The sequence below is a fragment of the Streptomyces sp. NPDC049915 genome (genome assembly GCF_040656475.1).
Lineage (GTDB): Bacteria > Actinomycetota > Actinomycetes > Streptomycetales > Streptomycetaceae > Streptomyces.
Genome location: NZ_JBFAMH010000020.1, coordinates 1 through 55,095 on the forward strand (window position 1 = coordinate 1; position 55,095 = coordinate 55,095).

Annotated in this window: 55 protein-coding genes, 2 tRNA genes and 1 riboswitch (1 of these 58 only partly in view); of the genes, 37 read left to right on the forward strand and 20 right to left on the reverse strand. The window is 71.4% G+C overall.

Features of this window, described 5'->3' with window-relative positions:
- Window positions 1–561: 561 nt before the first annotated feature.
- On the forward strand, window positions 562–1,977 hold the full coding sequence (locus AB0J12_RS27980) for an NAD-dependent malic enzyme (RefSeq protein ID WP_363267227.1): 1,416 nt from the start codon (window positions 562–564) through the stop codon (window positions 1,975–1,977).
- 339 nt (window positions 1,978–2,316) lie between these two features.
- The gene (locus AB0J12_RS27985; protein ID WP_103784273.1) at window positions 2,317–2,598 is read left to right on the forward strand and encodes an HU family DNA-binding protein; all 282 of its coding nucleotides are present in this window, start codon (window positions 2,317–2,319) and stop codon (window positions 2,596–2,598) included.
- Window positions 2,599–2,814: 216 nt separating this feature from the next.
- On the opposite strand, the gene murA is transcribed toward AB0J12_RS27985, so the two are convergent.
- Complete coding sequence (gene murA / locus AB0J12_RS27990; RefSeq protein WP_363267228.1) at window positions 2,815–4,152, reverse strand: UDP-N-acetylglucosamine 1-carboxyvinyltransferase; 1,338 nt, start codon at window positions 4,150–4,152, stop codon at window positions 2,815–2,817.
- Window positions 4,153–4,403: 251 nt separating this feature from the next.
- Here murA and AB0J12_RS27995 point away from each other — a divergent pair, with 251 nt between their 5' ends.
- The 8 genes from AB0J12_RS27995 (at window position 4,404) to AB0J12_RS28030 (ending at window position 13,843) form a co-directional block, all read left to right on the forward strand.
- Window positions 4,404–4,976, forward strand: a complete 573-nt coding sequence (locus AB0J12_RS27995; protein ID WP_363267230.1) for a YqgE/AlgH family protein — start codon at window positions 4,404–4,406, stop codon at window positions 4,974–4,976.
- A 30-nt stretch (window positions 4,977–5,006) separates the two neighbouring features.
- Complete coding sequence (locus AB0J12_RS28000) at window positions 5,007–5,303, forward strand: DUF3039 domain-containing protein (protein ID WP_363267232.1); 297 nt, start codon at window positions 5,007–5,009, stop codon at window positions 5,301–5,303.
- A 184-nt stretch (window positions 5,304–5,487) separates the two neighbouring features.
- Window positions 5,488–7,116: a beta-N-acetylhexosaminidase gene (locus tag AB0J12_RS28005; protein ID WP_363267234.1), complete on the forward strand. Its 1,629-nt coding sequence runs from the start codon at window positions 5,488–5,490 to the stop codon at window positions 7,114–7,116.
- Window positions 7,117–7,470: 354 nt separating this feature from the next.
- Window positions 7,471–8,364, forward strand: a complete 894-nt coding sequence (locus tag AB0J12_RS28010; protein WP_363267236.1) for an FAD binding domain-containing protein — start codon at window positions 7,471–7,473, stop codon at window positions 8,362–8,364.
- Window positions 8,361–10,292, forward strand: a complete 1,932-nt coding sequence (locus AB0J12_RS28015; protein WP_363267238.1) for a 2Fe-2S iron-sulfur cluster-binding protein — start codon at window positions 8,361–8,363, stop codon at window positions 10,290–10,292. The genes AB0J12_RS28010 and AB0J12_RS28015 overlap by 4 nt, the downstream gene beginning before the upstream one ends.
- Complete coding sequence (locus AB0J12_RS28020) at window positions 10,289–12,595, forward strand: molybdopterin cofactor-binding domain-containing protein (protein ID WP_363267239.1); 2,307 nt, start codon at window positions 10,289–10,291, stop codon at window positions 12,593–12,595. The genes AB0J12_RS28015 and AB0J12_RS28020 overlap by 4 nt, the downstream gene beginning before the upstream one ends.
- 89 nt (window positions 12,596–12,684) lie before the next feature.
- Window positions 12,685–13,200, forward strand: coding sequence for an SUKH-4 family immunity protein (locus AB0J12_RS28025; protein WP_363267240.1), 516 nt, complete (start codon window positions 12,685–12,687; stop codon window positions 13,198–13,200).
- A gap of 94 nt (window positions 13,201–13,294) precedes the next feature.
- Entirely contained in the window at window positions 13,295–13,843 is a 549-nt protein-coding gene (locus AB0J12_RS28030) for an N-acetyltransferase (protein ID WP_363267241.1), read from the forward strand.
- Window positions 13,844–13,935: 92 nt separating this feature from the next.
- Here AB0J12_RS28030 and AB0J12_RS28035 read toward each other — a convergent pair.
- Window positions 13,936–14,007, reverse strand: a tRNA-Cys gene (locus tag AB0J12_RS28035).
- 253 nt (window positions 14,008–14,260) lie between these two features.
- Here AB0J12_RS28035 and AB0J12_RS28040 point away from each other — a divergent pair.
- The 5 genes from AB0J12_RS28040 to AB0J12_RS28060 all read left to right on the forward strand — a co-directional run bounded on the left by AB0J12_RS28040 (window position 14,261) and on the right by AB0J12_RS28060 (window position 18,681).
- Window positions 14,261–14,461 (forward strand): hypothetical protein, encoded by a 201-nt coding sequence (locus tag AB0J12_RS28040; RefSeq protein WP_363267242.1) that lies wholly within the window; start codon window positions 14,261–14,263, stop codon window positions 14,459–14,461.
- A complete protein-coding gene (locus tag AB0J12_RS28045; RefSeq protein ID WP_363267243.1) occupies window positions 14,458–14,856 on the forward strand; it encodes a type II toxin-antitoxin system death-on-curing family toxin in 399 nt (132 codons plus the stop codon). Before AB0J12_RS28040 ends, AB0J12_RS28045 begins: the two co-directional genes overlap by 4 nt.
- 118 nt (window positions 14,857–14,974) lie before the next feature.
- Window positions 14,975–16,777 (forward strand): DEAD/DEAH box helicase, encoded by a 1,803-nt coding sequence (locus tag AB0J12_RS28050; RefSeq protein WP_363267244.1) that lies wholly within the window; start codon window positions 14,975–14,977, stop codon window positions 16,775–16,777.
- 307 nt (window positions 16,778–17,084) lie between these two features.
- Entirely contained in the window at window positions 17,085–17,726 is a 642-nt protein-coding gene (locus AB0J12_RS28055) for a helix-turn-helix domain-containing protein (protein WP_363267245.1), read from the forward strand.
- Between the two features lie 163 nt (window positions 17,727–17,889).
- Window positions 17,890–18,681, forward strand: coding sequence for a S16 family serine protease (locus tag AB0J12_RS28060; protein WP_363267246.1), 792 nt, complete (start codon window positions 17,890–17,892; stop codon window positions 18,679–18,681).
- A 61-nt stretch (window positions 18,682–18,742) separates the two neighbouring features.
- Here AB0J12_RS28060 and AB0J12_RS28065 read toward each other — a convergent pair whose 3' ends face one another.
- Genes AB0J12_RS28065 through AB0J12_RS28085 form a run of 5 tightly spaced genes read right to left on the reverse strand, consistent with a single transcriptional unit; the run spans window position 18,743 to window position 22,975 of the window.
- Window positions 18,743–19,702: a glycine betaine ABC transporter substrate-binding protein gene (locus AB0J12_RS28065; RefSeq protein WP_363267247.1), complete on the reverse strand. Its 960-nt coding sequence runs from the start codon at window positions 19,700–19,702 to the stop codon at window positions 18,743–18,745.
- A complete protein-coding gene (locus AB0J12_RS28070; protein WP_363267367.1) occupies window positions 19,699–20,496 on the reverse strand; it encodes an ABC transporter permease in 798 nt (265 codons plus the stop codon). The genes AB0J12_RS28065 and AB0J12_RS28070 overlap by 4 nt, the downstream gene beginning before the upstream one ends.
- A 14-nt stretch (window positions 20,497–20,510) precedes the next feature.
- Entirely contained in the window at window positions 20,511–21,773 is a 1,263-nt protein-coding gene (locus AB0J12_RS28075; RefSeq protein WP_363267368.1) for a betaine/proline/choline family ABC transporter ATP-binding protein, read from the reverse strand.
- A gap of 52 nt (window positions 21,774–21,825) precedes the next feature.
- Window positions 21,826–22,473, reverse strand: coding sequence for an ABC transporter permease (locus AB0J12_RS28080; protein ID WP_363267248.1), 648 nt, complete (start codon window positions 22,471–22,473; stop codon window positions 21,826–21,828).
- A gap of 19 nt (window positions 22,474–22,492) precedes the next feature.
- Window positions 22,493–22,975, reverse strand: a complete 483-nt coding sequence (locus AB0J12_RS28085) for an Lrp/AsnC family transcriptional regulator (RefSeq protein WP_363267249.1) — start codon at window positions 22,973–22,975, stop codon at window positions 22,493–22,495.
- Between the two features lie 124 nt (window positions 22,976–23,099).
- Between AB0J12_RS28085 and hppD the strand changes: the two genes are divergently transcribed.
- A complete protein-coding gene (hppD, locus tag AB0J12_RS28090; protein ID WP_363267251.1) occupies window positions 23,100–24,245 on the forward strand; it encodes a 4-hydroxyphenylpyruvate dioxygenase in 1,146 nt (381 codons plus the stop codon).
- A 19-nt stretch (window positions 24,246–24,264) separates the two neighbouring features.
- On the opposite strand, the gene AB0J12_RS28095 is transcribed toward hppD, so the two are convergent.
- Window positions 24,265–25,683, reverse strand: coding sequence for a tetratricopeptide repeat protein (locus AB0J12_RS28095; protein ID WP_363267253.1), 1,419 nt, complete (start codon window positions 25,681–25,683; stop codon window positions 24,265–24,267).
- A gap of 92 nt (window positions 25,684–25,775) precedes the next feature.
- Between AB0J12_RS28095 and AB0J12_RS28100 the strand changes: the two genes are divergently transcribed.
- Window positions 25,776–27,182, forward strand: coding sequence for an FAD-linked oxidase C-terminal domain-containing protein (locus AB0J12_RS28100; RefSeq protein WP_363267255.1), 1,407 nt, complete (start codon window positions 25,776–25,778; stop codon window positions 27,180–27,182).
- A 20-nt stretch (window positions 27,183–27,202) separates the two neighbouring features.
- On the opposite strand, the gene AB0J12_RS28105 is transcribed toward AB0J12_RS28100, so the two are convergent.
- The gene (locus AB0J12_RS28105; protein WP_363267256.1) at window positions 27,203–27,613 is read right to left on the reverse strand and encodes an SsgA family sporulation/cell division regulator; all 411 of its coding nucleotides are present in this window, start codon (window positions 27,611–27,613) and stop codon (window positions 27,203–27,205) included.
- A 233-nt stretch (window positions 27,614–27,846) separates the two neighbouring features.
- Between AB0J12_RS28105 and AB0J12_RS28110 the strand changes: the two genes are divergently transcribed.
- Entirely contained in the window at window positions 27,847–29,619 is a 1,773-nt protein-coding gene (locus AB0J12_RS28110) for an RDD family protein (RefSeq protein WP_363267257.1), read from the forward strand.
- An 86-nt stretch (window positions 29,620–29,705) separates the two neighbouring features.
- A complete protein-coding gene (locus tag AB0J12_RS28115; RefSeq protein WP_363267258.1) occupies window positions 29,706–30,377 on the forward strand; it encodes an RDD family protein in 672 nt (223 codons plus the stop codon).
- An 18-nt stretch (window positions 30,378–30,395) separates the two neighbouring features.
- On the opposite strand, the gene AB0J12_RS28120 is transcribed toward AB0J12_RS28115, so the two are convergent.
- On the reverse strand, window positions 30,396–30,638 hold the full coding sequence (locus AB0J12_RS28120; protein WP_363267259.1) for a hypothetical protein: 243 nt from the start codon (window positions 30,636–30,638) through the stop codon (window positions 30,396–30,398).
- 343 nt (window positions 30,639–30,981) lie between these two features.
- Between AB0J12_RS28120 and AB0J12_RS28125 the strand changes: the two genes are divergently transcribed.
- Both AB0J12_RS28125 and AB0J12_RS28130 read left to right on the forward strand, forming a co-directional pair.
- The gene (locus AB0J12_RS28125) at window positions 30,982–33,333 is read left to right on the forward strand and encodes an immune inhibitor A domain-containing protein (protein WP_363267260.1); all 2,352 of its coding nucleotides are present in this window, start codon (window positions 30,982–30,984) and stop codon (window positions 33,331–33,333) included.
- Window positions 33,334–33,478: 145 nt separating this feature from the next.
- Window positions 33,479–33,820, forward strand: a complete 342-nt coding sequence (locus tag AB0J12_RS28130; protein WP_363267262.1) for a hypothetical protein — start codon at window positions 33,479–33,481, stop codon at window positions 33,818–33,820.
- 43 nt (window positions 33,821–33,863) lie between these two features.
- Here the strand turns inward: AB0J12_RS28130 and AB0J12_RS28135 are convergent, their stop codons facing one another.
- Together AB0J12_RS28135 and AB0J12_RS28140 are read right to left on the reverse strand one after the other, a co-directional pair.
- Window positions 33,864–34,457 carry an isochorismatase family protein gene (locus tag AB0J12_RS28135; protein ID WP_363267263.1) on the reverse strand — a complete coding sequence of 198 codons (594 nt, stop codon included), beginning with the start codon at window positions 34,455–34,457 and terminating at the stop codon, window positions 33,864–33,866.
- A 186-nt stretch (window positions 34,458–34,643) separates the two neighbouring features.
- The gene (locus AB0J12_RS28140; RefSeq protein ID WP_363267264.1) at window positions 34,644–35,972 is read right to left on the reverse strand and encodes a nicotinate phosphoribosyltransferase; all 1,329 of its coding nucleotides are present in this window, start codon (window positions 35,970–35,972) and stop codon (window positions 34,644–34,646) included.
- Between the two features lie 121 nt (window positions 35,973–36,093).
- On the opposite strand from AB0J12_RS28140, the gene clpS reads away from it, so the two are divergent.
- From clpS to AB0J12_RS28175, 7 genes are all read left to right on the forward strand, one after another.
- Window positions 36,094–36,411 carry an ATP-dependent Clp protease adapter ClpS gene (gene clpS / locus AB0J12_RS28145; RefSeq protein WP_363267265.1) on the forward strand — a complete coding sequence of 106 codons (318 nt, stop codon included), beginning with the start codon at window positions 36,094–36,096 and terminating at the stop codon, window positions 36,409–36,411.
- A 12-nt stretch (window positions 36,412–36,423) separates the two neighbouring features.
- Window positions 36,424–37,029 (forward strand): DUF2017 domain-containing protein, encoded by a 606-nt coding sequence (locus AB0J12_RS28150; protein WP_363267266.1) that lies wholly within the window; start codon window positions 36,424–36,426, stop codon window positions 37,027–37,029.
- 482 nt (window positions 37,030–37,511) lie between these two features.
- A complete protein-coding gene (locus AB0J12_RS28155) occupies window positions 37,512–38,936 on the forward strand; it encodes an amino acid permease (RefSeq protein ID WP_363267267.1) in 1,425 nt (474 codons plus the stop codon).
- A gap of 137 nt (window positions 38,937–39,073) precedes the next feature.
- A complete protein-coding gene (locus AB0J12_RS28160) occupies window positions 39,074–39,496 on the forward strand; it encodes a M67 family metallopeptidase (protein ID WP_363267268.1) in 423 nt (140 codons plus the stop codon).
- A gap of 91 nt (window positions 39,497–39,587) precedes the next feature.
- Entirely contained in the window at window positions 39,588–39,683 is a 96-nt protein-coding gene (locus tag AB0J12_RS28165) for a putative leader peptide (RefSeq protein WP_019065921.1), read from the forward strand.
- 120 nt (window positions 39,684–39,803) lie between these two features.
- Window positions 39,804–40,082 (forward strand): MoaD/ThiS family protein, encoded by a 279-nt coding sequence (locus AB0J12_RS28170; protein WP_363267269.1) that lies wholly within the window; start codon window positions 39,804–39,806, stop codon window positions 40,080–40,082.
- Between the two features lie 6 nt (window positions 40,083–40,088).
- Complete coding sequence (locus tag AB0J12_RS28175) at window positions 40,089–41,039, forward strand: cysteine synthase (RefSeq protein ID WP_363267270.1); 951 nt, start codon at window positions 40,089–40,091, stop codon at window positions 41,037–41,039.
- An 18-nt stretch (window positions 41,040–41,057) separates the two neighbouring features.
- Here the strand turns inward: AB0J12_RS28175 and AB0J12_RS28180 are convergent, their stop codons facing one another.
- Complete coding sequence (locus AB0J12_RS28180; protein WP_363267271.1) at window positions 41,058–41,501, reverse strand: type II toxin-antitoxin system PemK/MazF family toxin; 444 nt, start codon at window positions 41,499–41,501, stop codon at window positions 41,058–41,060.
- 238 nt (window positions 41,502–41,739) lie between these two features.
- On the opposite strand from AB0J12_RS28180, the gene AB0J12_RS28185 reads away from it, so the two are divergent.
- Entirely contained in the window at window positions 41,740–42,492 is a 753-nt protein-coding gene (locus AB0J12_RS28185; protein ID WP_363267272.1) for an MBL fold metallo-hydrolase, read from the forward strand.
- Between the two features lie 86 nt (window positions 42,493–42,578).
- On the opposite strand, the gene AB0J12_RS28190 is transcribed toward AB0J12_RS28185, so the two are convergent.
- Complete coding sequence (locus AB0J12_RS28190) at window positions 42,579–43,841, reverse strand: PTS transporter subunit EIIC (protein ID WP_363267273.1); 1,263 nt, start codon at window positions 43,839–43,841, stop codon at window positions 42,579–42,581.
- 247 nt (window positions 43,842–44,088) lie between these two features.
- Entirely contained in the window at window positions 44,089–45,408 is a 1,320-nt protein-coding gene (locus AB0J12_RS28195) for a PTS transporter subunit EIIC (RefSeq protein ID WP_363267275.1), read from the reverse strand.
- A 200-nt stretch (window positions 45,409–45,608) separates the two neighbouring features.
- Here AB0J12_RS28195 and AB0J12_RS28200 point away from each other — a divergent pair, with 200 nt between their 5' ends.
- From AB0J12_RS28200 to rdgB, 4 genes are all read left to right on the forward strand, one after another.
- Window positions 45,609–45,842 (forward strand): PTS glucose/sucrose transporter subunit IIB, encoded by a 234-nt coding sequence (locus AB0J12_RS28200; protein WP_363267277.1) that lies wholly within the window; start codon window positions 45,609–45,611, stop codon window positions 45,840–45,842.
- 78 nt (window positions 45,843–45,920) lie between these two features.
- Complete coding sequence (gene rph / locus AB0J12_RS28205) at window positions 45,921–46,658, forward strand: ribonuclease PH (protein WP_363267278.1); 738 nt, start codon at window positions 45,921–45,923, stop codon at window positions 46,656–46,658.
- A gap of 120 nt (window positions 46,659–46,778) precedes the next feature.
- Window positions 46,779–47,180 (forward strand): hypothetical protein, encoded by a 402-nt coding sequence (locus tag AB0J12_RS28210; RefSeq protein WP_363267279.1) that lies wholly within the window; start codon window positions 46,779–46,781, stop codon window positions 47,178–47,180.
- 37 nt (window positions 47,181–47,217) lie between these two features.
- Window positions 47,218–47,820 carry an RdgB/HAM1 family non-canonical purine NTP pyrophosphatase gene (gene rdgB, locus AB0J12_RS28215; RefSeq protein ID WP_363267280.1) on the forward strand — a complete coding sequence of 201 codons (603 nt, stop codon included), beginning with the start codon at window positions 47,218–47,220 and terminating at the stop codon, window positions 47,818–47,820.
- Window positions 47,821–47,866: 46 nt separating this feature from the next.
- Here rdgB and AB0J12_RS28220 read toward each other — a convergent pair.
- The 4 genes from AB0J12_RS28220 to bcp all read right to left on the reverse strand — a co-directional run bounded on the left by AB0J12_RS28220 (window position 47,867) and on the right by bcp (window position 49,702).
- Window positions 47,867–47,949 (reverse strand) — tRNA-Leu (locus AB0J12_RS28220).
- A 19-nt stretch (window positions 47,950–47,968) separates the two neighbouring features.
- The gene (locus AB0J12_RS28225; protein ID WP_363267281.1) at window positions 47,969–48,460 is read right to left on the reverse strand and encodes an HNH endonuclease; all 492 of its coding nucleotides are present in this window, start codon (window positions 48,458–48,460) and stop codon (window positions 47,969–47,971) included.
- Window positions 48,457–49,095: an HNH endonuclease gene (locus tag AB0J12_RS28230; RefSeq protein WP_363267282.1), complete on the reverse strand. Its 639-nt coding sequence runs from the start codon at window positions 49,093–49,095 to the stop codon at window positions 48,457–48,459. The genes AB0J12_RS28225 and AB0J12_RS28230 overlap by 4 nt, the downstream gene beginning before the upstream one ends.
- A 139-nt stretch (window positions 49,096–49,234) precedes the next feature.
- Window positions 49,235–49,702 (reverse strand): thioredoxin-dependent thiol peroxidase, encoded by a 468-nt coding sequence (gene bcp, locus AB0J12_RS28235; protein WP_363267284.1) that lies wholly within the window; start codon window positions 49,700–49,702, stop codon window positions 49,235–49,237.
- A 93-nt stretch (window positions 49,703–49,795) separates the two neighbouring features.
- Here bcp and AB0J12_RS28240 point away from each other — a divergent pair, with 93 nt between their 5' ends.
- The 3 genes from AB0J12_RS28240 (at window position 49,796) to AB0J12_RS28250 (ending at window position 51,005) form a co-directional block, all read left to right on the forward strand.
- A complete protein-coding gene (locus tag AB0J12_RS28240; protein ID WP_363267285.1) occupies window positions 49,796–50,125 on the forward strand; it encodes a DUF3618 domain-containing protein in 330 nt (109 codons plus the stop codon).
- 48 nt (window positions 50,126–50,173) lie between these two features.
- On the forward strand, window positions 50,174–50,527 hold the full coding sequence (locus tag AB0J12_RS28245; RefSeq protein WP_363267286.1) for a co-chaperone GroES: 354 nt from the start codon (window positions 50,174–50,176) through the stop codon (window positions 50,525–50,527).
- A gap of 57 nt (window positions 50,528–50,584) precedes the next feature.
- A riboswitch (guanidine-III (ykkC-III) riboswitch) is annotated at window positions 50,585–50,651 on the forward strand.
- Window positions 50,652–50,684: 33 nt separating this feature from the next.
- The gene (locus AB0J12_RS28250; RefSeq protein ID WP_363267288.1) at window positions 50,685–51,005 is read left to right on the forward strand and encodes a multidrug efflux SMR transporter; all 321 of its coding nucleotides are present in this window, start codon (window positions 50,685–50,687) and stop codon (window positions 51,003–51,005) included.
- Window positions 51,006–51,025: 20 nt separating this feature from the next.
- Here AB0J12_RS28250 and AB0J12_RS28255 read toward each other — a convergent pair whose 3' ends face one another.
- Window positions 51,026–53,689 (reverse strand): transglycosylase domain-containing protein, encoded by a 2,664-nt coding sequence (locus AB0J12_RS28255; RefSeq protein ID WP_363267369.1) that lies wholly within the window; start codon window positions 53,687–53,689, stop codon window positions 51,026–51,028.
- A 1,064-nt stretch (window positions 53,690–54,753) separates the two neighbouring features.
- On the opposite strand from AB0J12_RS28255, the gene AB0J12_RS28260 reads away from it, so the two are divergent.
- A protein-coding gene (locus AB0J12_RS28260; protein ID WP_363267289.1) for an ABC-2 family transporter protein crosses the window boundary here: on the forward strand, window positions 54,754–55,095 show its 5' portion. It continues 459 nt past the right edge of the window; only the first 342 of its 801 coding nucleotides appear in the window; its start codon is at window positions 54,754–54,756; its stop codon lies off the right edge, out of view.

The following is a 55,095-nucleotide window of genomic DNA, read 5'->3' on the forward strand; positions in this document are numbered from 1 at the left end:
ATCTCGCGCGCCCAGGTTCGGTTGCCCTCGAGGTCGTCCTCGGCCAGGTCCTCGGGCTCGTCGTCCAGTGCCCTCTCGCCCCGACGAGGGGCACCGTTGCCCGGTGCCGGCCGCTGCGGGCGGACACCCCCCACCCCGGCCCCTTCCCGCCGTCGGCGGCTGCGGGCCGTCGCCCTTTCCGTCTCGGGGGCGGCGGGCGGAGCGCGTTTCGTGCAGGGGGAATTGTCTTCGTCGATCCGTTTGTTAGCCTGGGTGTGGCACCGGCCCGATCCAAGCCCCCGGGCCCAACCTTTGTCCCTCAGAGGGACCACTTGCCGCGAGGCGAGCATGGCGGGTCGGTGTCATGAACGTTGAGGAGACCCACGTCACCCAGTGACGTGGGTCTCTTTATTTGTCTGATCGCTTGGCGTACTCTCTCGCATGGCGGAAGTTAATTTCCGAAAACTCTTCCGCCCGTGAACAAAACGTCCGCAATCCGGGGCGACTACCACGTACTCAGGGGTAGGTGCGACGATCGGACGGCACAACCCAGCGAAACGGTGAAAGCAGAGGAAGTCGGCCATGGCAACGGCGCCCAGCGTCTCCTACTCGATGACGATCCGGCTGGAGGTGCCCGCGAGCGGAACCGCCGTCTCGCAGCTCACCACCGTCGTGGAGTCCTCCGGAGGCTCGGTGACCGGCCTCGACGTCACCGCGTCCGGGCACGAGAAGCTCCGGATCGACGTCACGATCGCGGCCACTTCCACGGCCCACGGTGAGGAGATCGTCGGCAAGCTGCGCGCCATCGAGGGCGTCACGCTGGGCAAGGTCTCCGACCGTACGTTCCTGATGCACCTCGGCGGCAAGATCGAGATGGCGTCCAAGCACCCCATCCGCAACCGCGACGACCTCTCCATGATCTACACCCCGGGTGTGGCGCGCGTCTGCATGGCCATCGCCGAGAACCCCGAGGACGCCCGCCGCCTCACCATCAAGCGCAACTCCGTCGCGGTCGTCACGGACGGCTCCGCCGTGCTGGGCCTGGGCAACATCGGCCCCAAGGCCGCCCTGCCGGTCATGGAGGGCAAGGCCGCCCTGTTCAAGCGCTTCGCCGGTATCGACGCCTGGCCGATCTGCCTGGACACCCAGGACACCGACGCCATCGTCGAGATCGTCAAGGCCATCGCCCCCGGCTTCGCCGGCATCAACCTCGAGGACATCTCCGCGCCCCGCTGCTTCGAGATCGAGGCCCGGCTGCGCGAGGCGCTCGACATCCCCGTCTTCCACGACGACCAGCACGGCACTGCCATCGTTGTCCTCGCCGCCCTCACCAACGCCCTGCGCGTGGTCGGCAAGGGCATCGGGGACGTCCGGGTCGTGATGTCCGGCGCCGGCGCGGCCGGTACCGCCATCCTGAAGCTCCTGATCGCCGCCGGCGTCAAGAACGCCGTCGTCGCCGACATCCAGGGCGTCGTGCACGCCGGCCGTGAGGACCTGGTCGACGCGCCCGCCGGCTCCGCGCTGCGCTGGATCGCCGACAACACCAACCCGGAGAACCTCACCGGCACCCTCAAGGAGGCCGTGCACGACGCCGACGTCTTCATCGGCGTCTCCGCGCCCAACGTCCTCGACGGCGACGACGTGGCCGCCATGGCCGACGGTGCCATCGTCTTCGCGCTGGCGAACCCCGACCCCGAGGTGGACCCGGCGATCGCCCGCCAGACGGCGGCCGTCGTGGCCACCGGCCGCTCCGACTTCCCGAACCAGATCAACAACGTGCTGGTCTTCCCGGGTGTCTTCCGCGGCCTGCTGGACGCGCAGTCCCGTACCGTCAACACGGACATGATGCTGGCCGCCGCGAAGGCGCTGGCCGACGTGGTGACCGAGGACGAGCTGAACCCGAACTACATCATCCCCTCCGTCTTCAACGACAAGGTCGCGGGTGCGGTCGCCGGGGCGGTCCGGGACGCCGCCAAGGCCGCCGGAGCGACCGCGTAACCGCTTGTGAGACTTGCCACGACCGCCGCCCGGCGCGTCGTGGAACCAACGGCCTGCGGCCGCCCTCTAGGGTGGGCGGCCGGTCAGTGGCGAGGGTGGCTTCCGGGGCCGTGGCGCTTTCGTGTGACTCCCAAGAGTGTTCTCACGACTCCTACGGGTGCCGGATTGGCTTTCCCGCCGCAGGTAGGGGCAGGATGCCTCTCTGGGCGCTCGCGTCCGAGGACGGGACCGGGCCCGGGACCGTTCGACGACCCTGGCAGCAACGGCTTCGCTGTGTCCGATATGCGGCTGTCGCCGCGTGGCACGCCCCAACGGCAAGAAGAACACGGGAGTAACAACATGAACCGCAGTGAGCTGGTGGCCGCGCTGGCCGACCGCGCCGAGGTGACCCGCAAGGACGCCGACGCCGTGCTGGCCGCGTTCGCCGACGTCGTCGGCGATGTCGTCGCCAAGGGCGACGAGAAGGTCACCATCCCCGGCTTCCTGACCTTCGAGCGCACCCACCGTGCCGCTCGTACCGCCCGCAACCCGCAGACCGGTGAGCCGATCCAGATCCCGGCCGGCTACAGCGTGAAGGTCTCCGCGGGCTCCAAGCTCAAGGAAGCCGCCAAGGGTAAGTAATCGCGCCGCTGTGAGGGTCGTGGCTCGTGACGCCATGGCCCCATAGCGCCCTGGGCGACTGCGGACCGTGTGTGGCCGGTCGTGACCGCGCGGCCGGGCAGCACACCGACGCAGCCCCGCGCTCCTTCGGGGGCGCTCTGAACGCCCGATGGGGCGGCCCCCCTGACCGGGGGCCGCCCCATCGTCGTACGCGCGCCGTACGCGCGCGTGGCGCCGTTACAGCGCCTGGCCCGGCAGCTCCACCTTCGCGCCCAGTGCCACGAGCTTCTCCATGAAGTTCTCGTAGCCGCGGTTGATCAGGTCGATGCCGTGCACCCGGGACGTGCCCTGCGCGGCGAGGGCCGCGATGAGGTACGAGAAGCCGCCGCGCAGGTCGGGGATGACCAGGTCGGCGCCCTGCAGCTTGGTCGGGCCCGACACCACCGCGGAGTGCAGGAAGTTGCGCTGGCCGAAGCGGCAGTTCGAGCCGCCCAGGCACTCGCGGTACAGCTGGATGTGCGCGCCCATCTGGTTCAGCGCGGAGGTGAAGCCGAGCCGGGACTCGTACACCGTCTCGTGGATGATCGACAGGCCCGTGGCCTGCGTCAGCGCCACCACCAGCGGCTGCTGCCAGTCGGTCTGGAAGCCGGGGTGCACGTCCGTCTCCAGCGCGATCGACTTCAGCTGCCCGCCGGGGTGCCAGAAGCGGATGCCCTCGTCGTCGATCTTGAAGGCACCGCCCACCTTCCGGTAGGTGTTCAGGAACGTCATCATCGAGCGCTGCTGCGCGCCGTGGACGTAGATGTCGCCCTCGGTCGCCAGCGCCGCCGACGCCCAGGACGCCGCCTCGAGCCGGTCCGGCAGGGCGCGGTGGTCGTAGCCGCCGAGCTTGTCAACGCCGGTGATGCGGATCGTGCGGTCGGTGTCCATCGCGATGATCGCGCCCATTTTCTGCAGGACGCAGATCAGGTCCTCGATCTCGGGCTCCACCGCCGCGTTGGACAGCTCCGTCACGCCCTCGGCGAGCACCGCGGTCAGCAGCACCTGCTCGGTCGCGCCGACGGACGGGTACGGCAGCATGATCTTGGTGCCGCGCAGCCGCTGCGGGGCCTCCAGGTACTGGCCGTCCGCGCGCTTCTCGATGACCGCGCCGAACTGCCGCAGCACGTCGAAGTGGAAGTCGATGGGCCGGCCGCCGATGTCACAGCCGCCCAGGCCCGGGATGAAGGCGTGCCCGAGGCGGTGCAGCAGCGGACCGCAGAACAGGATGGGGATACGGCTGGAGCCCGCGTGGGCATCGATGTCAGCGACGTTGGCGCTCTCCACCCGGGTCGGGTCGAGCACCAGCTCACCCGGCTCCTCACCCGGACGGACCGTCACCCCGTGCAGCTGCAGCAGGCCGCGCACGACCCGCACGTCACGGATGTCCGGAACATTGCGCAGTCGACTCGGCTCGCCGCCCAGCAGGGCGGCCACCATGGCCTTCGGCACGAGGTTCTTCGCGCCGCGGACACGGATCTCGCCCTCCAGCGGGGTTCCGCCGTGGACAAGCAGGACATCGTCGTTGACGGTCATGTATCTCGCGTTCCGATGAGTCGGGCAGGGGGAGAGAGACAGAGTAATCGCCACGGACCCCCCTGAAGTAAGCCCGCGGAGCACCCGGGAACGTCATAGCTGTGTCACAACACGAACCGTTGACGCCCGGGCACGTGCGGTCACCGCGGCGACATGTGTGCCCGCGGCGCCCCGGTGAGCCGTGACCTGCCTTCACTCGCCTACCCCGATTGCCTCCCCACAGCCCGGGAAGATGCGGGATCATGTCTGGCATGACCGAGGTGTCCTCGCTCACAGGGCGGCTGCTCGTGGCCACGCCCGCCCTGGCGGACCCGAACTTCGACCGCGCGGTGGTGCTCCTTCTCGACCACGACGAGGAGGGCTCGCTCGGCGTCGTCCTCAACCGTCCCACGCCGGTGGACGTGGGCGACATCCTGGAGGGCTGGGCGGATCTCACCGGTGAGCCCGGCGTCGTCTTCCAGGGCGGTCCTGTCTCGCTGGACTCGGCCCTCGGCGTCGCCGTCGTCCCGGGCGATCCGGAGGCGAACGGCACCCCGCTCGGCTGGCGGCGGGTGCACGGCGCGATCGGCCTGGTCGACCTGGAGGCCCCGCCGGAACTCCTCGCCTCCGCCCTCGGTTCCCTGCGGATCTTCGCCGGATACGCCGGCTGGGGCCCCGGCCAACTGGAGGACGAACTGGTCGAGGGCGCCTGGTACGTCGTCGAGTCCGAACCCGGTGACGTCTCCTCCCCGTCCCCCGAGACACTGTGGCGCGAGGTCCTGCGCCGCCAGCGCAACGAACTGGCGATGGTGGCGACGTATCCGGACGACCCGTCGCTCAACTGAACCCTGTGACCTTCAGTACCCTTGGCGTTTATGAGCACTCTCGAGCCCGAGCGCGGGACTGGTACGGGGACCCTCGTAGAGCCGACGCCGCAGACCTCCCACGGTGACGGTGACCACGAGCGCTTCGCCCACTACGTCCAGAAGGACAAGATCATGGCGAGCGCCCTCGACGGGACGCCCGTCGTGGCGCTGTGCGGCAAGGTCTGGGTGCCGGGCCGCGACCCGAAGAAGTACCCCGTGTGTCCCATGTGCAAGGAGATCTACGAGTCCATGGGCGCCGGCGGCGACGAGGGCGGCAAGGACGGCAAGGGCGGCGGCAAGAAGTAGCGCGCCGGCCCGCCGGACCACTGCCCGGCGTGATGAGGCCCCCCTGGTGTGCTGCGGCGCGCCGCCGGGGCCTCCGCGCGTTCACGCGATTGGTGCAGTCCTCTTGTGGTCGTGTTCACGGGCTCCCTAGCCTTCCCCGGGCGGGCCGTATCGAGGGCCGCCCGGGGAGTGGTGGGGGACCGGCATGACTGCTGAGGAACTGATTCCGGCGCCCCGGGCCGTGCGGACGCTCGCCGCCGGTTTCACGCTCGGCGAGGACACCCTGCTGGCGGCCGGGCCCGGCACCGAGGCCACCGCGCGCTGGCTGCGCGCCACGCTCGGGGCCGTGACCGGGTACGCGCTGCCGCCCGGCGACGGCCGGGACGGCCGCACGATCCGGCTGGCCGTCGAGCACGCCGGGCCGCTCGGTCCCGAGGGGTACCGGCTGACCGTGGACGACGCCGGGGTGACCCTGCACGGCGGCGGTCCGGCCGGCGTCTTCTGGGGTGCGCAGACGCTGCGCCAGCTGCTCGGGCCCGAGGCCTTCCGGCGCGCACCCGTCACGCCCGGCCGGCGCTGGACCCTGCCCGGTGTGGTCGTCGAGGACACGCCACGCTTCGGCTGGCGCGGCCTCCTGCTGGACGTCGCCCGGCACTTCCTGCCCAAGGACGGCGTCCTGCGGCAGCTGGACGTGATGGCGGCGCACAAACTCAACGTGCTGCACCTGCATCTGACCGACGACCAGGGCTGGCGCATCGAGATCGAACGCCACCCGGAGCTGACGGAGACCGGCGCCTGGCGCGCCCGCACGAAGCTCGGCCACCGCGCCTCGCCGCTGTGGGACGAGCGGCCCCACGGCGGCTACTACACCCAGGACGACATCCGCGAGATCGTCGCCTACGCCGCCGAGCGGCATATCACCGTCGTCCCGGAGATCGACGTACCCGGACACTCGCAGGCCGCCATCGCCGCGTACCCGGAACTCGGCAACACCGACGTCATCGACACCACCGCCCTCACCGTCTGGGACACCTGGGGGATCAACCCGAACGTACTCGCCCCCACTGACAACACCCTGCGCTTCTACGAAGGCGTGTTCGAGGAGGTGCTGGAGCTCTTCCCGTCCGTCTTCGTCCACGTGGGCGGTGACGAGTGCCCCAAGGACCAGTGGCGCCGTTCGGCCACCGCGCAGGCCCGCATCAAGGAACTCGGGCTGGCCGGCGAGGACGAGCTCCAGGCGTGGTTCATCGCCCACTTCGACCGGTGGCTGGCCGCGCGCGGGCGGCGGCTCATCGGCTGGGACGAGATCCTCGAGGGCGGCCTCGCACCGGGCGCGGCGGTGTCCTCCTGGCGCGGTTACGGCGGCGGGGTCGCCGCCGCCCGCGCGGGCCACGACGTCGTCATGTGCCCGGAGCAGTACGTGTATCTGGACCACCGTCAGGCCGCGGGCGAGGACGAGCCGGTGCCCATCGGCTTCGTGCGCACCCTGGAGGACGTCTACCGGTTCGAACCCGTCCCGGAGCAGCTCACCGAGGACGAGGCCCGGCACGTGCTGGGCACGCAGGCCAACCTGTGGTCGGAGGTGACGGAGGACCAGCAGCGCGTGGACTACCAGCTGTTCCCCCGGCTCGCCGCCTTCGCCGAGGTGGCCTGGAGCGCCCTGCCGGTCCCGGCCGCCCGGGACTTCGCAGGCTTCGAGCGCCGGATGGCCGCCCACTACCGGCGACTTGACGCCCTCGGCGTGGCCTACCGCCCGCCCGCGGGACCGCGGCCCTGGCAGCGCCGGCCGGGAATCCTGGGCCGGCCGCTCGACGGACCGCCGCCCGACCGGTAGGCGCCGCCCCGCCCGGTCGGCCGCTGTCCACAGCCCGTCGGCAGCCATTGCCCACAGCCCGTCCGCAGCCGTTGTCCACAGGGTGCGGGCGGCCGTTTTCCACAGCCCCCGCGGCGGTCGAACAGGTAGTGGCACAATCGCATCAGGGTCACCGAAGAGTGCCAATTCGCGCCCTTCGGTGAAGCCGTGCGAAAACGGACCAACTCGCCGGTGAGGTGGGCGAACGCCTCCTACCGGACCCGCGTCCTCAGCTGCCCGGAAGATGTGCCAGAGTTGCCACGTCCGCCCTGTCAGCACGTACCGTACGGCGCAACAGGCGGGACCAGGTGGGGCAGCGGGAAGGGGCAGCCGGTTTTGACCACGCACGCACCGCAGGCGGCGCAGTCCGTCACGCTGCCCACGACGCTGGACGAGGCCGTGGAGGCCCTGACCGCCATGCCCGCCGCCGTGCCGGTCGCGGGCGGCACCGACCTGATGACCGCCGTCAACTCCGGGCAGCTCAGGCCCACCGGGCTGGTCGGCCTGGGCCGGATCAGCGAGATCCGCGGCTGGCAGTACCTGGACGGCCACGCCCTGCTCGGCGCCGGCCTCACGCACGCGCGTATGGGCCGCCCCGACTTCGCCGCCCTCATCCCGGCGCTCGCCGCCGCCGCCCGCGCCGCCGGCCCGCCCCACATCCGCAACGCCGGCACGCTCGGCGGCAACATCGCCTCCGCCGCCCCGACCGGCGACGCGCTGCCCGTGCTGGCCGCGCTGGAGGCGACCCTGATCATCGCCGGACCGGGCGGCGCCCGCCGGGAGATCCCGGTGTCGCACCTGCTGGCCGGGGTGGACATGCTGCGCGGCGGCGAACTGATCGGCTACGTGCGCGTGCCGCTGCTGCACGCCCCGCAGGTCTTCCTCAAGGCCACCGGCCGCACCGGCCCCGGGCGGGCCGTCGCCTCCGTCGCGCTGGTCCTCGACCCCGCGCGCCGCGGCGTGCGCTGCGCGGTCGGCGCCATCGCACCGATGGCGCTGCGGCCCCTGGAGGCCGAACACTGGGTCGCCCAGCTCATCGACTGGGACAACAACCGCGCGATCGTCCCTGAGGCCCTGCACGCCTTCGGCGAGTACGTCGCCGCGGCCTGCATCCCCGACCCGGCCCCGGCCGAGGACGGCTCCGTGCCGCAGCTGCCACCCGCCGTACTGCACCTGCGGCGCACCGTCGCCGCGCTGGCCCGACGAGCACTGGGGAGGGCATTGTCGTGACCGACGACCAGCACGCAGAGGGCACCCCGCAGGGCGGCAGCCGCTGGGACCCGCTGCCCCAGGGCGACTACGACGACGGCGCGACCGCCTTCGTCAAGCTCCCCGAGGGCGGCATCGACGCGCTGCTGTCCGGCGACAGTCCGCTCGCCGCGCCCGGGCACGGCTATGTGCCGCCGCAGATAACGGTCGCCCCCGCCACCACCGCGGGCACCGACCCGGCCGCCACGGGCACGTGGAGCATGCCGGTGGACGGCGTGCACTGGGGCGCGCCCGCGGCCGGCGACTCGCCGCAGGCGGGCGCGGACGACCGGTTCACCTACCAGGCCGGGGCGACCGGGCAGTGGAACTTCGCGGAGCACACGGACACGGACGCGTACGGCACCGGCGGCGCCCCCGCCCCCGCCGATCCGGAGTCCGCGCCGTCGCCCGCGCCCGGTCACGACGTCACCGGTCAGTGGTCGATCCCGGTCGCCGGGGGTGATCTGCCGGACGAGTCCGGCGAGTACTCGACGTCCTCGCTCGTCGAGCAGTGGGGCGGCACACCGCCGGCCACGCTGCCCGGAGGAGCCGCCGCCCCCTGGGCGACCGGGGCCCAGGGGCACCCCTGGGACACGCCGCAGCCTCCCGGGCCCGGTGCGCAGGGGGAGCAGCACGCCGACCCGGCGCACCCCGGTGAGCACGCGGTCGCCGGGCACCCCGGTGAGCACGCCGGTGCCGCGCACACCGGTCACTTCGCCGGACACGGGGGCGATTACGCCGCCGGCCCCGCCCAGCCGCCGGTGACGGAGCCCCTCCCGGCTGCCGCTCACGCCGCCCCCGTCCCGGAAGCCCCCGCTGCCCCCGAGGCGCCCGGCACCGGGTCCGCCGCCGACGAGCCCCAGGCCGAGCCCTCCGGGCCGTCGGCGCTCGATGCCCCAGCAGCCCAGGACACGCAGGACGCGGACGCACAGGACGCACACCACCCGCAGGACACGGCGGACGACACCCCCGCCCTCGACGCGCACGGGGACGCCGGCGCCCTGGACACCGACGCCGCACCCGGCGCCGTATCCGCGCCGCAGCCGCAGCCGCAGCCGCAGCCGCAGCCGCAGCCGGAAGAGGCAGCCGAGCCGGAGGCGGCCGCGTCGCCGGAGGGTGCCGAGGAGCCGTCCGCCGCCGAGCCGTCCGAGCCGCCCGTGCACGACGCGCCCGCCCCCGGCGAGTTCGCCCAGGGCGACCGGCCGCACGACGCCCCGCCGCCCCCGCACGACGAACACCCCCTCGCCTCCTACGTGCTGCGGGTCAACGGCGCCGACCGGCCCGTCGGCGACGCCTGGATCGGTGAGTCGCTGCTGTACGTGCTGCGCGAGCGGCTCGGGCTCGCCGGAGCCAAGGACGGCTGCTCGCAGGGCGAGTGCGGGGCGTGCAACGTGCAGGTCGACGGCAGGCTCGTCGCCTCCTGCCTGGTGCCCGCCGTCACCGCCGCCGGCAGCGAGGTGCGCACCGTGGAGGGCCTCGCCGAGGAGGGGCAGCCCTCGGACGTGCAGCGGGCGCTCGCCCGGTGCGGCGCGGTGCAGTGCGGCTTCTGCGTGCCCGGCATGGCGATGACCCTGCACGACCTGCTGGAGGGCAACCCGGCGCCGACCGAGATGGAGGCCCGCCAGGCACTGTGCGGCAACCTGTGTCGCTGCTCGGGCTACCAGGGCGTCCTGCAGGCCGTCCAGGAGGTCGTCGCCGAGCGGGAGGCGGTGCGCGCCGGCGACGGTGAGACGGCCGGCGACGAAGCCCGTATCCCGCACCAGGCGGGTCCCGGCGCGGGCGGTGTGCACCCGAGCGTGTTCGAGGACGGCGGCGCCTTCGAGCGCCCGGCCGCCTTCGAGGACCCCGCCGCCCCGCGCGGGCACGACCAGCAGCCGTACGGACAGGGAGAGGACGGAGGCCAGGCGTGAGCAACGAAGCGGCCGCCGCGACCACCACCGCGGAGGCGGCACCCGCCCCCGAGCAGATCCCGCACGGCCTGGGCGCCTCCCTGCCGTCCGCCGACGCCCGCGCCAAGACGGAGGGGACGTTCCCCTACGCGGCCGACCTGTGGGCCGAGGGCCTGCTGTGGGCGGCCTTGCTGCGCTCCCCGCACCCGCACGCGCGCATCATCTCCATCGACACCACCCACGCCCGCGAGATGCCCGGCGTGCGGGCCGTCGTCACGCACGAGGACGTCCCCGGCAGCCCGGTGTACGGCCGGGGCGCCGCCGACCGCCCGGTGTTCGCCTCGGACGTCGTACGCCACCACGGCGAGCCCATCGCGGCCGTCGCCGCCGACCACCCGGACACCGCGCGGATGGCCGCGGCGGCCGTCATCGTCGAGTACGAGGTGCTCGACCCCGTCACCGACCCGGAGCACGCCTTCGAGGCCGAGCCGCTGCACCCGGACGGCAACCTGATCCGGCACATCCCGCTGCACCACGGCGACCACGGCGCGGTCGGCGAGGTCGTCGTCGAGGGCCTGTACCGCATCGGCCGCCAGGACCCCGCCCCGATCGGCGCCGAGGCCGCTCTCGCCGTACCCCGCCCCGACGGCGGCGTGGAGCTGTACACGGCGTCCACCGACCCGCACACCGACCGCGACGCCCTCGCCGCCTGCTACGGCCTGGAACCGGAGCGGGTGAAGGTCGTCGTCACCGGCGTCCCCGGCGCGACCGCCGACCGCGAGGACCAGGGCTTCCAGCTCCCGCTCGGGCTGCTGGCGTTGAAGACCGGCCACCCGGTGAAGCTGACCGCGACGCGCGAGGAGTCCTTCCTCGGCCACGTCCACCGGCACCCCACCCTGCTGCGCTACCGCCACCACGCGGACGCCGAGGGCAAGCTGGTGAAGGTCGAGGCGCAGATCCTGCTGGACGCGGGCGCGTACGCCGACACGTCCTCGGAAGCGCTCGCCGCGGCGGTCGCCTTCGCCTGCGGCCCGTACGTCGTGCCGAACGCGTTCATCGAGGGCTGGGCGGTGCGCACCAACAACCCCCCGTCGGGCCATGTGCGCGGCGAGGGCGCCATGCAGGTGTGTGCCGCCTACGAGGCGCAGATGGACAAGCTGGCGAAGAAACTGGGCGTCGACCCGGCGGAGCTGCGCCTGCGCAACGTCCTGGCCACGGGCGACGTGCTGCCGACGGGGCAGCCGGTGACCTGCCCGGCGCCGGTCGCCGAACTCCTCCAGGCCGTACGGGACTTCCCGCTGCCGCCGCTGCCCAAGGACACCGCCGAGGAGGACTGGCTGCTGCCCGGCGGCCCCGAGGGCGCGGGCGAGCCGGGCGCGGTGCGGCGCGGTGTGGGCTACGGGCTGGGTGTGGTGCACATGCTCGGCGCGGAGGGCGCCGACGAGGTGTCCACCGCGACCGTGAAGGTGCACGACGGGGTCGCCACCGTGCTGTGCGCGGCGGTGGAGACCGGGCAGGGCTTCGCCACGCTGGCCCGGCAGATCGTGCAGGAGACCCTCGGCATCGACGAGGTGCACATGGCGCCCGTCGACACCGACCAGCCCCCGGCGGGCCCGGGCTGCCGCGGCCGCCACACGTGGGTGTCGGGCGGCGCGGTCGAGCGCGCGGCCAAGATGGTCCGTACGCAGCTGCTGCAGCCGCTGGCCCACAAGTTCGGCATGTCGACGGAGCTGCTCCAGATCACCGACGGCAAGATCACGTCGTACGACGGTGTGCTGTCGACGACGGTGACCGAGGCGATGGACGGCAAGGAGCTGTGGGCCACGGCGCAGTGCCGCCCGCACCCGACGGAACCCCTGGACGGGTCCGGCCAGGGGGATGCCTTCGTCAGCCTCGCCTTCTGCGCGATCCGCGCGGTGGTGGACGTCGACATCGAGCTGGGTTCGGTGCGGGTGGTGGAGCTGGCGGTCGCCCAGGACGTGGGCCGCGTCCTCAACCCCGCGCAGCTTGCGGCGCGGATCGAGGCAGGTGTCACGCAGGGCGTGGGCATCGCGCTGACGGAGAACCTGCGCACACCGCGCGGCCTGATCCGCCACCCCGACCTCATCGGGTACGCGCTGCCGACGGCCCTGGACGCGCCGGACATCAAAATCGTCAAGCTCGTCGAGGAGCGCGACGTGGTGGCGCCGTTCGGCGCGAAGGCGGTGAGCGCGGTGCCGGTGGTGGCCTCGCCGGCGGCGATCGCCTCGGCCGTGCGCGCCGCGACGGGCCGCCCGGTGAACCGGCTGCCGATCCGCCCGCAGGCGGCCGTGGTGAACCACTGACGGGGCCGTTGTCAGTGGCGCCGCGTAGTGTTCTGAGTGCGGGAGAGGAACAGGGGTTCCTCCCGCACGGGGTAGCACACGGGGGCACCATGAGCACACACACCATCACCGCCAGGGGCCCGGACACCGCGTCCGGGCTGGCCCTGGATCTGCCGCCACGGCTGCTGGACGAGGAGTTCGGCGCCGGCCGGATCGTCCGTTTCGAGGAGATCGACTTCCCGCGCGTCCTCACGCACGAGCCGACGCGCCGCTTCCTGCGTGAGGCCGGCCTGCCGGAGGAGACGCCGTGGTTCCGGCTGGACATGGACGCGCCGCTGGCCACGCTGGAGGAGTACGCGGTGCACGAACTGCGGCTCGCCACGGCCGTGCACGAGGCCCTGCCGCCCGGCGCGGCCCGCCTGATCCGCCTCGGCGAGGCCGTGGACGGCACCAGCCTGACCATCGACGGCGTGACGGGGACGGTCCTGTCCTGGCAGGGCCCCGGCACCGCCGCGCAGCCGCTGAACGCCGACGTCTCCAGCCTGGCCTTCCTGCTGTGGCTGGCCCACCGCCGCGAGACGGGTTGCCTCGACCCGGCCGGCGCACCGGTGGCCCTGGGGATCTAGCGCCGCATCGGGGAACCTCGGTGCCGGCCACCGCGCGTCCTTCGGGCTCCAAAAGCCTGTGCGAGCGACTGGGGCGGGTCCGTACTCTCCGGTCATGGAGCTTCGCGAAGAACGTCCGAGCGACAGAGAGTCTGTGCGGGACATCCACCTGCGGGCGTTCGGTGACCACGGCCTTGTCGTGGCCGACCTGGTCGACACCCTGCGGGGCACGATCACGCCCGCCGGCGGTCTCTCACTGATCGCTGAGCTCGACGGGCAGATCGTCGGGCACGTCATGTTCACCCGCAGTCTGCTCGATGCTCCTCGGCGACTGGTCGAGGTGCATGTGCTCAGCCCGTTGGCGGTCGTGCCCGAGCATCACCAGCGCGGTATCGGCTCGGCCCTGGTCCGGCACGGGCTGAAGACCCTCGCGGAGCGGGCTGTCCCGCTGGTCTTCCTGGAGGGCGATCCGGGCTACTACTCCCGTTTCGGCTTCGCGCCCGGTGGCGACCGGGGCTTCCGCAAGCCGTCCCTGCGCATTCCGGATGGCGCCTTCCAGGTCCTCGAACTCCCGGAGTACGAGCCATGGATGACAGGGACACTGGTCTACGCGGAGCCCTTCTGGCGGCATGACGCAGTCGGCCTCCGTGACCCCGGCGCATAGCGGCCGGCGAGAACGGGAAGTGAGACGGGCGACAGAGAAGGGCGGCACCCTTTTTGCAGGTGCCGCCCTTTTTCGCCTGGTCAAGGCGCCGGAGGCCGTGGCGGGAATCGAACCCGCGTAACTCGCTTTGCAGGCGAGTCCCTGAACCACTCGGGCACACGACCGGGTCGGTGCCGGAGCCCTGTGGACTCCGTTCCGCACTCGGTGCGTCGACCGTACGGCGGGGCGGGAGCGGGGCTCAAGGGAATCCGGGGTGGTGCAACGCGACTGCCACACGCCGTTCATGAAAGGAGGTCGTGACAGGGGTCCAACTCCGTTACGGGTCTTGCTCCGGGCGTCCACCACGTCGCCGGGCCGGTGCGCCGCGGGGCCTTGAAACGCGTCGCAGGGCCGGTGTCACGGCCGTAGGCTCGCCGCATGCAGGAGCTCACCGTTCCCCTCGGCCCCGGTCTCGGGCCGGACCTCGACGATCTCGCGGACGGGACCGGGCTGCGGCCGGAGGAGATCGCGCGGGAGGCCGTACGCGGGTACGTCGACGCCGAGGCCGCGCGGGTGCGGGCCGTCGGTGAGCGGCTGGCCCAGGCTCACGCCGAGCTGCTGCGGAGGCTGGGCGAATGATCGCGGACCGCACGCCCGCCGTCACCCGGCATCTCACCGTCGCCGAGGTCACCGCGCTCGCCGCGACCGCGTTCGGCGGCCGGCCCCCCGAGGCCCGGGAGGCCGGACTGCTCGCTTCCGCGGTGCACCGTCCGCGTGCCCGGATGTTCGGCACGCCCGCCTACGACGACCTGTGGGAGCAGGCCGCCGCGCTGCTGCACGCCCTCGCCACGAACCACCCCCTGGTCGACGGCAACGAGCGCACCGCCTGGCCGGCCGCGGCGACCTTCCTCGCCGTCAACGGCGTCGATCTCGCCGGCTGCGACCAGGACACGGCGTACGACCTGGTCATCGACGTGGCCTCCGGAAAGGAGAGCGATGTGACGGTGATCGCGGGGCGGCTGAGGGCGTTGTGACGTGAGTCCCACCCTCGGGCGAGCCGTGCTTGTCCGCGCGTGGTGCGGGGTGCGGCGCCGGTAGGGTGGCCCGGTTGTCATACGTAGCCGAGCCGCCACGACCTTGATCCCGGAGACCGTGACTACCACCGCCAGCTCCCCCTCGTCACACTCGCACCACCTGTCGCCCGCCTTCCCCGGCCGCGCCCCCTGGGGCACCGCCGGCAAGCTGCGTGCCTGGCAGCAGGGGGCGATGGAGAAGTACATCCAGGAGCAGCCACGTGACTTCCTGGCGGTCGCGACCCCCGGCGCAGGCAAGACGACCTTCGCCCTGACGCTGGCGTCCTGGCTGCTGCACCACCACGTCGTGCAGCAGGTGACCGTGGTCGCGCCGACCGAGCACCTGAAGAAGCAGTGGGCCGAGGCCGCCGCCCGGATAGGGATCAAGCTCGACCCCGAGTACAGCGCCGGGCCGCTGGGCCGCGAGTACGACGGCGTCGCCGTGACCTACGCGGGCGTCGGCGTGCGGCCCATGCTGCACCGCAACCGCTCCGAGCAGCGCAAGACGCTCGTGATCCTCGACGAGATCCACCACGCCGGTGACTCCAAGTCCTGGGGTGAGGCCTGCCTGGAGGCGTTCGAGCCGGCGACGCGGCGCCTGGCGCTGACCGGTACGCCGTTCCGCTCCGACACCAACCCGATCCCCTTCGTGATGTACGAGGAAGGGGCGGACGGCATCCGCCGCTCGGCCGCCGACTACACCTACGGCTACGGCTCCGCCCTCTCCGACGGTGTCGTCCGGCCGGTCATCTTCCTCTCCTACAGCGGCAACATGCGCTGGCGCACCAAGGCCGGCGACGAGATCGAGGCCCGCCTCGGCGAGCCGATGACCAAGGACGCCATCAGCCAGGCCTGGCGCACCGCGCTGGACCCGCGCGGCGAGTGGATGCCGTCCGTGCTGCGCGCCGCCGATCAGCGGCTCACCGAGGTCCGCAAGGCCATCCCGGACGCCGGCGCCCTCGTCATCGCCTCCGACCAGGACTCCGCCCGCGCCTACGCCAAGCTGATCCGGGAGATCACCGGCCACAAGGCGACCCTGGTGCTGTCCGACGACACCGGCGCGTCGAAGCGGATCGACGACTTCAGTACGAGCGACGACCGGTGGATGGTCGCCGTCCGCATGGTGTCCGAGGGCGTCGACGTGCCGCGTCTCGCGGTCGGCGTGTACGCCACGACGATCTCCACGCCGCTGTTCTTCGCGCAGGCCGTCGGCCGTTTCGTACGGTCCAGGCGGCGCGGCGAGACCGCGTCCGTGTTCCTGCCGACCGTGCCCGACCTGCTCTCCTTCGCCAACGAGATGGAGCGCGAGCGCGACCACGTCCTCGACAAGCCGAAGAAGGACGGCGAGGAGGACCCCTACGCCGAGGAGGACAAGCTCCTCCAGGAGGCGGAGCGGCAGCAGGACGAGGACACCGGCGACCAGGACATGCTGCCCTTCGAGGCGCTGGAGTCCGACGCCGTCTTCGACCGGGTGATGTACAACGGCGCCGAGTTCGGCATGCAGGCCCACCCCGGCAGCGAGGAGGAGCAGGACTACCTCGGCATCCCCGGCCTGCTGGAGCCCGACCAGGTGCAGCTGCTGCTGCAGAAGCGGCAGGCCAAGCAGATCGCGCACAGCAAGAAGAAGCCGGCCGAGGAGGCCGACCTGCTGGAGATGCCCGCCGAGCGGCGGCCGGTCGTCACGCACAAGGAGCTGATGGAGCTGCGCCGCCAGCTCAACACCATGGTCGGCGCCTACGTCCACCAGAGCGGCAAGCCGCACGGCGTCATCCACACCGAGCTGCGCCGGGTGTGCGGCGGCCCGCCGAGCGCGGAGGCCACGGCCGGCCAGCTGCGGCAGCGGATCGCCAAGGTCCAGGAGTGGGCCACGCGCATGAAGTGACGCTCCACGGGGGGTGTGTGGGGCGATCGTGCGCAGTACGTATCCGGACAAACACAGATGGTTCGTCTCGGCCGTTGCCCGGATTCTGGACGGAGCCTTCCGCTCAGCGAACCTGCTTCGCTACTGTCCCGCTACGCACACGCCCCGTGGCAGCGCCGCCGCGGAGCGCAGCCGTGAAGCGACTGGGTCCGGAACGACCCGGACCGTCACCGATCGGCGGCCTTCGTTGCGCGTCGCCGACGGGACTCGGTGACGCGTCCGTCCATGTGGAGGCCCGCCGACCTCACCACTTGGAGGAGTGGGCGTCGTGACCGCGGAGACCTCTCAGACGCTCGACCGAGGACTGCGAGTCCTCAAGCTGCTGGCCGACACGGACCACGGGCTGACCGTCACCGAGCTTTCGCACAAGCTGGGGGTGAACCGGACCGTGGTGTACCGGTTGCTCGCCACGCTGGAGCAGCATGCTCTCGTACGGCGTGATCTGGGTGGCAGGGCCCGGGTCGGGCTGGGCGTGCTGCGGCTGGGCCGCCAGGTGCATCCGCTGGTGCGCGAGGCGGCGCTGCCGGCGCTGCGGTCGCTGGCGGAGGACATAGGCGCCACCGCGCATCTGACGCTCGTGGACGGGACCGAGGCGCTGGCCGTCGCGGTCGTCGAGCCGTCGTGGACGGACTATCACGTGGCCTACCGGGCCGGGTTCCGGCACCCGCTGGACCGCGGGGCCGCCGGCAAGGCGATCCTCGCGGCCCGGGCCAACCCGCTGGGCGACCCCGGCTACACGCTGACGCACGGCGAGCTGGAAGCCGGTGCCAGCGGCGCCGCGGCGCCGTTGCTGGGGCTCACGGGGGTCGAGGGCAGCGTCGGCGTGGTGATGCTCGCGGACGCCGTACCGGAACGGGTCGGACCACGGGTCGTCGACGCGGCCCGCGAGGTGGCGGAGGCGCTGCGCTGACCCGGCGGTGACCATTGCTGTGGCGGTGCCGGGGGAGAGGCTGAGCAGGCCGCCGTCGACGAGCCGTTCCCGCCGATCCTCGGCGCGCCGCCGTCGCCGGGGCCGGGGGCCCTCACCCCGACCGGCGCCGGGTGGGGGAGCGGCCTCACGTTAGATTGGCTCCGTGCTCTCTCGCCTCACACGCCCTAAGGCCCTCGCCGTCTGCGCGCTGCCCGTCGTGGCCCTGCTCGCCACGGCGGCGTTCGCGCCGCTGCCGTTCTCGGTGGCGCAGCCGGGTACGACGGCGAATGTACTGGGCGACAACAAGGGCACGCCGGTCATCACGATCTCCGGGGCTCCCACCCGCCGGACCAGCGGCCAGCTGCGGATGACCACCATCGAGGCGACCGGGCCCGACGCGCACGTCTCGCTCGGCGACGTCATCGACGGCTGGTTCGCCACCGACCGGGCGATCATGCCGCGCGACGCGGTGTACCCGAGCGGGGAGAACCTCAAGGAGATCGAGCGGCACAACCTCGCGCAGATGGACCAGTCCCAGGACGCGGCGACCAAGGCCGCGCTGGGCTATCTCCACCTCAGCGAGCAGAAGGTCAAGGTCGATCTGAAGCTGGCGGACATTGGCGGGCCCAGCGCCGGGCTGTTCTTCGCCCTCGGCGTCGTCGACAAGCTCGACGGCGACGGCAGCGGCGGCGACCTCACGGGCGGCCGCACCATCGCCGGCACCGGCACCATCGACGCCGACGGCAAGGTCGGCCCGGTGGGCGGCGTGGGCCTGAAGACGCAGGCCGCCCGCCGCGACGGGGCGACCGTCTTCCTCGTACCGAAGGCGGAGTGCTCGGACGCCAAGGGCGAGCTGCCCAAGGGCCTGCGGCTGATCCCGGTCACCTCCTTGAAGAGCGCGGTGGACGCCCTGACCGCCCTGGAGAAGGGCAAGGCCACGGTCCCGAGCTGTTAGGCCGCCTCGGCAACGCCTTCGCTGTCACCCACTCCCTCCCCCAACACCCCCACCCACCCCCCTACTTCACCAGCCCCTCCTTCCTCATCCAGTCCAGTGCCACCTGGTGTGGATCCTCTCCGTCCACGTCCACCTTGGCGTTCAGTTCCTGGGCCACCTTGTTGTCCAGGCGGGCCGTCAGTGGGGCCAGGACCTGGGCGATGGCCGGCCACTTCTTGAATGTCGTGGTGTTGATCTCGGGGGCGGCGTTGTAGTTGGGGAAGAACTTCTTGTCGTCGTCCATCACCACCAGGTTCATCGAGCGGATCCGCCCGTCCGTGGTGAAGACCTCGCCGTAGGTGCAACTGCCCTTCGCCGTCTGGGTGTAGATGATCCCGGTGTCCATCTGCGTGACGTTCTTCGCCGGGATGTGCATGCCGTACTTCTTCTCCATGCCCGGCAGGCCGTCCGCCCGGTTGGCGAACTCGCCCTCCACGCACAGCGTCACCGCGCCCGGGTTCTTCTTCGCCAGTGCCGCCACGTCCGACAGCGTCCTCGTGCCGTACTTCCGGTACGCGTCCTGGTTCATCGCCAGCGCGTAGGTGTTGTCCAGCCGCGACGGCGGCAGCCAGGTCAGCCCCTCCTTCACGTCCGCGGCCTTCACCGCCTGCCACTGCTGCCGCGGGTCGGGGATGGGCGTGCTGTGTCCCTGGTACGTGATCCACGCGGTGCCCGTGTACTCGTACATGGCGTCCGCGTCGCCCTTCTTCACCGCCTCCCGGCCGCCGATGGAACCCTGGATGCCGGTGCGGTCCAGCACGTGCGCGCCGGCCGCCTGGAAGGCGATGCCCATCATCGCGCCGTGGATGAGGCTCTCCGTGAACGACTTGGACGTGACCGTGAGATCGGCCCCCTTCAGCGGCTCGCCCTTGCCGATCAGGCCGGGTTTCACGTCGTCGGACATGGGGGAGCCGCTGGTCAGCCCGCAGCCGGCCGGCGCCAGCAGCACGCAGGTCACCAGGGCGCGGATGCGTCGTCTCACGTCCCGGCCTCCAGCCCCCGCGGCTTGAGCAGCAGTTCCGCCAGCGACGCCAGCCAGTCCACCAGCAGGGCGAGCGAGACGGTGAGGACGGAGCCGAGCACCAGCACCGGCATCCGCTGGTTGGTGATCCCCGTCGTGATGAGCACCCCGAGACCGCCGCCCCCGCCGAACACGGCCAGCGTCGCCGTGCCGACGTTCAGCACCAGCGCCGTGCGCACCCCGGCGAGGATCAGCGGCACCGCGAGCGGCAGTTCCACCCGCCGCAGCACCCCGAGCGGGGACATCCCGATGCCGCGGGCCGCCTCCAGCAGCGTCGGGTCGTTGGCGCGCAGGCCGGCGATCGTGTTGGACAGCACCGGCAGGATCGCGTAGGCGATGATGCCGATCAGGGCGGACCGGCGGCCGATGCCCAGCCAGATCACGAGCAGCGCGAGCAGACCGATCGCGGGTGTGGCCTGCCCCATGTTGGCGAACGTCATCGCAACCGGGGTCGCCTTGCGGAACATCCGGCGCGTCAGCAGCACCCCCAGCGGGATCGCGATGATCAGCACGAAGAAGGTGGAGATCACCGTCAGCTGCACGTGCTGCCACAGCGCCTTGGACACCTGGCCGCCGGACAGGGCGTTCTTCGAGATCTGGTCCAGGTCGGCCTGCCGGAACCACAGCCAGGTCGCCAGCAGCACGGCGACCAGCACCAGGGGCAGGAAGGTCAGCTTCTGCCAGCTCACCCGCCGCCGCGGGGCGGGCCGGGCCGGGGGCGGCGGCTCCTCCTCGTCGACCCGGTCGTCCCGCATCTCCTCGGCGTCGCTCATGCCTTGCGTCCCCCGGCCTCGCCCTCCTGCTCCGCGTGCGTCTGCGCCGAACGCGCCGCCTCCAGTTCGTGCTGGTGCTCCATCGCCTCCAGCCGGTCGGCCTCCAGCAGCTCGTGCACGGAGTTCATCAGCGTCTCCATGTCGACGACGCCGGTGTACGCGCCGTGCCGCCCGGTCACCGCGACCCGCCCGGCGCTGTCGGTGAGGACCGCCTCCAGCGCGTCGCGCAGAGTCGCGTCCCGCGTGACCGTGTCGTGCACCAGCGTGCCCGCCCGCGCCAGCGAACCCCTGGCCCGCATCAGGTCGCCGCGCCTGAGCCACTTGTAGGGGCGCCGGCGCCGGTCGAGCAGCAGGATCTCGTTGGTGCCGCTGGAGCGCAGCAGCCCGAAGATCTGCTGGAGCGGCGTGTCCACGGTGACGGTCGGATAGTCGGTGATCTCCACGTCCCGTACGCGGGTGAGGTTCAGCCGTTTCAGGGCCGCACCGGCGCCGACGAAGCCGGAGACGAAGTCGTCGGCGGGGTTGGTCAGGATCGCCTCCGGGGTGTCGAACTGCGCGATGTGGGAGTGCTCGCGCAGGACCGCGATGCGGTCGCCCAGCTTGATGGCCTCGTCGAAGTCGTGGGTGACGAAGACGATCGTCTTGTGCAGTTCGCGCTGGAGCCGGATCAGCTCGTCCTGGAGGTGGTCGCGGGTGATCGGGTCGACCGCGCCGAACGGCTCGTCCATCAGCAGCACCGGCGGATCGGCGGCCAGCGCCCGGGCCACGCCGACGCGCTGCTGCTGACCGCCGGAGAGCTGGCGCGGGTAGCGGCCGTGGAACTCGCCGGGGTCGAGTCCGACCAGGTCCAGCAGCTCCTCCACCCGGGAGCGGATGCGGGACTTGGACCAGCCGACCATCCTCGGCACCAGCGCGATGTTCTGGGCGACGGTCATGTGCGGGAAGAGCCCGGCCGACTGGATGGCGTAGCCGACCTTGCGGCGCAGCTTCACCGGGTCCATGTCGGTGACGTCCTCGCCGCCGATGCGGATGCGGCCGCCGGTCGGCTCGATCAGCCGGTTGATCATCTTCAGGGTGGTCGACTTCCCGCAGCCGGACGGGCCGACGAAGATCACGGTCTCGCCGGCCTTGATCTCCATGCTGACGTTGTCGACGGCCGGGTGGGGGTTGCCCGGGTAGCGCTTGGTCAGATTCTCCAGCTCGATCGCCGCCCCGGCGACGGACGCGTGCGTGCCGGACACGCCGGACGCACCGGACACGCCCGACGCGGCAGGCGCGCCGGACACGTCGGAGACCTCGGGCACGGGCGCGTCAGACACGGATCCCCCTGGGGATGGTCAGCCGTCCGATCAGGACGTACGCGGCGTCGAACAGCAGGGCCAGGACGATGATCCCGAGGGTGCCCGCGAGCACCTGGTTGAGCGCGTTCTTGCTGCCCAGCGAGGCCAGCCCGCGGAAGATCTCGTTGCCGAGCCCGGGCCCGGAGGCGTAGGCGGCGATGGCGGTGATGCCCATCAGCATCTGCGTGGAGACCCGGATACCGGTCAGGATCGGCGGCCACGCCAGCGGCAGCTCCACTCGCACCAGCCGCGTCAGCCGGGACATGCCGATGCCGCGCGCCGCGTCCGTCAGCGCCGGATCGACCCCGCGCAGGCCGACGATCGCGTTGCGCACCACCGGCAGCAGCCCGTACAGGGTCAGGGAGATCACGGTCGGCGGCACACCGAGCCCCACGACCGGGACGAGCAGGCCGATCATGGCGAGGGAGGGAATGGTCAGGATGGTCGCCGTGGTCAGCGTCGCCAGGTTGCCCGCCCATTCGCTGCGGTAGGTCGCGACCGCGATGAACACGCCCAGCGCGGTCGCCAGCACCATGCACTGGAAGACGGCGCTGGCGTGCTGATAGGCGTCGGTGAGCAACTGCTGGTGGCGGCTGCCGAGGTACTCCCAGAAGTTCACCGGCCTCACCCCCGTCGGGTCACATGGTCCGCTCCCGGTCCTGCGCCGCCTGCTGCACCAGCGGGATGACCCGCAGCGGCACGGGGTTCTCCATCACGATCGCGGTGGAGGCCCGGACGATGCCATCAAAACCGACGACGCGGTCGATCACCCGCTGGAGATCGGCGTTGGAGCGGGCCACCAGCCGGCACAGCATGTCCCCGGTGCCGGTGGTGGTGTGCAGCTCCAGCACCTCCGGCACGGACGCCAAGTGGGCCCGTACATCGGCCCCTTGGCCCTGCCGGATCTGCAGCGTGGCGAAAGCGGTGACCGGGTAGCCGAGGGCCGCCGGGTCCACCTCGGGACCGAATCCGCGGATGACTCCGTTCGACTGAAGCCGGTCCAGGCGCGCCTGTACGGTCCCGCGCGCCACCCCGAGCCGCCGGGACATCTCCAGCACTCCGATCCGCGGTTCCTGCGCGAGCAGCACGATGATCCGACCGTCCAGGTGATCGATCGCCACAGCAGCCTCCCCGGAGTGGGCATCCTGTACAGAAGGGCCGCCGAGGCAGCCGTGTCGCTGAGCAGAATGCCCAGTGAATACGCGAAGTATTGCGCACCTTGCAGAGCCGGGCCAGGCTTCGGCTATGACGCAGACCACACACCACACTCCCGACACCGCCCGGCAGGCCGACCCCTTCCCGGTCAAGGGAATGGACGCGGTCGTCTTCGCCGTGGGCAACGCCAAGCAGGCCGCGCACTACTACTCCACCGCCTTCGGCATGACGCTGGTCGCCTACTCCGGACCGGAGAACGGCAGCCGCGAGACCGCCAGCTACGTGCTGGAGAACGGCTCCGCCCGGTTCGTGTTCACCTCGGTGATCAAGCCCGCCACCGCCTGGGGCCACTTCCTGGCCCAGCACGTGGCCGAGCACGGCGACGGCGTCATCGACCTCGCCATCGAGGTGCCGGACGCGCGCGCCGCCTACGCGTACGCCATCGAGCAGGGCGCCAAGAGCGTCGCCGAGCCGTACGAGCTCAAGGACGAGCACGGCACGGTCGTCCTCGCCGCGATCGCCACCTACGGCGAGACCCGGCACACCCTGGTCGAGCGCTCCGGCTACGACGGCCCCTACCTGCCCGGTTACGCCGCCGCCAAGCCGATGGTCGCGCCGCCGGCGCAGCGCACCTTCCAGGCGATCGACCACTGCGTCGGCAACGTCGAACTCGGCAAGATGGACGAGTGGGTGGCCTTCTACAACAAGGTCATGGGCTTCACGAACATGAAGGAGTTCGTGGGCGACGACATCGCCACCGAGTACTCGGCGCTGATGTCCAAGGTCGTGGCCGACGGCACCCTGAAGGTGAAGTTCCCGCTCAACGAGCCGGCGATCGCCAAGAAGAAGTCCCAGATCGACGAGTACCTGGAGTTCTACAACGGCCCCGGCTGCCAGCACATCGCGCTGAACACGAACGACATCGTGGCCACCGTGCGCACCATGCGCGCGGCCGGGGTGGAGTTCCTCGACACCCCCGACTCCTACTACGACACGCTGGGGGAGTGGGTCGGCGAGACCCGCGTGCCGGTGGACACCCTGCGCGAGCTGAAGATCCTCGCCGACCGCGACGAGGACGGCTACCTGCTGCAGATCTTCACCAAGCCGGTCCAGGACAAGCCGACCGTCTTCTTCGAGATCATCGAACGGCACGGCTCCATGGGCTTCGGCAAGGGCAACTTCAAGGCCCTGTTCGAGGCGATCGAGCGGGAGCAGGAGAAGCGCGGAAACCTGTAGCCGACGGTCCGCCCGGAGGTCAGCGCGGAACCTCGACCTCCGGCGGCTCGCCCAGCGCCGCCAGCGCCGTGCGGGCCTCGCGGACGGCCAGTGGTGAGAAGTAGGGGTTGATCCGCAGGGCCTCCTGGAGGTGCCTGCGGGCCGGCCCCTGCTGGTTCAGCGACTTCTCGATCATCCCGCGGTGGTAGGCGTACGGCGCGCTGCGCACCGTGCCGCCGTGCTCCCGGTCCGTCGCGGTCGCCGCGTACCGCAGCGCCTCCGCGTCCTGCCCCGCCCGGTGCAGCGCCCAGCCCAGCGCGTCGGCCACCTCGATGCCGGGCCGGCGCTGCCACTCCACGCGCAACAGCCGTACCGCCTCGGCCGGATCGCCGTGGTCCGCCTCCAGGCGGCCGAGGACCAGCGTGTCGTCCACGCCGCCCCGCGCGTCCAGCCGGGCCCGCTCGCGCAGCAGGCCGTAGGTGACCCGGGCCGGCTGTGTGAGCCCCAGCGACTCGTACAACTCGCCCAGCTCCAGCGCGTACTGGGGCAGCGGCTGCCGCTGAAGCGCCACCCGGTACGCGTTCAGCGCCTCCGAGGTGCGCCCCAGCGCGGCCAGCGCCCGCCCCTGTCCGGCCTGCGCTGCCCGCTGGTCCGGGTCCAGCCGCACCGCCTCCTCGAAGTGCCGCAGCGCCGCGTCCGGCTCGCCGCGCTCGAACGCCAGCTGCCCCGCCCGCTCCAGATACGCCGCCTGCTCGGCCGGTGCCTGCGCGGCCGCCGCCGCGTCCGCCAGCGCCGCCGCCGCGTCCTCCCGGCGCCCCTGGTCCCGGTACACGCCCGCGGCCCACGCCCGCACCGCCGGGCCGGAGTGCGCCGCCGTCAGCCGGTCCAGGGCCCGCCCGGCCGCCTTGTAGTCACCGAGCCCGGTGCACGCGTCGATCAGCGGCGGATACGCCGTCCACCGCTTCGGCTGCGTCTTCAGCGCCTCCTCCGCGAAGCCGCGCGCCGCCCGGAAGTCGCGCCGCGCGTTCGCCAGCACCGCAAGCCCCTCCAGCGCCTCGGCGTTGCCCCGCGCCCGCACGGCCAGCGAGGTCCGCAGCGCCCGCTCCGCCTTCGGGAACGTCCCGGCCGCGTCCGCCGTCCGGCGCCCCTGCTCCACATACGCCGCGCCCAGCACCGCCCACGCCCGCGCGTCCTTGGGATGCGTGCGCAGGTACGCCTCACGCTCGCCGATCAGCGCGTCCAGACCGGGCAGCGCCGCCGGCACCCCGGCGCGCACCGCCGCCTGCGCCTGTGCCCCCGGGGCCGGTGCCGGCGGCTGCCCGGCGGGCTCGTCGGCGGCCCAGAGCGCCAGCGCCCCGCCGAGCACGAGGGACCCCGCGAGCGAGGCGAGAAGGACCCGGACGGGCCACCGGCGACGCACGGGCGTGGCGGCTTCCACGGCACTCTCCTGGTTCTCCATGACGCTCACTGTGCGTCGCCGCCCCGGCCCTCCCCGGGCATACGGCGGCCGCCGTACATGGGGTTCACACCGATGGCCCCGGGTGCGAACCTGTGATCATGAGCCGTATCGAAGCGCCTCGCGACGAGCAGACCGGCAACCTCGTCGACCGGCTGCGCGCCGCCCTGCCGGCCGAGGCGGTCCTCACCGACTCCGACGTCACGGCCTCCTACGCCCACGACATGGCGAGCTTCTGCCCGGCCGGCGTCCCGGCCGTCGTGGTCCTGCCGCGCACGGTCGAGCAGGTGCAGCACGTCATGCGCACCGCCACCGAGCTGCGCGTCCCGGTCGTCCCGCAGGGTGCCCGCACGGGCCTGTCCGGCGGCGCGAACGCCACCGACGGCTGCATCGCGCTGTCCCTGACCAAGATGGACCGCATCCTGGAGATCAACCCCGTCGACCGCGTCGCCGTCGTCGAGCCGGGCGTGATCAACGCGACGCTCTCCCGCGCGGTGATGGAACACGGCCTGTACTACCCGCCCGACCCCTCCAGCTGGGAGATGTGCACCGTCGGCGGGAACATCGGCACCGCCGCCGGCGGACTGTGCTGCGTGAAGTACGGGGTGACCGCGGAGTACGTCCTCGGTCTCGACGTCGTCCTCGCCGACGGCCGCTTGATGTCCACCGGCCGGCGCACCGCCAAGGGCGTCGCCGGATACGACCTGACCCGGCTGTTCGTGGGCGCCGAGGGCTCGCTCGGCATCGTCGTCAAGGCCGTCCTCGCGCTCAAGCCGAAGCCGCCCGAGCAGCTGGTGCTGGCCGCGGAGTTCGCCTCGACGGCCGCCGCCTGCGACGCCGTGTGCCGGATCATGGAGGCCGGACACGTCCCGTCACTCCTCGAACTGATGGACTCGACGACGGTCAGGGCGGTCAACGACCTGGCCCACATGGGCCTGCCCGAGAGCACTGAGGCCCTCCTGCTCGCCGCCTTCGACACGCCCGACCCGGCCGCCGACCTGGCCGCCGTCGGCGCGCTGTGCGAGGCGGCCGGCGCCACCCAGGTCGTCCCCGCCGACGACGCCGCCGAGTCGGAACTGCTGCTGCAGGCCCGCCGGTTGTCCCTGACGGCCCTGGAAGCGGTGAAGGGCACGACGATGATCGACGACGTGTGCGTGCCCCGCACCCGGCTCGGCGACATGCTCACCGGCGTCGAACGCATCGCCGGGAAGTACGACCTGACCATCGGCGTGTGCGCGCACGCCGGCGACGGCAACACCCACCCCACCGTCTGCTTCGACGCCGCCGACCCCGACGAGTCGCGGCGCGCCCGCGAGTCCTTCGACGAGATCATGGCCCTCGGCCTGGAACTGGGCGGCACGATCACCGGCGAGCACGGCGTGGGCGTGCTGAAGAAGGAGTGGCTGGCACGCGAGATCGGCCCCGTGGGCGTGGAGATGCAGCGGGCCGTCAAACAGGTCTTCGACCCGCTGGGCATCCTCAACCCCGGAAAGCTGTTCTGACCTCCGCGTCACGACGGCTCTCACCGGGCCAGCAGCTGGTCCAGCGCGTCGTCGATCCCCAGCTGCTCGCTCTCGCTGCCCGGCGGCACCACTCGCAACGTGCGCTCCAGCCACGCCGAGACCTGGGCGGCCGGTGCCTCCAGCAGGGCGTCCCCGTCGGGGGAGCTGAGTGCCATCAGCACGACACCGTGCCCGTCCGCCTTCGTCGGCCAGACCCGCACGTCCCCGTGCCCGCACGGCCGGAACACCCCCTCCACCAGCAGCTCCCTGGCGAACGTCCAGTGCACCGGGTGGTCGGAGTTGATGTGGAAGGTGATGTGGACGGCGTAGGGGTCGTCGGTGCGGTAGCCCAGGCGGGCCGGGACGGGGAATGCGCGCTCCGGCGACAGGATCAGCCGCAGCTCCAGTTCGCGCTCCACGACGGTGTGCATGGTCAGGCCTTCCTCTCGTGTCGGGGGCCCTGCGGTGGGCCCGCACGAGGGAGAGCGCGCCGGGCCGCGGGCATTACGCGGGTTCGGGAAATTTTTTTCCCGAGTGGTGGAGGAAGCGGTACGGCGTTGCCCGGAAAGTGGTGGGTACGGCGGGAGAGGCGGTGGCGCTTGCGCTCGTCTGGTAGATGTGGAGGCCGTCATACGACCCCCTCGACAGATACGGGACGACGGACATGAGCGCCCCAACCCCGGCCCCCGGCGACGACCGGCCCCGCGAAGGCTATTACCCGGACCCGTCCATCCCCGGATACGTCCGGTACTGGAACGGTGCCGCCTGGGTACCGGGCACCAGCCGTCCGGCGCCGACGGACGGCGAACTGCTCGCACCTCCACCGGGCGTGCGCCCCGCGGCCCCCGCGGTCGAGGAGACCGGCCCGCACTTCTTCGACGAGGACCCGCAGCCGGCACCGGCCCCTGGGGACCGGGGCGCGGCGGCCCCCGACGGACCGGCGCCGGGCGGCGCCGGGCACGGTGGCCCGCAGGGGCCGGTGGCAGCCGGCGCCGGGCAGGCCGGTACCGGGCCGGGCTCGGCGCGGGCGTGGCCGGAGCCGGCGTCCTCGTGGAGCGCCGACCGGTCCCAGCAGTCCGGCTTCGGCGGCGAGCAGGACCGGCGCGTCTCGTGGGGCGCGGCACCGGGCGCCGACCCCCGCGTCCCGGCCGACGGACGGCCGACCGCCGATGGCACGAGGACGCCGGGCGCGGGCGGGGCTCCGGGTTCCGCCGCTACCCCCGGTACTCCCGGTACCCCCGGCGCGGTCGGTACCCCGGGCTCCGCCGGGACGCCGGGTTCCGCCCCGGCTTCGGGTGACGCGCCCGCCGACGGCACGTTCGTCTTCCGGCGGCCGACCGGTGGCGCGGGCGCGGGCCAGGGCACACCGGGCGCTTCCGCGGGCGGTGGCCGGCCCGGCGCGGGCCGCGACTCCGACGAGGGCACCATCACGTTCCGCGCGGTCTCGCCCCGCGGAGGCACGTCCTCCGCCCCGTCCGCCCAGGGCCCGCAGGCCGGCCCCGGCGCGGCGGCGAAGGGCCCCCAGGGCGCGGCGGGCTTCGGTGCGCCCGGATCCGGCGGCGCGGGCGATCGCGCGGCCGGGACGCAGACGCCGGGCGGCGCCCCGGGAGTTGCCGCCACCCCGCTGTCCGGCCCCCAGCGCTCCACCCCCGCCCCGGCGCCGCCCGCCGCGACCGCAGCCGCCCCCGGCGTCCCGCACCAGGCCGCCGCACCCCAGCCCACCCCGGGCCACCAGGCCACCCCCGGTCATCGGCCCACCCCCGGCCACCAGCCCGCCGCCGCAGGCGCCCCCGCTCCGCTCGCCACGCCGCTCACCACCGGCCCCGGCGGCGGGCAGGCGTCCTGGGCGCAGCAGGTCCATCACCTGGCCGGGGCCGCGGACGGCGAGCAGCCCGTGGCGCCCTGGAAGCCGCCCGTCGAGGACGTGTTCCAGGCCGCCGCCCGGCGTCAGGCGGCGGCCCGCCCCGCGGGTCTGGGCAGGCGGCTGGCCGCCCGGCTGATCGACACGCTGGTGCTCGGCGCCGTCACCTCCGCGGCCGCCGTACCTCTCGGGACGAAGGCGGCCGACCACATCAACGAGAAGATCGACGCGGCCAGGCTCTCCGGCCGCGAGGTCACCGTCTGGCTGGTGGACGGCACGACCGGCGTCTACCTCGGCATCGTGCTCGCGGTCCTGCTCGTGGCCGGCGTCCTCTGCGAGGCGCTGCCCACCGCGCGCTGGGGCCGCACGCTCGGCAAGAAGCTGCTCGGCCTGGAGGTACGGGACATCGAGGCGCACGAGGCCCCGGCGTTCGGCGCCGCGCTGCGCCGCTGGCTGGTCTACAGCGTCCCCGGCCTGCTCGCCGTAGGGGTGATCGGTGTCGTATGGGGCCTGTTCGACCGCCCGTGGCACCAGTGCTGGCACGACAAGGCGGCGCACACCTTCGTCGCCGGCTGAGGGAACGTCACCCGGCGTCCCGGTCCGCTACTCCGTCCGGCCGCCCGCCGGGTGCGCAGCCCCGGGCTTCGCGATCCACTCGGGCCATGAGCAGCGAACCGCCCCCCGGCTCCGGCCCGCCGCCCGATGACGACCCGTTCCGGAAACAGCCCCCGCCCGGCCCGGGGCAGGGATCGCCGTACGACAATCCGCCCCCGCCCGGCCCCGGGCAGGGCTCGCCGTACGACAGCCCCCACGACGGCGGTCAGGCCCCGCCGCCCCCCGGCTCGCCCTACGGCGGGGGCGGCTACCCCGCCGATCCCCTGGCCGGCATGCCACCGCTCGCCGCAAGCGGCAAGCGCACGCTGGCGAGGATCATCGACATGATCCTCGTCGGCATCGTCGTCTGGCTGCTCTCCTGGGGCTTCGGCGTCAACGAGTACACGATGGACGACACCAAGATCGAGGTCAGCAAGTCGATCGGTGAGTCCTTCGTCGCCGCCGTCCTCTACATCGCCTACGACACCTTCATGATCAGCAGGTCGGGTCAGACGCTCGGCAAGAAGTGGCTGAACATGCGGGTCGCCAACCTCGACAACGGCCAGAACCCCTCGGTGCAGACGTCCCTGGTCCGGGCGGCCGTGCTGTGGATCCCGTTCGCCTTCTGCTGCGCCTGCATCTGGACGGCGATCTGCGGCGGCTGGAGCTACTTCGACAAACCCTACAAACAGGGCCTGCACGACAAAGCGGCCAAGACGGTGGTCGTGTCCACCGGCTGACGCGCCGTCGGCGCCTGCTCAGCGCACGGACGCCGTCGCCTGCGGCACCGCCTCCTCGGCGGCACCGGACGCCGGTGCCGCCCGGGAGGGCGTGGGGGCAGGCACGGTCACCGCGACGAGCAGCCCGAGCGCGAGTGCCGCGACGGCTATGACCGCGATCGCCGGTCCCGAACTCGTCTGCGACAGCAGCAGCATGGCGAGCGTCGAGAAGATCACGGTGGTCGAACCGTAGACGAGCTGTGCGACGGTCGGACGAGGCATGGCAATCGTGTCCTCGGAAGCGGGGATGTGCTCGACTCTATTCGCGTGCATGCCCGAGGGGAACGAACGGTAAGCGTGACCTGACCAACAGCGCCGGTGCACGGGGGGCGCACCGAGTCACCGTCGAAGCGTGTCCGGGCGACGACAGGACGAGCGCCCGGTGTCCGCAAAGCGAACCCCTCTTCCGCATAGTGCACTTGACTTGTTCAAGTCAAGGTCTGTCTTTTCTTTCAAACCTCTAGTCAAATGTCGTCACTTGATTACACGCGTTGATCACCGCGCGCGGTCCCCCGCCATGACCAGGGCCCTCTTCCGCGTGCGCTCACGCGGGGGAGGAACTCAAGTGACCAGTAGATCCTGGATGTACAGAGCTGCGGCGATCGGCGTCGCACTCGCGGCGGCCTCCGCCGGTTTCACCACCTTCGCGGTGGCCGAGGCGGCCACGACCGCCGGGGCGACCAGCGTGGACCGGCACGACCCGGCGCCGGTGAAGCAGCAGAAGCACGACCTGGACGGCCCGCTGAGCAAGACCCGGGAAGCGCAGCGCCAGGAGGCGCTCGACCAGGTCATATCCGGCAAGGCCCAGGTGAAGGACAAGAACGGCTCCAAGGTCGTTCAGCTCAAGAGCCGCAAGGGCGACAGCAAGTACGTCGAGATGGGCCGCGAGAAGACCGACAAGATCTTCACCATCCTGGTGGAGTTCGGCGATCAGACGGACCCCAAGTCCGGCGGCACGCCCGGCCCGCTGCACAACACGATCGCGGCACCCGACCGCACCAAGGACAACTCCACGGCCTGGCAGGCGAACTACGACCGCCAGCACTTCCAGGACCTGTACTTCGGCACCGGCAAGAACACCGAGTCGGTCAAGAAGTACTACGAGAAGCAGTCCTCGGGCCGCTACTCCGTCGACGGCGAGGTCGCCGACTGGGTCAAGGTGCCCTACAACGAGGCCCGCTACGGCAACAACGCCTGCGGCTCCACCAACTGCCCGAGCGTGTGGAACGTCGTCAGCGACGGCCTGAACGCCTGGGTGGGCCGGCAGAAGGCGGCCGGCCGCACCGACGCCCAGATCAAGGCGGACGTCGCCCAGTTCGACCAGTGGGACCGTTACGACTACGACGGCGACGGCAACTTCAACGAGCCCGACGGTTACATCGACCACTTCCAGATCGTCCACGCGGGCGAGGACGAGTCCGCGGGTGGCGGCGCGCAGGGCAAGGACGCGATCTGGGCCCACCGCTGGTACGCCTTCGGCACCGACGCCGGCGCCACCGGCCCCTCGAACAACAAGCTGGGCGGCGCGCAGATCGGCTCCACCGGCATCTGGGTCGGCGACTACACCATCCAGCCGGAGAACGGCGGGCTCGGCGTCTACGCCCACGAGTACGGCCACGACCTCGGCCTGCCCGACGAGTACGACACCGCGGGCGGCGAGAACTCCACCGGCTTCTGGACGCTGATGTCCTCCGGTTCCTGGCTCGGCCGCGGCAAGGACGCCATCGGCGACCTGCCGGGCGACATGAACGCCTGGGACAAGCTGCAGCTCGGCTGGCTCAACTACGACACCGCCAAGGCCGGCAAGCAGTCCAGCCACAAGCTGGGCGTCGCCGAGTACAACACCTGGAACAAGCAGGCGCTCGTGGTGAACCTGCCCGACAAGGCGGTCACCACCACGGTCGTCCAGCCCGCCCAGGGCAGCGCCCAGTGGTGGAGCGGCAGCGGCGACGACCTGAAGAACACGCTGACCCGCAGCGTCGACCTCACCGGCAAGAAGTCGGCCGCCCTCACGCTCGACGGCTGGTACGACATCGAGGCCAACTACGACTACCTCTACACCGAGGTCTCCACCGACGGCGGCGCCAACTGGACCGCCCTCGACGGCACGGTGGACGGTCAGCCGATCCCGCGTGACGGCAGCGACAAGCCGGCCCTGACCGGTTCGGCCGACGGCTACAAGAAGCTGGCGTACTCGCTCGACGCCTACGCGGGCAAGAAGATCGACCTGCGCTTCCGCTACCAGACCGACAGCGGCGTCGCCCTCAAGGGCTTCGCGGCGGACGAGATCGCGGTGACCGCCGACGGCGCCACCCTCTTCTCCGACAACGCCGAGAGCGCGGACGCCGCGTGGACGGCGGCCGGCTTCTCCCGCATCGGCGCGTCCTTCACCAAGGACTACGCGCAGTACTACATCGCCGAGAACCGGCAGTACGTGTCGTACGACAAGACGCTGAAGACCGGTCCCTACAACTTCGGCTTCTCCACGACCCGTCCGGACTGGGTGGAGCACTACCCGTACCAGAACGGTCTGCTGATCTGGAAGTGGGACACCTCCCAGCCGGACAACAACACCGGCACCCACCCCGGCGCCGGCCTGATCCTGCCGATCGACTCCCACCCGGAGGCGCTGCGCTGGAACGACGGCACGCTGATGCGCGGCCGCGTCCAGTCCTACGACGCGCCCTTCAGCCTGTACCCGACGGACGGCATCACGCTGCACAAGGCGGACGTCGCGACGAAGATCTGGCCGTCCTCGGGCGTGTCGGTCTTCAACGACCACGCGAGCACCTACTGGGACGCCTCGGACCCGGCGTCCGGTGTCAAGGTCACTGACACCAACACCAGGATCCAGATCGCCAAGGAGGCCAAGGACGGCTCCACGATCAACCTCCTGGTCGGCCCTGCGGTGAAGTAGTCGGCATATTTGCAGGTCAGACGCGTATCGGCGGCAACCCCCTGGCGGGTTGCCGCCGATCGTGTTTAGGTGCGTGCTGTGACTGTCTTATTGACACCGGCGTCGGCACAGGCGCCGGAGCCGACCGGAACGGGGATGTGACCAGATGGCCGCAGGAGGTTTCTGCAAGCTGCCGAACGGCACGGTGGTGGTTGCGCTCAACCTGCCCAGCCCCGCCGGCGACGGCCCCGCCGGGGTACGGGTCCTCGTCCACGCCCAGAACCGGGCGCGCGCCCTGACCCGGCTGCGCAACCTGGGACTGCGGGCGGTCTACCTGCGCGGCAACGCGGCCCCGCCGACCCCGGACGAGATCACGGCCGTACTGCACCACCCCGACGGCCTGGTGTGGCGTACCGCACCGGACAACGGTGTCGTCTCGCCCGACCTGGCGACCGAGCTGTGGCACCCGATCCGCTCCCTGCTGCGCCGCCCGGCGCCGCAGACCTGATCCCCCGACCTGACCGTCCGGTCCTGACCGCCGCGGACGGGACTCAGCCGCGGGCCACGACCGGCTTGCCGGTCAGCTCGACGCCCCCCTCGCGCAGCTCCTCGAGCGCCCGGTCGGTGGTCTCCTGGGCCACCCCGGCGGTCAGGTCGAGCAGGACCTGGGTGCGGAATCCCTCCCGCACCGCGTCCAGCGCGGTGGCCCGCACACAGTGGTCGGTGGCGATCCCGACGACGTCCACCTCGTCGATCTCCCGGGCCCGCAGCCAGTCGGCGAGCCGCACGCCGTTCTCGTCGGCGCCCTCGAAGCCGCTGTACGCGGCCGTGTAGGCGCCCTTGTCGAAGACGGCGTCGATCGCGCCGGAGGCGACGGCGGGCGCGAAGTTCGGATGGAAGCCGACGCCCTCGGTGCCGGCGACGCAGTGCGCAGGCCAGGAGCGGACGTAGTCGGGCTCGTCCGCGAAGTGGCCGCCGGGCGCGATGTGGTGATCGCGGGTGGCCACCACGTGCCGGTAGCCGGCGGGCGCCTGCCCGATCAGCTCGGTGATGGCGGCGGCGACGTCGGCACCCCCGGCCACCGCGAGGCTGCCCCCCTCGCAGAAGTCGTTCTGCACATCGACGACGATCAAGGCGCGACGCATGCGATGTCCTTCGGGCTATGGGATGTACAGGGAGTCACGACAAGGGCTGTCTACCCTTACCTGGCGGGGGCCAGTCGCCGGGCTGGTGCGGACCGTCGCCGGGTGCGGGTGGGGGGCTGGTCGCGCAGTTCCCCGCGCCCCTGGGGGGTGCGGTCCCGTCGGCCGCACGTCCCCGTCGGCGGTCCTCTACACGTACTCGGTGGGAAGCACCGGCTCCCCCCGGGACAGCTGGGTCGCGGACAGCGGCAGATTCGCGCGCACCGCAGCGTGACGGTCCCGGGCGGCATCGAGCGGCTCGCGCCCCACGACCTCACCCCCCTTCACCAGCTCCACCAGCAGCTGCCGGTCCGCCAGCTCGGTCGGCACCGCCCCGGTGCCCACCACCTCGGCCTCCGCCACGCCGTACGAGTCCAGCCGCCGCGCGGCCCACTTGCGGCCCCCCACGGACGTCTTGCCGCCGGTGGACTTCTTCGCCACCGCCTTCAGCGGCGAGCGCGGGTCCGCGGTCTCGGCCCGGGCGACCAGCTTGTACACCATGGAGGACGTCGGGTGCCCGGAGCCGGTCACCAGCTGCGTGCCCACGCCGTACGCGTCCACCGGCGCCGCCGCCAGCGAGGCGATCGCGTACTCGTCGAGGTCCGAGGTCACGATGATCTTCGTGTCGTGTGCGCCCAGCTCGTCCAGCTGCTGCCGCACCCGGTGCGCCACCAGCAGCAGGTCGCCGGAGTCGATGCGCACCGCGCCCAGCTCCGGCCCGGCGATCTCCACCGCGGTCCGTACGGCCTCGGTGACGTCATAGGTGTCCACCAGCAGCGTGGTGCCCCGGCCCATGGAGTCCACCTGGGCCTGGAAGGCGTCCCGCTCACGGTCGTGCAGCAGTGTGAAGGCGTGCGCGGAGGTGCCGACGGTGGGGATGTGGTAGCGGAAGCCGGCCGCCAGGTCGGAGGTGGAGGCGAACCCGCCGACGTACGCGGCGCGGGCCGCGGCCACCGCCGACAGCTCGTGGGTGCGCCGGGCGCCCATCTCGATCAGCGGCCGATCGCCCGCCGCCGACGACATCCGGGACGCGGCCGCGGCGATCGCGGAGTCGTGGTTGAGGATGGAGAGGATCACCGTCTCCAGCAGCACGCACTCGGCGAAGGAGCCCTCCACCCGCAGGATCGGCGAGCCCGGGAAGTACACCTCGCCCTCGGGGTAGCCCCAGATGTCCCCGGTGAAGCGGTAGTCGGCCAGCCAGTCCAGCGTCTCGGCGTCGACGATCTCGCGCTCGCGCAGGAAGCCGAGCACGCCGGCGTCGAAGCGGAAGTTCTCCACCGCGTCCAGGACGCGTCCGGTGCCGGCGACGACGCCGTAGCGCCGTCCGTCCGGCAGCCGCCGGGTGAAGACCTCGAACACGCTCCGCCGCCCGGCCGTACCGCCCTTCAGGGCGGCCTGCACCATCGTCAGCTCGTACTGGTCCGTGAAGAGCGCCGTCGAGGGGACGTCCACCGGCAGCCCAAGGTCCGCTGTGTTCATGGCGAGTGATGCTACCCCCATCTCGTCACTCTGACGATTTAAGCGCGGTGTGATCTGCGCCCGCCCCGAATTCCGTGTCACCGGGGGGCCGTTTGTGCGAGTACCCCGCTCAGGTGGCAGCATGGGCTGTGTGACGGCAGCCGCACCCATCGAGATCGAGAAGACCGAGTCGGCGGAAGAGGTGTCCGCCGTACCCGAGCCCGACGTTCCCTGGGTGACGATCGTCCACAACGACCCCGTCAACCTCATGAGCTATGTGACCTACGTCTTCCAGACGTACTTCGGGTACTCCAAGGACAAGGCCACCAAGCTCATGCTCGACGTCCACCACAAGGGCAGGGCGGTCGTCTCCAGCGGGAGCCGCGAGGAGATGGAACGCGACGTACAGGCCATGCACGGCTACGGTCTGTGGGCCACCCTCCAGCAGGACCGGAAGTAGCGAACCTCCTCCATGCCAGGAACCTTCGAACCGCTCCCCGGCGGCGGCGCGGCCGTCGCGCTCGACGACGTCGAGATCTCCATCATCCGCTCCCTCGCGGTCCAGCTCCTGGAGCTGATCGGCCCGGGCCCCGCCGAGGACGCCCAGGCCGATCCGCTCGCCGAGCTGTTCGCCGAGGGCCCGAGCGAGCCGCCGTCCGACCCGGTCCTCAAGCGGCTGTTCCCGGACGCCTACACCGACCCCGAGGAGCAGCCGGCGGGCACCCGGGAGGCCGAGGAGCGCGCGGCGCACTCCGCGGAGTTCCGCCGCTACACCGAGAACGACCTGCGGGCCGGCAAGCGGGAGAACGCCCTCGCGGTGATCCGCTCCCTGGACGCCCTGAGCCCCGCGGGCGACGGCGGAGCGGTCCTCAAGCTCTCCCCGGGGGAGTCCCAGCAGTGGCTGGGCGCGCTGAACGATCTGCGCCTGGCGATCGGCTCCCGCCTGGAGATCACCGACGAGGACGACACCGATCTGCTCTACCGGCTCCCCGACGAGGACCCGCGCAAGCCGATGGTGATGGCGTACCTGTGGCTGGGCGGCCTCCAGGAGACGCTCGTCACGACCCTTATGCCCTGATCCACCCCCGGAAAGTGTTCGCTCAGAGGACGCTCAAATCCGGATAACGATCCTGTGAAATCGACACCCCCGTTCGCCCCTTTCGGGTGGCCTTTGTCCCCTTCTCCTTGTGTGATGCGTCACAGGGCACATCTGTGATCTCTGTTGCGGCCGTGATAAATCTTCACGACCGCCCGGCGAACACCACCCATGTTCAGCCGGGTGCGCCACCGAGCCGATCACCGTCGGCCAGGCACAGCGGACCCGAGGAAGTCCGAGCACGCCCCCACGCCGCCCGGCACGCACTCTCGCCGCACCGGCCAAAGGCTCACGTGGCTCCGCCACGAGGACCTTCGTCCGGCACACCGAGAGCACGCACCGCACGACGCGGGAACGCACCCGGACCCCCTCGACCCCGCTCGCTCCATTTCATCCGGGGGGATCGAGACCCGATCCGCGGCCGACTCAAGGCCCGGGTCGGCATGGAGAAAGGCGCACCACACATGACCTCTTCGCAGGTCGACAAGGGGACCACCCCCGAGGAGGGGTACGAGCGCGGGCTCGGCAGCCGGCAGGTCCAGATGATCGCGATCGGCGGAGCCGTCGGCGTGGGTCTGTTCCTGGGGGCCGGGGCGAACATCGCCAAGGCGGGTCCCAGCCTCATCCTGATGTACGCCCTCGCGGGCGTGATCATCTTCTTCATCATGCGGGCGCTCGGCGAGCTCCTGCTCTACCGTCCCGTCTCGGGCTCGTTCGCGGAGTACTCGCGCGAGTTCCTCGGCCCGTTCTTCGGCTACTTCACCGGCTGGACGTACTGGCTGATGTGGGTCGTCACCGGCATGGCCGAGCTGACGGCCGCGGCGATCTACGTGAACTACTGGTTCCCGGCCGTCCCGCAGTGGGTCACGGCACTGGTCTTCCTGGTGATCCTCTTCGGCGTGAACCTGATCTCCGTGAAGCTCTTCGGTGAGCTGGAGTTCTGGTTCTCGATGGTCAAGGTCACCGCCCTGATCGGCATGATCGTGATCGGCCTGGGCGTGCTCACCTTCGGCTTCTCCTCCGCCGGTGACACCGCCGCCGTCTCCAACCTGTGGGCCTTCGACGGCTTCTTCCCCAAGGGCATCGGTTCGTCCCTGATGACCCTGCAGGGCGTGATGTTCGCCTACCTCGCCGTCGAGCTGGTCGGCGTCACCGCCGGCGAGTCGGAGGACCCCGAGAAGACCCTCCCGAAGGCGATCAACACCCTGCCCTGGCGCATCGCCCTGTTCTACGTCGGCGCCCTTACCGTCATCCTGTGCGTGGTGAAGTGGACCGAGTTCGCCGCCGGCGTCAGCCCCTTCGTGAAGGCGTTCGCGGAGATCGGCATCCCGGCCGGCGCGGGCATCGTCAACTTCGTCGTGCTCACCGCCGCCCTGTCGTCCTGCAACTCCGGCATGTACTCCACGGGCCGCATGCTGCGCACCCTGGCCGACAACGGCGAGGCGCCCCGCGTCTTCCGGAAGCTGTCCTCCACCAAGACGCCGGCGCTCGGCATCACCGTCTCCGTCGGCTTCATGGCCATCGGCGTGGTGCTGAACTACATCGTCCCGGAGAAGGCCTTCGGCTACGTCACCTCCGTCGCCACCGCGGCCGGCATCTGGACCTGGCTGATGATCCTGGTCAGCCATGTGCTGTACCGCCGCGCCGTGGTCGCCGGCCGGCTGCCCGCCTCCGCCTTCCCGGCCCCTGGCGGCGCGAAGTGCTCGTACGTCGCCATCGCGTTCCTCCTCTTCGTCACCGGCCTGATCGCCTACGACAGCGAGTCCCGCATCTGCCTGTACGTCATGGCCGGCTGGGCCGTCGCCCTCGGCATCGGCTGGGCCGTGCTCAAGGCGCGCAACCCCGAGGTCACCCAGCGCCGTGAGCCGGAGCTCGACCGGGTCGGCTGAGCCACCCCCCGGGGCGTCCCGTCGCAGCGGAGCTCTCGTGGTGCCCCGCTGCGGTCGCCGCCCAAGGACGTCCGGCATATGGGCCGTTCCGTACCAACCCTCGGTACGGAACGGCCCTTCTGCTTATCCTGAGCCACATGCTGACCATCACCCAGGCCCTCTACGACCAGATCGTCGCGCACGCCCGCAAGGACCACCCCGACGAGGCGTGCGGCGTCATCGCGGGCCCGGCGGGCTCGGACCGCCCCGAGCGCTTCATCCCCATGCTGAACGCGGCCATGTCGCCCACCTTCTACGAGTTCGACTCCGGCGACCTGCTCAAGCTCTACCGCGAGATGGACGACCGCGACGAGGAGCCGGTGGTCATCTACCACTCCCACACCGCCACCGAGGCCCACCCCTCGCGCACAGACATCTCCTACGCCAACGAGCCCGGCGCCCACTACGTCCTCGTCTCCACCGCGGACACCGACGGTCTCGGCGAGTTCCAGTTCCGCTCCTTCCGGATCGTGGACGGCGAGGTCACGGAGGAGGAGGTCAGGGTCGTGGAGTCCTACTGAACCCGCCCCGCGTCTCGCTCACCGGACGAATTCCGTCCGGCATACGGAATCACACTCCGGGACCGGGTACGGGAATCGATACGATGAGCCCATGGTTCTTCTCGACGTGAGCGACAAGGCGCCGGGCACGCTGCTCGTGGCGCGTCTGCACGTCGACCTGTGCAGGCTGAACAGCGCCATCTGTTGATCTTCCGCTGCCGCCGTCCGACCGTGGCCGCGGCGCTCCCGCAGTGCCGAAATCCCGGGAGCATCCCGGGTGCGCGCGCCTGACCGAACCCACGACACCTTCCGACAGGAGCCCTGAGCCATGGCCATCGAGGTCCGCATCCCGACCATTCTCCGCACCTACACCGACGGCCAGAAGGCGGTGCAGGGCAACGGTGAGACCCTCGCCGAGCTGTTCGCCGACCTCGAGACCCGGCACGCGGGCATCCAGGCCCGCATCGTGGACGGCGAGCAGCTGCGCCGCTTCGTCAACGTCTACCTCAACGACGAGGACGTCCGCTTCCTCGACGGCATCGACACCAAGCTGACCGACGGCGACAACGTCACGATCCTGCCGGCCGTGGCCGGCGGCATGGCCTGACCGGCGATGCGTTACGACTCCCCGCTCGCCGCGGTCGGCAACACCCCCCTGGTGCGCCTGCCGCGGCTGTCGCCGTCCGAGGACGTGCGCATCTGGGCGAAGCTGGAGGACCGCAACCCCACCGGCTCCGTCAAGGACCGCCCCGCGCTGCACATGATCGAGCAGGCGGAGAAGGACGGCCGTCTCACGCCCGGCTGCACGATCCTCGAGCCCACCAGCGGCAACACCGGCATCTCGCTCGCCATGGCCGCCAAGCTCAAGGGTTACCGCATGGTCTGCGTGATGCCCGAGAACACCTCACAGGAACGCCGCGACCTGCTCGGCATGTGGGGCGCGCAGATCATCTCCTCCCCGGCCGCGGGCGGCTCCAACACCGCCGTACGCGTCGCCAAGGAGCTGGCCGCCGAGCACCCCGACTGGGTGATGCTCTACCAGTACGGCAACCCCGACAACGCCGGCGCGCACTACGCGACGACAGGCCCGGAGATCCTCGCCGACCTGCCCTCGGTCACCCACTTCGTGGCCGGCCTCGGCACCACCGGCACCCTCATGGGCGTGGGCCGCTACCTGCGCGAACACAAGCCGGACGTCAGGATCGTCGCCGCCGAGCCGCGCTACGACGACCTGGTCTACGGCCTGCGCAACCTCGACGAGGGCTTCGTCCCCGAGCTGTACGACGCCTCCGTCCTCACCACCCGCTTCTCCGTCGGCTCCGCCGACGCGGTCACCCGCACCCGGGAACTCCTCCAGCAGGAGGGCATCTTCGCGGGCGTCTCCACCGGCGCCGCCCTGCACGCGGCGATCGGCGTCGGCAACAAGGCCGTCAAGGCGGGAGAGTCCGCCGACATCGTCTTCGTCGTGGCCGACGGCGGCTGGAAGTACCTGTCGACCGGCGTGTACACGGCGGCGACCACCGAGGAAGCGATCGAGACCCTGCAAGGCCAGCTCTGGGCCTGATCGACGTCTGATCAGCGCCTACGCCAGGTGACGGACCTGGTCCCACAGGACCGGGTCCACCACGCCCACCCGGCGGCGGAAGTCACCCACCGGCACCTCGCGCACCTCGTCCGTCTGCAGGAAGCTCGCCCGGCCCTGCGCGTCCCCCACCGAACCCGGCGGCAGCGGGATCACCCCGGCCCGCTCGTCGTGGTACTTCGTGCTGATCTTCGCCACCCGCACCCGGCGGCGCCGCACCGACAGCACCAGACACGGCCGGTCCTTGCTCCGCGGCCCGTCCTCGTAGGGCACCTGGGCCCACCAGATCTCCGCCGGCCGCGGCCGCAGCGACGCGGCCGCCGCGCGCCCCGCCGCCCGCGCCCGGCGCGCCTCGCGCCGCCCCCGCCCCCAGCCGTCCACGAGCACGGCGACGAGAACCAGCAGCACCACCGCCGCCAGCGCCAGCCACCAGGACGTGTCCATACCGACGACGTTACCGGCGCGCCCCACGCAGCGCGCCCCTGCGCTCACACCGATCCGCCGCCCGGACGCGCCCCGAACCCACAAGTTCCATCCGAACCGGTGACAGCGCAGGTGAGTTCGCCCACAACAGCCCTTGGCGGAGGAGCGACCGGGAGTTTTGCGCCTTACGCTCGACGGACCGCACGACCCCCGTCGCCCCCCTCTTTTCCGGTTCCCCGCCAGCGGAGGTTTCTGCTTCATGAAGCTCACCGTCGTCGGCTGCTCGGGGTCGTTCCCGTCCGTGGATTCGGCCTGCTCGAGCTACCTCGTCGAGGCCGACGGCTTCCGGCTGCTCCTCGACATGGGCAACGGCGCCCTGGGTGAGCTGCAGCGCCACTGCGGTCTCTACGACCTCGACGCGATCTTCCTGAGCCATCTGCACGCCGATCACTGCATCGACATGCTCGGCTACTTCGTCGCGCGCTACTACCGCCACGACGGCGGCCGCTGCGAGCCCCTGCCGGTCTACGGCCCCGAGGGTACCGAGCACCGCCTGACCACGGCGTACGCCGACACCCCGTCGGCCTCGTCGATGAGCGAGGTCTTCGACTTCCACACGGTCAAGCCGTCCACCTTCGAGCTCGGTCCCTTCACCGTGCACACCGAACGCGTGGCCCACCCCGTCGAGGCGTACGGCATCCGCATCGAGCACGGCGGGAAGATCCTGACGTACTCCGGGGACACCGGCGTCACCCCTGTCCTGGACGAACTCGCCCGGGACGCCGACCTGTTCCTGTGCGAGGCCGCGTTCACGCACGGCAAGGAGTCCATCCCCGACCTGCACCTCAACGGCCGCGAGGCCGGCGAGACCGCGGCCCGCGCGGGCGCCCGCCGCCTGGTCCTCACCCACATCCCCCCGTGGACGGACCCCCAGGTCAACCTCGCCGACGCTCGCGCGGTGTACTCCGGCCCGGTGGACCTGGCGGCCCCGAGGAAGTCGTACGACATCTGACCCCGCCTCCGGCGACGCGGAAGAAACGATCCCGGACACACGAAGGCCCCCCAGTGCTCCGGGGGGCCTTCGTGTGTGCCGGGAGGCTACTTGGCCTCGGCCTTCTGCAGCTCCGCCAGTTCCTCGTCCGACTCGCGGCCGGGGGTCGGCAGGTTGTACTTGGTGATCGCGAAGCGGAACACGACGTAGTAGACCACCGCGAAGCACAGGCCCATCAGGGCCAGGCCCCACGGGTTGCTGGCGATGCCCAGGTTCAGCCCGAAGTCGACCGCGCCCGCCGAGAAGCCGAAGCCGTCCTTCATGCCCAGCGCCCAGGTCAGGGCCATGGACACACCGGTCAGGACCGCGTGGATGGCGTACAGCACCGGCGCGATGAACATGAACGTGAACTCGATCGGCTCCGTGACGCCCGTGACGAACGAGGTCAGCGCGAGGGAGAGCATCATGCCGCCGACGACCTTGCGCCGCTCGGGGCGGGCACAGTGCACGATGGCCAGGCAGGCCGCCGGGAGGGCGAACATCATGATCGGGAAGAAGCCGGTCATGAACTGGCCCGCGTGCGGGTCACCTGCCAGGAAGCGCGCGATGTCGCCGCTCTTGCCGTGGTACTCACCGGCCTGGAACCAGGGGAAGGAGTTCAGCAGGTGGTGCATGCCGATCGGGATCAGCGCCCGGTTGGCGACACCGAAGATGCCGGCGCCGACGGCGCCCGACCCCACCAGCCACTCACCGAAGCTGTGCAGACCCGTGCCGAGGACCGGCCAGACGTAGCCGAAGACGATACCGAGGAGCAGGCCCGCGAAGGCCGACAGGATCGGGACCAGGCGGCGGCCGCCGAAGAAGCCCGCCCAGTCGGGCAGCTTGGTGCGGTAGAAGCGCTGGTATATCAGCGCCACCACGATGCCCATCACCACGCCACCCAGGACCTTGGCGTCCACCGGCGCGTCCACCATGACGACCTTGCCGTCGACGGCCGTCGCCACCTTGGGCAGGTTCTTGTCGGTGAACGTGCCCAGCACGTTCTTGAAGACCAGGTAGCCGACGACCGCCGCCAGGGCCGTCGAGCCGTCCGACTTCTTGGCGAAGCCGATCGCGATGCCCACGGCGAACAGCAGCGCCATGTTGTCCAGGATCGCGTTGCCGCCGGCCGCCATGAATCCGGCGATCTTGGTGACGAACGTGGGGAACGACTCCCGTCCCAGCATGTCCGGGTTGCCGAGGCGGACCAGCAGGGCCGCCGCGGGGAGCACAGCGACCGGCAGCATCAGGCTGCGGCCGATGCGCTGCAGGACCGCCATCGGCCCGGCGCCCTTCTTCTGTGCGGCGGGTGCCGCGCTCGCCGTGGTCATCAACTTCCTCCATTGGGCAAGGCGCCGCCAGGGGACAGATGAGGACGGCGGCGTCTCGGGAAATGCGCGGCGACAGAAACCGACGCATGGTCTACACCACTCAGTGGTGTAGACCTGTTGTAGCACGATGAAGGCGGCGTAAGGAACCCGCGATTCCGCGACCGTGGCATCACGGCCCGTACCGGCCGCAGGTCACGACGAAAAGCCCCCGGACCACAGGGGTCCGGGGGCCTCGGGACGGTGGCCGTCAGGCCTTGGTGGCGTCCTCCACCTCCTCCTCCGGCTCCCGCCCCGGCGTCTTCAGATCGAACTTCGTGATCGCGAACCGGAACACCGCGTAATACACGACCGCGAAGCACAGGCCGATCGGAATGATCGCCCACGGTTTCGTCGCCAGATTCCAGTTGATGACGTAGTCGATCAACCCCGCCGAGAAACTGAACCCGTCGTGCACACCCAGCGCCCACGTCACCGCCATCGACACACCCGTCAGCAGCGCGTGCACTGCATACAGCAGCGGCGCGATGAACAAGAACGAGTACTCGATCGGCTCCGTGATCCCCGTGACGAACGACGTCAGCGCCACCGACAGCATCAGCCCGCCGACCTCCTTGCGACGGTGCGGCTTCGCCGTGTGCGCGATCGCCAGCGCCGCAGCCGGCAGCGCGAACATCATGATCGGGAAGAACCCCGACGTGAACTGCCCCGCATGCGGGTCACCCGCCAGGAACATGTTGATGTCACCGTGCACCGGCTTCCCGCCCGGCGGCGTGTACGTGCCGAACTGGAACCAGATGGGCACGTTCAGGAACTGGTGCAGACCGATCACCAGCAGCGCCCGGTTCGCCACACCGAACACACCCGCGCCCCACGAACCCGCGTCCCGCAGCCACTTGCTGAAGCTCTCCAGACCATCACCGATCGGCGGCCACACCCACAGACACAGCGCCGCGAACGCGATCGCCACGAACGCCATGATGATCGGCACCAGCCGCCGCCCGTTGAAGAAGCCCAGCCAGTCCACCAGCTTCGTGCGATGGAAACGCACCCAGAAGAACGCCGCCAGCAGACCCATCACGATCCCCCCGAACACCCCCGGATTCTGGAACGTGAACGGCGTCACCGCCCCGACGCCCCCGCCCACAGTCACCTGGCAGCCGACGTCCGGGACCTTCGTGGAACCGCCCGGGCAGTTCTCCGGGAACTGGTGCAGCACCGAGAAGTAGACGAGGAAACCCACCACCGCCGCCAGCGCCGTCGAACCGTCCGACTTCTTCGCCATCCCGATCGCCACACCGATGCAGAACAGCAGCGGCAGACCGATCGAGCCGTCGAGCAGCGCACCGCCCGCGCCCTTCATCACCTTGGAGACGTTCGTCCAGCCGAGCCCCTCGTCGCCGAACACATCCGGCTGACCCAGCCGGTTCAGGATGCCCGCCGCCGGCAGCACGGCGATGGGCAGCTGAAGACTGCGGCCCATCTTCTGCAGGCCCTGGAAGAAACGGTTCCATCGTTCGCGCACGGGGCTCACCGGTCGCGGTTCGGCGGCGGCGCTCTCGGCACTCATGGCGGTGTCCTTCCGGCCCCTCACGGCGGGGGCGGTTTGGCGACCGTCCGTCAGCTGGTGTAGACCAGTCGCGTACGGCTCGGTTCCGCTGTCGTGATCGCCATCATTCGGTACGGACGATATGACCGCTCGCGAAATTGGGCCAACTGTGGGTTACTGCGACATAGCGGTTCGGATCAGGTAGTTCAGGGAGACGGAACATGGCCAGCAAGGCAGAGAAGATCGTCGCCGGGCTCGGCGGCATCGACAACATCGATGAGATCGAAGGCTGCATCACCCGCCTCCGCACCGAGGTCCACGACGCCTCGAAGATCGACGAAGCCGCCCTGAAGGCCGCCGGCGCCCACGGCGTCGTCAAGATGGGCACCGCCATCCAGGTCGTCATCGGCACCGACGCCGACCCGATCGCCGCGGAGATCGAAGACATGATGTGACCGAAGCCGGTCACCCATCGAGGGGCTCCTCCCCACACGGGAGGAGCCCCTCGCGCCGCTCCGGATAGGCTCAACGCCATGTCTCGCATCGACGGCCGCACCCCCGAACAACTCCGCCCCGTCACCATCGAACGGGCCTGGAGCAAGCACGCCGAAGGCTCCGTCCTGGTCTCCTTCGGCGACACCAAGGTCCTGTGCACCGCCTCCGTCACCGAAGGCGTCCCCCGCTGGCGCAAGGGCAGCGGCGAGGGCTGGGTCACCGCCGAGTACGCCATGCTGCCCCGCGCCACCAACACCCGCGGCGACCGCGAGTCCGTCAAGGGCCGCGTCGGCGGCCGCACCCACGAGATCAGCCGCCTCATCGGCCGCTCCCTGCGCTCCGTCATCGACTACAAGGCCCTCGGCGAGAACACCATCGTCCTCGACTGCGACGTCCTCCAAGCCGACGGCGGCACCCGCACCGCCGCCATCACCGGCGCCTTCGTCGCACTGGCCGACGCCATCGGCTGGGCCCAGGGCAAGAAACTCGTCAAGCCCGGCCGCCAGCCCCTCACCGGCACCGTCAGCGCCGTCTCCGTCGGCATCATCGGCGGCGTCCCCATGCTCGACCTCGCCTACGAAGAGGACGTGCGCGCCGACACCGACATGAACGTCGTCTGCACCGGCGACGGCCGCTTCGTCGAAGTCCAGGGCACCGCCGAAGCCGAGCCGTTCGCCCGCGACGAACTCGACGCCCTCCTCGACCTCGCCGTCGCCGGCTGCACCGAACTCGCCGCACTCCAGCGCGCCGCGCTCGACACCACCGTCGAAAAGTAAAAGACGCGCCAAGAAAGGCGGGCGGCCCGGGCAACCGAGCCGCCCGCCATCGCGTCAGAACGGATACCGACACGCAAGCACGTACGGGGGCCGGGGAGGCCCAGGGGAGGGACACCGCACATGGCCGCGAGCCGAGGCCGCCGCATCACCACGACCATCGCCGGGGCCATCGCCGCCGTCGCCCTCACCGCCGGCCTCACCACCGGGTGCGACGCCGTCGGCAAGGCCCTCGACTGCGTCCAGACCGCCGACTCCATCGCCGACAGCGTCACCGACCTCCAACAGGCCGTCGAGAACGCCGCGAACGACCCCACACAGACCGACCAGGCCCTCGCCGCCATCGACAAGAACCTCGACCAGATCGGCGACCGCACCGACAACACCGACCTCAACAAGGCCGTCGACGACCTCCGCAAAGCCGTCGACAACGTCCGAGCCGCCGTGAAGAACGGCGACAACACCCCCGACCTCACCCCCGTCACCGACGCGGCAGGCGAACTCACCAAGGTCTGCACACCGTGAGAGCACGTCGGCGGAGACGGCCGGGATACTGAACGGCATGACCCGCTTGATCCTCGCCACCCGCAACGCCGGAAAGATCACCGAGCTCCAGGCCATCCTCACCGAAGCCGGGCTGCCCCACGAGCTCGTCGGCGCGAACGCCTACCCCGACATCCCCGACGTCAAGGAAACCGGCGTCACCTTCGCCGAGAACGCCCTGCTCAAGGCCCACGCCCTCGCCCAGGCCACCGGCCTCCCGGCCGTCGCCGACGACTCCGGCCTCTGCGTCGACGTCATGAACGGCGCCCCCGGCATCTTCTCCGCCCGCTGGGCCGGCCGCCACGGCGACGACCAGGCCAACCTCGACCTCCTCCTCGCCCAGCTCTCCGACATCGCCGACGAACACCGCGGCGCCCACTTCGCCTGCGCGGCGGCGCTCGCACTGCCCGACGGCACGGAGCGGGTCGTCGAGGGCCAACTGCGGGGCGTACTGCGCCGACACCCCGCCGGCACGGGCGGCTTCGGCTACGACCCGATCCTCCAGCCGGACGGCGAGACCCGCACCTGCGCGGAACTGACGGCCGCCGAGAAGAACGCGATCAGCCACCGGGGGAAGGCGTTCAGGGCGCTGGTGCCGGTGGTGCGGGAGCTGGTGGGGTGAGCTGAAGCGAAACGCCCCGCACCTTCGAAACGAAGGTGCGGGGCGGTGCGGCCGGTGGGATTCGAACCCACACGGGTTTTCACCCAAGGGCTCCTAAGGCCCTCGCGTCTGCCGTTCCGCCACGGCCGCGCGCAGTGCGGTGCCTACTCTACTGGGCTGCGCTGCGGCGTCGCTGACCTCCTCTGCACCAGGTGCTGGTGACGGCGTGGCAGTTGGGACAGAGCAGCCGAAGGTTCTCCCGCCGGTTGTCGCGCCAGTCCCCGTTGATGTGGTCGACCTCCAGCGTCATCGGCTTGCCGAGCCATTCAGGGCCGACTCCGCACCTCGCACACCGCTCCGGTACACCCACCTCGTGGAGTGCGCGGCGGAGCATATGGGTTCTCGTCCGGCGCGTGCCGTCGTTCTCGACGAGGATGTCCTCCGGCCCCTTGCTGAAGGTCGGCCGCTCCCTGCCTTTCTGGTGGGCCTGGCCGAGGAAGTGTGCGGTCGAGAGATCCGCCTCGGCGATCCATTGCCGCAGCAGCGCACGCTGCGTGTCGCTGTCCGGACGGGCGAGCCGACGAAGCGTCTCGGCGGTCGAGATCGACTCCGTGACCGCCGCGCGCAGCTCATCGGGTGCGGGGCGTGGCAGCCTTCTCACCGGACACCGCCTTTACCCCGGCCCCGGTAATCGTCCGTCGTGGAGTGGCAGTTGGGGCAGAGCAGTCGGAGGTTCTCGATCCGGTTGTCCCGCCAGTTGCCGTTGATGTGGTCGACCTCCAACGGCAGCGGATGCCCTTGCCAGACCGCCTTCGTGCCGCAGCCGGCGCATCGCTCCGTTACGCCCTTGGCCTGCATCGCCCACTTGAGACGGTCACTCGGAATGCGGCGAGCCTGGCCGTCCGCCTGCTCGACGAGAATGGCCTCCGGCGTCCTCGGGCGCCACGGTTTGCCCCGGCGAGTGGGCACCTGGAAGTGGGATGTGTCGATCCCGTACGCCTTCACACGCCGACTGATGTGCGTGTGGTGGCCGCCCACCACCTCCAGCCCCAGGTGCCGCAGCACCTCGCACATGTTCGTGGAGGCCGCCACCGCCCGCTCGAGCACCTCCCTCGTCCACTTCACCTCGCGCTCGAAGTGCGAGGTGTCCACCCCAAGCCGCCTCATCCGCTCCCGGACATACCGCCGCGTCGAGCTCCGCGGATCCACCCCCAACCTCACACACGCCTCGGACAACGTCCGCGCCCCCCGAGCCGCCTCCTCCAGCCGCTCCCTGGTGTACGCACTGGCCCCCATCGAGCCCCCTCCGTCCCGGTCACGCGTTCGTGACTCACACGGAGTAACGATTGGGTTATCCGACAGTCACGCCGGGAACGGCAAGCGGCCCGCACCGGGGTTTCCCCCGGGGCGGGCCGCCGGCCTGCTCAAACGTTCCTCAGATGCCGAGGTCCTTGATGATCTTGGCTACGTGGCCCGTCGCCTTGACGTTGTACAGGGCGCGTTCGACCTTGCCGTCCTCGTCGACGACGACCGTCGAGCGGATGACGCCGACGACCGTCTTGCCGTAGAGCTTCTTCTCGCCGAAGGCGCCGTACGCCTGAAGGACCTCCTTGTCGGGGTCGGCGAGGAGAGTCACCTTCAGGGACTCCTGCTCGCGGAACTTCGCCAGCTTCTCCGGCTTGTCGGGGGAGATGCCGATCACGTCGTAGCCCGCGCCGGCCAGCAGCGAGAGATTGTCCGTGAAGTCGCACGCCTGCTTCGTGCAGCCCGGCGTCAGCGCGGCGGGGTAGAAGTAGACGATGGTCTTGCGGCCCTTGTGGTCCGCCAGGGACACCTCGTTGCCGTCGGCGTCGGGCAGGGTGAAGGCGGGGGCCACGTCCCCCGGCTGGAGTCGCTCGCTCATCGGACTAGCGTAACCGGGGGTCCTGACAGTGCGGCGGGACCAGGAACTGACAGACTGTCCACAACAGCATCCTCTTACTTCGGAGGCCGTACGGTGGCGGACACGTCGGACACGAGAACCCCGGCGCAGATCGAGGCGGACATCAGGCACCGTCGTCAGGTGCTGGCCGCGACGCTGGACGAGATCGGGGTGCGGGTGCACCCGAAGACGATCGTCGGGGACGCGAAGGCCAAGGTCGTCGCCAACCTCGACCACACGGTGGGCCGGGCCTATGTCCAGGTCAACCGGGTGGTCACGGAGGTGAAGGCGCAGTTCACGGACGAGGAGGGAGCGCCCCGGCTGGAGCGCGTGGTGCCCGTCGCCCTGGCCGTGGTCGGTGTCGTCGGTCTGCTCACGCTGAGCACCCGGCGCCGTAGGGGCTGACCCACCCACCCGCGTAGGCATCCGGTTCAGGCAGGTAGGTTCAGTGGCGTGAGCGCCAACAGAAACGACAGCACCCACGACGACAAGCTGCCCATCCGCATGCTGCACGACCGCGTCCTCGTGCGGCAGGACACCAGCGAGGGTGAGCGGCGTTCCGGCGGCGGCATCCTGATCCCGGCCACGGCGGCGGTCGGCCGGCGGCTGGCCTGGGCGGAGGTCGTCGCGGTGGGGCAGAACGTGCGGACCGTGGAGCCGGGCGACCGGGTCCTGTACGACCCGGAGGACCGGGCGGAGGTCGAGGTGCGCGGCATCGCGTACGTGCTGATGCGCGAGCGCGATCTGCACGCGGTGGCCGCCGACCGGTTCGAGGGCTCGGAGGACTCCACGGGCCTGTATCTGTGACCTGACGGTCCTGAAGGGGCTGGTGACCATGGTCACCAGCCCCTTTGTGCTGCCCTTTGCTACCTTCGAAGGAGACCGCCCGACGAGACGCGCCGTACCGGGCTCATCGCAAAGACGACGCACCCCCGTTCAGAAGTGATCTTCCGGAGGTGCCGTCATGGCCTGGGTTCTGCTTGTCGTCGCCGGTCTGCTCGAGGTCGGCTGGTCGGTCGGGATGAAGTACAGCGAGGGATTCACCCGGCTGTGGCCGAGCGTGTTCACCGGTGCCGGCATCGTCGTGAGCATGGTGCTGCTGTCGTACGCCGCGCGTTCCCTGCCCATCGGTACGGCCTACGGCGTGTGGGTGGGCATCGGCGCGGCCGGTGCGGCGGTGCTCGGCATGGTGGTGCTCGATGAGCCGGCCACCGCCGCCCGGATCTTCTTCATCTGTCTGCTGCTGGTCGCCGTCGTGGGGCTGAAGGCGACGTCCGGCCACTGAACGGGCCGATGGAGCCCTGGCTAGGGGGACGTGCCGCCGTTGGTCGTTCCGGTGTCCGTGCCGCCCCCGCCGTCGGTGCCCCCGCCGGTGGCGGTTCCCCCGCCGCCGGTGGTGTCGCCCGTGGTGCCCTGGCCGCCGGTGGTGCCTCCGCCGCCGTTGGTGCCGGTGCCGCCGGTGGTCGGGGTGCCGCCGGTCGTGCCGCCGTTGGTGCCGGTGCCGCCGGTGGTCGGGGTGCCGCCGGTCGTGCCGCCGTTGGTGCCGGTGCCGCCGGTGGTCGGGGTGCCGCCGGTCTGGCCCTGCGTCTGCCCCTGGAGCTGACCCTGGGTGCCCTGGCCGCCGGTCGTGCCGGTGTCGCCGGTCGTGCCGCCGTCGGTGCCGCCGACCGTGCCGGTCTGGTCCTGGCCGGGGTCGCTGGGCGGGGCCTGCGGGGTGTCCGCGCCGTCCTCCAGTTCCAGGTCGAAGTCGCTGACGGGCGTGTCCTTCAGCGCGTCCTTGGTGTACTGCGCCCAGATCTCGGTGGGCGCGCCGCCGCCGTTGATGCGGTCGAGGCCCAGCGCGCCGTACAGCGGCTTGTGGGCGGCGGTGTCCGGGTCCTGGCCCATCACCGACACGACGGTGGCGAGGTCCGGGGTGTATCCGGCGAACCAGGCGGCGGTGTCCTTCTCGGCGGTGCCGGTCTTGCCCGCGGCGGGGCGGTCGGCGGCCTGCGCGGCGGTCGCGGTGCCGTTGTCGACGACGCTCTGGAGGATCGCCGTGGTGGTGTCGGCGGCTTCGCGGCTGACGGCCTGGCGGGTCTGCCGCGAGGGCAACGGGACGGTCTCGCCGTCCTTGGTGATCTTGTCGATCAGGGTGTACGTGCCGTGTTTGCCGTGGTTGGCGAGCGTGGCGTAGGCCTCGGCCATGTCCAGCACGCTGGCGTTGGCCACGCCGAGTGCGATCGACGGTGAGGCGTAGAGCTCCTTGGTGTCCGTGGGCAGGCCGAGGTCGATCGCGGTCTGCTTGACCTTGGCGGGGCCGGCGTCGACGGCCATCTGCGCGTACACGGCGTTGACGGACTTGTCGGTGGCCTCGCGGACGGTGATGGGGCCGTAGGAGCGCTGGTCCTCGTTCTCGGGGGCGTAGCTGTCGCCGTCCCAGCCCTGGACCGGCCGCTTGTTGGTGCCGTCGTAGATGGTGTTGGGGGTGATGGGGCGGCCGTCCTGGGTGGTGGCGCCGTTCTCCACGGCCGAGGTGAACACGAACGGCTTGAAGGTGGAGCCGACCTGGAAGTCCCCGCGGGTGGCGCCGTTGGTGTACTGCTTGACGTAGTCGATGCCGCCGTACATGGCGACGACCTTGCCGGTCTTCGGGTCGACGGAGGCGCCGCCGGACCGGACGTACCGGTCGGCCTTGTTGTTCTTCTTGTCGAGCTTGCTGACCAGTTTGTCGTTGACGGCTTGGACGAAGGCGTCCTGCTTGTCCTTCTGCAGGGTGGTGGTGATGCGGTAGCCGCCGCGCTCCAGGTCGTCGGGGTCGAGGATCTTGTTGTCGCGCAGGTAGTCCTTGATGGCGTCGACGATGTAGCCGCGCTGGCCGGACATGCTGGTGGGTGCGGTGGCCTGCTTCGGCGCGGGGAACTTCATCCCGGTCCGCTCGGCCTGGGGCAGCCAGCCCTTCTTGACCATGCCGTCCAGGACGTAGTTCCAGCGGGCTTCGGCGGCGCGGCGGTTCTCGGGGTGGGCGACGACGTCGTACTCGCTGGGGGCGTTGAGCAGGGAGGCGAGGTAGGCGCCCTGGGCTGCGTCCAGGTCGACGGCGTCGACGCCGTAGTAGGCGCGGGCGGCGGCCTGGATGCCGTAGGCGTTGCGGCCGAAGAAGCTGGTGTTGAGGTAGCCCTCGAGGATGCGGTCCTTGCTCGTCTCGCGGTCGAGCTTGATCGCGATGAAGAACTCCTTCACCTTGCGGGTGACGGTCTGTTCCTGGCCCAGGTAGTAGTTCTTCACGTACTGCTGGGTGATCGTGGAGCCGGACTGCTTGCCCTTGCCGGTGGCGGTGTTCCAGGCGGCGCGGACCATGGCCTTGGGGTCGACGGCCGACTCGGTGTAGAAGTCGCGGTCCTCGGCGGCGAGCACGGAGTGCTGTGCGGCCTTGGAGACCTGGGCGAGGGAGACGCTCTCCCGGTTGACGTCGCCGTCGCGGGCGATCTCGCTGCCGTCGGCGTACAGGTACACGTTGGCCTGCTTGGTCGCGACCGCGTTCGCCGAGGGGATCTTCACCATGGAGTACCCGAGGAAGAAGGCCCCGGCCACGGCCAGCACACCGATGACGAAGGTGCCGAGCAGCATCCGCCAGGTCGGGAACAGCCGCCGCCATCCGGTACGGCGGGGCCGTTTGCCCTTCTTGCCGCCGCCGGAGCCTCCTCCGCCGCCGGTCCCCCTGTCGTCGCCGGTCCCGCCGGTCCCTCCGGCGCCGGTGGCCTGCATGGCCGCGGTGGCCGCGGCGGGGCCGGTGGCTCCGGCGGCGGTACGCGTGGACGCGGGGGAGTGCGGGGCCCCGCCGGTTCCGGCCGCGTGCGCGGTGGCGCCGGCCTGGGCGGCCGCGGTGGCCGGGGCGGTGGCCTGGGTGGTGGCGGTGCTGGGTGCGCTGCGGGCACCGCGGGTGGTTGCGGCTCCACGGGCGGAACCGGTGGCCAGCGGGGAGGACATGGCGCCCGCGGCACTCGCGGGGGGTACGCCGCCGGCCGCACTCGCGGGCGGTACGGCTCCTGTGGCGCCCGGGGACGATACGGCGGCGCCCGCGGCGCTTCCGGCCGACACGGCGCCTGCGCCCCGCGACGCGAACCGCGTGGCCCGGGGGTGACGGTCTGCGCCGCCGGTGGCCTTGCCGGTGGCCTGCGTGTCGCCGGTGGCCGGTCCCGCCGTGGCGGACTCGGCTGCCGGAGTCTGTGCGCCGCCCGGGGCACGCGTGCCCTTGGGCTGCCGCCCGGTGCCGACGGCGCGGAGGACCTGGGTGGTGTCGGAGTCACCCTCGGGTGCGGGCGCGGTGTCCCGCCCGGCCCTGGCGGCCCTGGCGGCCCGCGTGCCGGAGACCGGTCCGACTGCGGTGCTCTTGCCGGCGCCCCCGACTTCGTCGGCCTGTCCGGTTTCGGTGCGCTTGGCGGTGCGTGCTGCCTCGGCGGCCTGTCCGGCTCCGGTGCCCTTGGCGGTCCGCGCGGCGTCGGCGGCCTGCCCGCCCCTGGCGCCTCCGGCGGCCTTGGCGTCCCGCCCAGCGCCGTCGGCCCGCCCGGCCGCGTCGGCCTGCGTGCCGGGGGCCGGTCCGGTCCCGCCGTCGGTGGCGTCCCGCCCGGCCCCGTCGGCCTGCCGGTCGGCCCCCGCGGTCCCGTCGGCCCGTTCGGCCCCCGCCGCCCTCGCGGCCGCCGCCGCACGCGCGGCCCTGGCGACTCGGGCGGCCTTGGGGTCGGCGCCCGGCCCGGGCTCCTGCTTCGCCGAGCCCGGGTTCGGCTGCTGCGGCTCGTCGCTCATCTCGTGCACGGACTCCTGTTTCGCGTCGTACGTTCTCGTACGGCCTACTACGCCTGCCGGCGCCCACATGCGCCGTCAGCGCCCACTTACGCCACCGGCGCCCCCATTGAAGACTCTCGCAGCGGGCGTTCCGTTCCCGGGGGGCCCCGCCCCGCTCCGCCTCCGGCCGGAAAACGCGTGGCGGACCGCGGCGGACACGCACTAGGCTCCTGCGCTTCGGTGCCGGGACGAGCCGGGAGGTCGTCGGCGTGGGAGCGGGGCGGTTGTACACGGCCGTCGCGGTAGGCGGTTTCAGACGGTACGCGACGTATCGGGCGGCCACGGTCGCCGGAGTGTTCACGAACACCGTCTTCGGGTTGATCTTGGTATACACCTACTTGGCCCTGTGGGACGAAAAACCACACCTCGGCGGCTACGACCAGGCCCAGGCGACGACGTATGTCTGGCTCGGGCAGGCGCTGTTGTCCACCCTCGCGCTCGGCGGCGGGGGCGTCGAGGACGAGCTGATGGAGCGTATCCGCACCGGCGACATCGCCATCGACCTGTACCGCCCGGCCGACCTGCAGCTGTGGTGGCTGGCCGCCGATCTG

What these genes read in the sequence shown, in the direction of transcription:
- rdgB (WP_363267280.1), top strand. Translation starts at nt 47,218, where the DNA reads ATGACCCGCTTGATCCTCGCCACCCGCAACGCCGGAAAGATCACCGAG.
- AB0J12_RS28130 (WP_363267262.1), top strand. Translation starts at nt 33,479, where the DNA reads ATGGCCGCAGGAGGTTTCTGCAAGCTGCCGAACGGCACGGTGGTGGTT.
- AB0J12_RS28195 (WP_363267275.1), bottom strand. Translation starts at nt 45,408, where the DNA reads ATGAGTGCCGAGAGCGCCGCCGCCGAACCGCGACCGGTGAGCCCCGTG.
- AB0J12_RS28170 (WP_363267269.1), top strand. Translation starts at nt 39,804, where the DNA reads ATGGCCATCGAGGTCCGCATCCCGACCATTCTCCGCACCTACACCGAC.
- AB0J12_RS28155 (WP_363267267.1), top strand. Translation starts at nt 37,512, where the DNA reads ATGACCTCTTCGCAGGTCGACAAGGGGACCACCCCCGAGGAGGGGTAC.
- AB0J12_RS28210 (WP_363267279.1), top strand. Translation starts at nt 46,779, where the DNA reads ATGGCCGCGAGCCGAGGCCGCCGCATCACCACGACCATCGCCGGGGCC.
- AB0J12_RS28105 (WP_363267256.1), bottom strand. Translation starts at nt 27,613, where the DNA reads ATGCACACCGTCGTGGAGCGCGAACTGGAGCTGCGGCTGATCCTGTCG.
- AB0J12_RS28005 (WP_363267234.1), top strand. Translation starts at nt 5,488, where the DNA reads ATGACTGCTGAGGAACTGATTCCGGCGCCCCGGGCCGTGCGGACGCTC.
- rph (WP_363267278.1), top strand. Translation starts at nt 45,921, where the DNA reads ATGTCTCGCATCGACGGCCGCACCCCCGAACAACTCCGCCCCGTCACC.
- AB0J12_RS28185 (WP_363267272.1), top strand. Translation starts at nt 41,740, where the DNA reads ATGAAGCTCACCGTCGTCGGCTGCTCGGGGTCGTTCCCGTCCGTGGAT.
- hppD (WP_363267251.1), top strand. Translation starts at nt 23,100, where the DNA reads ATGACGCAGACCACACACCACACTCCCGACACCGCCCGGCAGGCCGAC.
- AB0J12_RS28110 (WP_363267257.1), top strand. Translation starts at nt 27,847, where the DNA reads ATGAGCGCCCCAACCCCGGCCCCCGGCGACGACCGGCCCCGCGAAGGC.
- AB0J12_RS28070 (WP_363267367.1), bottom strand. Translation starts at nt 20,496, where the DNA reads ATGCGGGACGACCGGGTCGACGAGGAGGAGCCGCCGCCCCCGGCCCGG.
- AB0J12_RS28115 (WP_363267258.1), top strand. Translation starts at nt 29,706, where the DNA reads ATGAGCAGCGAACCGCCCCCCGGCTCCGGCCCGCCGCCCGATGACGAC.
- AB0J12_RS28180 (WP_363267271.1), bottom strand. Translation starts at nt 41,501, where the DNA reads ATGGACACGTCCTGGTGGCTGGCGCTGGCGGCGGTGGTGCTGCTGGTT.
- AB0J12_RS28045 (WP_363267243.1), top strand. Translation starts at nt 14,458, where the DNA reads ATGATCGCGGACCGCACGCCCGCCGTCACCCGGCATCTCACCGTCGCC.
- bcp (WP_363267284.1), bottom strand. Translation starts at nt 49,702, where the DNA reads ATGAGCGAGCGACTCCAGCCGGGGGACGTGGCCCCCGCCTTCACCCTG.
- AB0J12_RS28255 (WP_363267369.1), bottom strand. Translation starts at nt 53,689, where the DNA reads ATGTCCTCCCCGCTGGCCACCGGTTCCGCCCGTGGAGCCGCAACCACC.
- AB0J12_RS28150 (WP_363267266.1), top strand. Translation starts at nt 36,424, where the DNA reads ATGCCAGGAACCTTCGAACCGCTCCCCGGCGGCGGCGCGGCCGTCGCG.
- AB0J12_RS27980 (WP_363267227.1), top strand. Translation starts at nt 562, where the DNA reads ATGGCAACGGCGCCCAGCGTCTCCTACTCGATGACGATCCGGCTGGAG.
- AB0J12_RS28120 (WP_363267259.1), bottom strand. Translation starts at nt 30,638, where the DNA reads ATGCCTCGTCCGACCGTCGCACAGCTCGTCTACGGTTCGACCACCGTG.
- AB0J12_RS28135 (WP_363267263.1), bottom strand. Translation starts at nt 34,457, where the DNA reads ATGCGTCGCGCCTTGATCGTCGTCGATGTGCAGAACGACTTCTGCGAG.
- AB0J12_RS28040 (WP_363267242.1), top strand. Translation starts at nt 14,261, where the DNA reads ATGCAGGAGCTCACCGTTCCCCTCGGCCCCGGTCTCGGGCCGGACCTC.
- AB0J12_RS28095 (WP_363267253.1), bottom strand. Translation starts at nt 25,683, where the DNA reads ATGGAGAACCAGGAGAGTGCCGTGGAAGCCGCCACGCCCGTGCGTCGC.
- AB0J12_RS28175 (WP_363267270.1), top strand. Translation starts at nt 40,089, where the DNA reads ATGCGTTACGACTCCCCGCTCGCCGCGGTCGGCAACACCCCCCTGGTG.
- AB0J12_RS28000 (WP_363267232.1), top strand. Translation starts at nt 5,007, where the DNA reads ATGAGCACTCTCGAGCCCGAGCGCGGGACTGGTACGGGGACCCTCGTA.
- AB0J12_RS28190 (WP_363267273.1), bottom strand. Translation starts at nt 43,841, where the DNA reads ATGACCACGGCGAGCGCGGCACCCGCCGCACAGAAGAAGGGCGCCGGG.
- AB0J12_RS28030 (WP_363267241.1), top strand. Translation starts at nt 13,295, where the DNA reads ATGGAGCTTCGCGAAGAACGTCCGAGCGACAGAGAGTCTGTGCGGGAC.
- AB0J12_RS28140 (WP_363267264.1), bottom strand. Translation starts at nt 35,972, where the DNA reads ATGAACACAGCGGACCTTGGGCTGCCGGTGGACGTCCCCTCGACGGCG.
- AB0J12_RS27985 (WP_103784273.1), top strand. Translation starts at nt 2,317, where the DNA reads ATGAACCGCAGTGAGCTGGTGGCCGCGCTGGCCGACCGCGCCGAGGTG.
- clpS (WP_363267265.1), top strand. Translation starts at nt 36,094, where the DNA reads ATGGGCTGTGTGACGGCAGCCGCACCCATCGAGATCGAGAAGACCGAG.
- AB0J12_RS27995 (WP_363267230.1), top strand. Translation starts at nt 4,404, where the DNA reads ATGACCGAGGTGTCCTCGCTCACAGGGCGGCTGCTCGTGGCCACGCCC.
- AB0J12_RS28230 (WP_363267282.1), bottom strand. Translation starts at nt 49,095, where the DNA reads ATGGGGGCCAGTGCGTACACCAGGGAGCGGCTGGAGGAGGCGGCTCGG.
- AB0J12_RS28160 (WP_363267268.1), top strand. Translation starts at nt 39,074, where the DNA reads ATGCTGACCATCACCCAGGCCCTCTACGACCAGATCGTCGCGCACGCC.
- AB0J12_RS28250 (WP_363267288.1), top strand. Translation starts at nt 50,685, where the DNA reads ATGGCCTGGGTTCTGCTTGTCGTCGCCGGTCTGCTCGAGGTCGGCTGG.
- AB0J12_RS28025 (WP_363267240.1), top strand. Translation starts at nt 12,685, where the DNA reads ATGAGCACACACACCATCACCGCCAGGGGCCCGGACACCGCGTCCGGG.
- murA (WP_363267228.1), bottom strand. Translation starts at nt 4,152, where the DNA reads ATGACCGTCAACGACGATGTCCTGCTTGTCCACGGCGGAACCCCGCTG.
- AB0J12_RS28165 (WP_019065921.1), top strand. Translation starts at nt 39,588, where the DNA reads ATGGTTCTTCTCGACGTGAGCGACAAGGCGCCGGGCACGCTGCTCGTG.
- AB0J12_RS28200 (WP_363267277.1), top strand. Translation starts at nt 45,609, where the DNA reads ATGGCCAGCAAGGCAGAGAAGATCGTCGCCGGGCTCGGCGGCATCGAC.